This window comes from Achromobacter deleyi (assembly GCF_902859705.1).
GTDB lineage: Bacteria > Pseudomonadota > Gammaproteobacteria > Burkholderiales > Burkholderiaceae_B > Achromobacter > Achromobacter deleyi.
The window spans coordinates 1-56,807 of sequence record NZ_CADIJO010000017.1; the positions used below are offsets into that span (position 1 = coordinate 1).

Genomic DNA, 56,807 nt, shown 5'->3' on the forward strand with positions numbered 1-56,807 from the left:
CGGCGCGGGCGGCAACGGCGTGCTGGTCACCAACAACGGCGGCAGCGTGCTCAACCGCGGCACCATCACCGGCGGGGTCGGCGGGGAAGGCGGCACGGCCGGCGCCGGTGGCGGCACCGGCGCAGCGGGCGCCGGCGGGGTGGGCATCCAGGGCCAGAACATCGCCATCGTCAACGAAGGCGTCATCACGGGCGGCCTGTCCGGCACCGGCACCCAGGCGCGCGCCATCCAGTTCACGGCCGGCACCAATTCGCTGGAGATCCATGCGGGTTCCAGCATCTCGGGCATCGTCGATGCCAATACCGGCAACAACACGCTGATCCTGGGCGGCACCGCGTCGGGCAGCTTCAGCGTGTCGGACGTGGGCCCCGGCCAGCAGTACCAGGGCTTCATCGCCTTTCACAAGACGGGCACCAGCACCTGGACGCTGACCAACGCCACCACGGCCGTCACGCCATGGACGCTGTACGGCGGCACGCTGTCGGCCAGCCAGGACAGCAACTTCGGCGCCACCAGCGGCAGCCTGACCTTCAACGGCGGCACGCTGCAGCTGGGCTCGGCCTTCGACCTGGCGGCCAGCCGCGCCATCGTCGCGGACACGGGCGGCGGCACCATCGACACCAACGGCTTCAACAGCACGGTATCGCAAGGCATCACCGGCACCGGCAGCATGACCAAGGCCGGCGCCGGCATCCTGACCTTCAACGGCAACAACACCTACAGCGGCGGCACCAACGTCAACGCCGGCACGCTGGTGGTGGGCAGCAGCGCCGCCAGCGCCGGCGCCCTGTCCGGCGGCGGCGCGGTCGCCGTGGCGTCGGGCGCGACGTTGGGCGGCTACGGCAGCGTGACCGGCAACGTCACCAACAACGGCACCCTTGCCGTGGCAGACGCCACGCCGGGGCTGGCGGGCGGCGCCAAGGGCAACTTCACGCTGACCGGCAACGTCACCAACAATGCGCTGCTGCAAGTGGCCGGCGCGGGCATCGGCAACACGCTGACGGTGTCAGGCAACTACCAGGGCAACAACGCCACCATGGCGCTGAACACCCGCCTGGCCGGCGATGGCGCGCCGTCCGACAAGCTGATCATCCAGAACGGCGCGACCAGCGGCGCCACGGGCCTGCGCATCACCAACGTAGGCGGACTGGGCGCGGCCACGCCGGGCAATGGCATCCAGGTGGTGCAGGCCGGCGCGGGCGGCACCACCTCGGCCGGCAATTTTTCGCTGGGCGCGCCGGCAGTGGCCGGTCCGTATGAATATTCGCTGTATCGCGGCAGCCGCGACGGCAGCGATCCCAACAGCTGGTTCCTGCGGTCCACGGTGGATTGCGCCAAGCCGGGCGTGCCGGCCTCGCTGTGCCAGGTGCCCCCCGGCACCACCGAGCCGCCCACCGGCGTGCCGGACTATCGCCCCGAAGTGTCGATCTACGGCTCGCTGGCGCCGACCGCGCTGCAATACGGGCACACGCTGATCGACAGCCTGCACGAACGCGTGGGCGAGCAGGAACGCCGCAGCAACGCCAACGGCGACCCCCTGGCGCTGAGCAACAACCGCGTATGGGGCCGCTATATCGGCATGAGCGGCAAACGCGAAGGCTCGGCCGACGGCATCTACGGCAACGAAGGGCCGCGCTACGACTACGAGTTCAACGGCGTGCAGATGGGCGCCGACCTCTGGCGGCGCCAGCGCGATGACGGCCATCGCGACATGGCCGGCCTGACCGGGGCCATCGGCTACGCCAAGACCAAGGTCGACAACTACGACGGCAACAAGGCCGGCGAAGGCCGCCTGAACGGCTATTCGCTGGGCGCTTACTGGACCCACTACGGTCCCACCGACTGGTATGTAGACACCGGCGTGATGGCCACCTGGTACCGCATCCGCGCCAACGGCTACCGCGACCTGCCCGAACTGAAGACCGACGGCCTGGGCCTGGCCGCCAACGTGGAAGGCGGCTACCCCTTCCGCCTGAATCCGGAATGGGTGCTGGAACCGCAGGCGCAGTTGACCTACCAATGGGTCAACATCGACTCGGCCCACGACGGCGCGGCCAACGTGCGCTTCAAGAACGTGGAATCGCTGGTCGGCCGGCTGGGCGTGCGGCTGGCGCGCACCTGGGCGCTGGACAACAGCAGCAAGCCGCGCACCATCACCACGTGGGGCCGCCTGAGCGTGCTGCACGAAGCGATGGGCAACCCCAAGACCGAGTTCTCGTCCGAGACGGGCTACATCCCGTTCCGCAGCGACGTCAGCGGCAGCTGGACCGAAATCCTGCTGGGCGTCAGCGGCTCGGTCAGCGACAACATGGTGCTGTACGCCAGCGGCGGCTACCAGGAAACCTTCTCGGGCGGCAAGGCCAGCGCCTGGAACGGCAAGGTGGGAATGCGCTGGCAGTGGTGATGCAGTGCGCTTTTGCATCAGCGATGTCGATCATCAATATCCACTAAACTGATGCAATAACCGCGGCGGGCGGCGCTGCCTAGCATACAGGCGCACCGCGCCCGTCCGCGGTGCATTGCCTTTGCCACCCGGAGTTTTCCCTTGAGCGACATCTATCACTTCAGCCGCGGGTCCGCGCCGCTGCTGATCTCCATTCCCCATCTCGGCAGCCAGATTCCCGACGCGCAGCGCGCCCGGATGACGCCTGTCGGCCAGCAGTCCGGGGACACCGACTGGCACCTGGACACGCTGTACCAGTTCGCCGACGCACTGGGCGCCTCGGTGCTGGGCGCACGCTATTCGCGCTACGTGGTGGACCTGAACCGCTCGCCCGACGACGAAAGCCTGTACCCCGGCCAGACCAAGACCGGCCTGTGCCCGACCCATACCTTCCGCGGCGAACCGCTGTACCTGAGCGACGCCGCCCTGACCGACGACGAACGCGCGCATCGCGTGCAGAACTACTGGCAGCCCTACCACGCCAAGCTGCGCGAAGAACTCGACCGCATCCGCGCCGAGCACGGCACGGTGCTGCTGTGGGAAGCCCATTCCATCGCCAGCGTGCTGCCGCGCCTGTTCGAGGGCAAGCTGCCCGACCTGAATCTGGGCACCGCCGACGGCGCCAGCTGCGCCCCCGACATCCTGGCCGCCATCGGCGAACGGCTGCCCGGCTGCGGCTACACCTCGGCCCTGAACGGCCGCTTCAAGGGCGGCTACATCACGCGCCACTATGGCTCGCCGGCCGAAGACATCCACGCCGTGCAGCTCGAGATGTGCCAGTCCACCTACATGGACGAGGCCTACCCCTACGGCTACCAGGCGCAGGCCGCGAACAAGGTCATTCCCGTGGTGGAAGGCCTGGTGCGCGCCGCGCTGGCGCAGACGCTGGCCCGCAAGCGCTGAGCCGGCCCCCCGCCCGCCTGAATGCCGCCGCCCATGAACCGCTTTTCGGTCAGCGCTACCGAGAACTATCCTGAATGGAGCCTGCTGCTGACCTGGGTGGCGGTGGTGGAAGCGGCGTCGGTTTCAGGCGCGGCGCGCTTGCTGGGGCTATCGCAGGCGGCCGTATCGCAGCGCATCAAGCAGCTCGAAGCGGCCATGTCCACCGAACTGCTGGACCGCAGCACGCGGCCGGCGCGCCCCACACCGGCCGGTGAACTGCTGTTCGAGCACGCCGCCCGGCTGCTGGCGCAGGCGGGCGACATGACGGAAAGCGTGCGCAATCTCAGCCGCGCCAAGCGCAACATCGTGCGCTTCGGCTGCGTGGACTCGTTTGCCGGCACCTTGGGGCCGACGCTGATCCACGGGCTGTCGGGCGCGTCGCGCCAGATCCGCCTGTGGTCGGGCATCACGCCCGTGCTGGACAAGCAACTGGAAGATCGGCAACTGGACCTGGTGGTGACCACCAGCGCGGCCACCGGCAAACCCGGCATCCGCAAGACCAGCCTGTTCAGCGAGCCCTACGTGCTGGTGGTGCCGCGCACCATGGACATGGACCGCATCACCACGCTGAAAGAACTGGGCAAGCGCGCCCAGTTCATCCGCTACAGCGCCCGCTCGTTCATCGGCGCCGAGATCGACCGCCTGGTCGAGGCGCACGACGTGATGATCGAGCGCACCTTTGAATTCGACAACACCGATCCCCTGCTCAGCCTGGTCACGGCCGGACTGGGGTTCGGCATCAGCACGCCGCTGTGCGTCTGGCAGTCGCGCCATTTCGTCGACCAGTTGCGCGTGCTGCCGCTGGCGCCCTTCCTGGGCATGGCGCGCAGCGACGACGCCAGCCTGTCGCGCAGCTTCTACCTGGCGGCCCGCCCGCAAGAAGTCGGCAAGCTGCCGACCGAGGCGCGCGACGTCATCCTGGTGGCGATGGAACGGCTGGTGCACAAAGACATCGCGCCTGCGCTCGGCCTGCCGCCGGCCACGCTCTGGCGCAGCCTGCGGCGTTGATCCCGCCAGGCCCTGTGCAGGCCGGCCCCTCTGCGCGCCAGCCCGCCCGGCGGCGCGCCGATCCGCTGACGAACCGGCGCCACCCTCGGCGACGGGCGCGCGCCCCTCACAGCGCCGCGGTCAGCGCCGGCACGGCCTCGAACAGATCCGCGACCAGGCCGTAGTCGGCCACGCCGAAGATCGGCGCATCACCATCCTTGTTGATGGCCACGATGGTCTTGGAATCCTTCATGCCGGCCAAGTGCTGGATAGCGCCCGAGATGCCCACCGCCACGTACAGTTCAGGCGCAACGATCTTGCCCGTCTGCCCCACCTGCCAGTCATTGGGCGCATAGCCCGCGTCCACTGCCGCACGGGAGGCGCCCAGCGCCGCCCCCAGCTTTTCCGCCAACGGATCGAGCAGCTTGAAGTGCTGCGCGCTGCCCAGGCCCCGTCCGCCCGACACGACGGTGCGTGCGCCGCCCAGTTCGGGGCGTTCGGACGTGACGATCTCGCGGCTGACGACGCGGGCCAGCCCCGTATCGGCCACGGCGGCCACGTCTTGCACGGGGGCATTGCCGCCGCCCGCGGCGGCATCGAACGCCGTGGGGCGGATGGTGGCCACCACCACCGGATAGGCGCTGCGCACCGTGGCGATGGCGTTGCCCGCGTAGATGGGGCGCTTGAAGGTGTCGGCGGCCACCACGTCAATCACGTCCGAGACTTGCGCCACGTCCAGCAGCGCGGCGATGCGCGGCGCCACGCTCTTGCCCTGCGCGGTGGCGGCCAGGAAGACGTGCGTGTATCCGCCCGCCAGCGCCACCGCCTGCGCGGCCAGGTTCTCGGGCAGGCCGTCGGCCAGATGCGGCGCCTGCGCCAGCAGCACCTGATCCACGCCCGCCACCTGCGCGGCGGCGTCAGCCACCGCCTGCACGCCGTCGCCGGCCACCAGCACGTGGATCGGCCGCGCCAGCCGGGCGGCGGCAGCGATGGCATTGAGGGTGGCGCCGTGCAGCGTGCGCCCATCGTGTTCGGCAATTACCAGGACGGTCATCAGATCACCTTTGCTTCATGCTTGAGTTTGTCGACCAGCGCGGCCACGTCGGCCACCTTGATGCCGGGCGCGCGCGCGGCGGGCGATTCCACCCGCAGGGTTTCCAGGCGCGAAGCCGGGTCCACCCCCAGGGCGTCGGGCGAGGTCACGTCCACCGGCTTTTTCTTGGCCTTCATGATGTTGGGCAGCGTGACGTAGCGCGGTTCGTTCAGGCGCAGATCGGCCGTGACGACGGCCGGCAGCGCCAGGTCCACCACTTCCAGGCCGCCGTCGACCTCGCGGGTGATGCGGGCGCGGCCGTCTTCGATCTGGATGGCGCTGGCCTGCGTGGCCTGCGGCCAGCCCAGCAGCGCGGCCAGCATCTGGCCCGTCTGGCAGGCGTCGTCGTCGATGGCCTGCTTGCCCAGGATCACCAGCGCCGGCTGCTCGGCCGCCACCACGGCGCGCAGCAGCTTGGCCACCGCCAGGGGCTGCAAGGCGACGTCGGTCTGCACCAGCACGCCCCGGTCCGCACCGATGGCCAGCGCGGTGCGCAGCGTTTCCTGCGCGGCCGCGACGCCGCAGGTCACGGCCACCACCTCGGTCGCGATGCCCTGCTCTTTCAGGCGCACGGCGGCCTCGACGGCGATCTCGTCGAACGGGTTCATCGACATCTTGACGTTGCCGATGTCGACACCCGTCTGGTCGGCCTTGACGCGTACGTTGACGTTGTAGTCCACCACGCGCTTGACCGCGGCAATTACCTTCATGAAAAGACTCCTGGGTCAGTAGAAAATGTCCAGCAATACGGCGGCCAGGCCGGGGGCTTGCCGTGACACGCCGGGGCTGGGCGTGAAGGCGTCTACGGCCTGGCCTGCGGCCGCGCCGGGATCGCCGGGATTCACCGGGCTGCCGGGACAGGCCGCCCGCCGCAGCAGGAATTCGCCCGCGGCCAGCTCCGTCGCGCCATCCGGCGTCTGCCAGCGGCCCGCGACGAGCGCCACGCACAGCTGCAGATGCCGCGCGGCGCCGTCTGCCAAGGCCAACGCGCCGGCTGACACGCCAGCCGGCGCGTCTGCCGGCCCGGCTGGCGAAGCCAGGTTCACGCCGCGCACCCGCGCCCGCGCCGACCCGCGCCGCACGAACAGGTTCAGCACCTGCACCGGGCCGTCGACCAGCGTGCCGTGCCAGGCCGCGTCGCCCGCGAAGGCGACGGGCTGGCCGGGCGCCAGCCAAATCTGCGCTCCTGCGTCGCACACCTGCGCTCCTGCGTCGCGCAGTGGCACTCCTGCGTCGCGCAGTGGCACTCCTGCATTGCCCCGCGGGAGACATTCATCGCGCAACCCCGCACGGGTATCACGCAAGACCACCCCCGCACCGGACAGCACCACCGACACGCGGTCATCGCCCGCGAAACGGGAATACGGACCGTCCCGCGTGATGTCCGCGATGCTGACGCGCCACCGCGCCGCCGCGCTCTCGGCCGCATCCTTGTCCGCGGCCAGCGTGCGCGTCACGCCGCCGCCGTTCTTCCACGGCTCGGGCGGCAGCGCCTGCCAAGGGCCGCGCCGGGCGCCGCCGGTTTCAGGAAACTGCGCCAAGGCCGTACTTCCCGGTCAGCAACGCGCCGCGCTGAAAGCGGCTCAGCGCGTACGGCGCCAGCGACACATCGGTAGCCAGGCCCAGCGCTTCCTGCGCCAGCACCCTGCCCACGGTGGGCGACAGCTTGAAGCCATGGCCCGAAAAGCCGAACCCGACCACCAGCCCCTGGACGCCAGGCACCCGGCCCAGCACCGGGTTCCAGTCCGGCGTCACGTCGTACACGCCCGTCCACGACGACGCCAGGCCGGCGGTTTCATAGGCCGGAAAGCGTTCGGCCACCTGCGCGCCGACCTCGGCCACGTAATCCAGCGGAATATCACCTTGCTCGGCGTCGCTGTGCTGCAGGGTTTCGCCCACCACGCCCTCGCTCACCAGCATTTGGTTGCCGCCGTAGCTGCGGCAATACAGCATGCCGGGCGAGGCCAGGTCCTTGTAGACCGGCATCGAATAGGTATAGGGCGCGGCCTCGCATTCCAGCGCCAGCACCGCGTGGCGTTCGGGCAGGACGGGCATGGCCACGCCCGTCCAGGCGGCCAGTTCCGACGTCCAGATGTTCTGCGTGCTGATGACGAGCGGGCTGGCGAAATCGCCTTCGGACGTGGACACGCCGATGACCCGGCCGTTCTCGACCAGCAGGCGCTGCACGTCGACGTTTTCGCGGATGGTGACGCCGCGGCGGCGGGCGCCGCGCGCAAAGCTGGTGGCCACCAGGTAGGCATCGGCAAAGCCCGCATCCGGCTCGAAGCCGATCAATGCCGCGTCGTCGAAGGTGGCGATCGGCAGCAGTTCACGGGCCTGCGCGGCATTGAGCAATTCCAGCGCGATGCCCTGGGCCTGCTGCTGCGCCAGCGCGCTGCGCAGCGGCTCCAGCTTGTCGTTGTCGGCCGCGCTGATCAGGTAGCCGCACTTGACCAGGCCGCACGAGGCTTCGTCGTCGCCCAGGTAGTTGGCGAAATCGTTGAACACGCCCCATGAGCGCTGGGCCAGTTCCACGTTCTCGCGCACCGAATAGTGGGTGCGCAGAATGCCGGACGATTGCGAGGTGGTGCCCGCGCCGATCGTCGCGCGATCCAGCACCAGCACATTCTTCGCCCCCAACGCGGCCAGGTGGAAGGCCACCGAACTGCCGATCACGCCCGCCCCGATCACGATCACGTCATAACTTTTCACGACTTGGCTCCAAGAACAAGTGGCCGGAGTGTGAACCCGCGTTTCCCGGGCCATCGAAATATAAGCGCGTTGGATTTAGAGCATCGGCATTGCTTATATACAGGCCGGCGCCCCGGCGGCGGGCGAAAGTCTGGGCAGCCGCACCGCAGAGTGCCGGCGACATCAGTCGTTCAGTCCATCACCATTCAAGCAGGGGAAATCGCATGAACATGAATCGCCGCGCCATGCTGGTCCGCACCGCCGCGCTGGCCGGGGCCAGCGCCTTGGGCTTTCCGATGATCGGCCGCGCCGCCGGGGCGTCCTACACCTACGGCGGCTCGGCCTGGCTGGGCCATTACTCGGCCTACATCGCCCTGAAGACGGGCCTGTTCGCCAAGCAGGGCCTGGATATCAAGTGGCAGAGCTTTGCCACCTCGTCCGACCGGATGAGCGCCGTGATGGCCGGCAACATCGACCTGGCCGGCACTGGCGTGGTCTCGTCGCTGGCCCTGATGGCAGCCGGCGCCCGCCAGTTCCAGGTGATCGCCACGCCCAACAACTTCGGCCGCGCCGAAGGCGTGCTGGTGCGCGACGACGTCAAGTCGGTCGCCGACCTGAAGGGCAAGAAGATCGGCGTGACCTACGCGTCCAGCGCCCACGTGTTGCTGCTGGACGTCTTGCGCCAGGCCGGGCTGGACCCGGACCGCGACGTGTCCATCATCAACCTGCCCGCCACCAACATCCTGTCGGCCTACCAGGGCAAGCAGATCGATGCTGCCGTGGCCTGGACGCCGGCCTTCGACCGCATCAAGGCCGTGCCCGGCACCCGTGTGCTGCTGGACGACACCGCCTTCTCGCTCTACAAGCAATACGCCATCACGCCCGGCCCGGACGTGCTGCTGACCCGCGCCAAGCTGGGCCAGGACAACCCCGAGGCCGTGCGCAAGTTCCTGGCGGCCGTGTTCCAGGCCAACACTATGCTGACCGAGCAGCCGCAGGAAGCGGCCGGCGTGCTGCTGGAACTGACCGGCCTGTCGCGCGACGACCAGCTGGGCGTCATCAAGCAGACCCAGTGGTACAACGCAGCCGACCAGAAGGCGCTGATGGTCGACCCGGGCAATTTCGTCAGCGGCATGCAGAAGCTGGCCGAGATGCTGGTGTCCCTGAATCAGATCGACCGCGCCCCGACGGTCAAGGACTGGGTCCAGGCCTCGTACCTGTAAGCCCGGAGCCGTCGCCTCATGTCCACGCGTACCGCTCCCCGCGATACCACGCTGATCTGGGTCAGCGTGGTGTCCCTGCTGTGTTTCCTGCTGTTGTGGGAAGGCCTGTGCCGCGCCGGCGCGGTCGACCCGATCTTCCTGCCCGCGCCGTCGCAGGTGCTGGCCCGCGCCCTGTCGATGTCCGACCAGGGCACCCTGTTCTACAACGTGCTGGCCTCGACCCGGCGCGTGATGGTGGGCTTTCTGGCGGCCGTGGCGGTAGCCATTCCGCTGGGCATCCTGCTGGGCACGTCCAAGGTGGCGCGCGCCGTGTTCGACCCCATCATCTCGTTCCTGCGCCCGCTGCCGTCCATGAGCTGGATTCCGCTGTCGCTGCTGTGGTTCGGCATCACCGAGACGCAGAAGTACAGCATCGTCTTCATGGGTTCGTTCGTACCCGCCCTGCTCTACGTGATGGAGGCCTCGCGCAGCATCGACCCCGTGCTGGTGCGGGCCGCGCGCAACCTGGGCGCCAACCGCTGGCAGGTGATGCGCGAAGTGCTGTTTCCCGGCTGTCTGCCGCAGATCCTGTCGGGCATGAAGATCATCCTGGGCCTGTCCTGGACCTGCGTCATCTCGGCCGAACTGGTCGCGTCCAAGGAAGGCCTGGGCTTCATGATCATGAACGGCAAGGAATTCTTCCAGACCGATACCGTGGTGCTGGGCATGGTGCTGATCAGCTTCACCGTGCTGGTCACCGACCTCTGTCTGCGTCTACTTGAACGATGGGTACTGGCATGGCAACGATAAGCAACGACACGATGATCCACCTGCAGGACGTGTCCAAGGCCTATGGCGACATCACCGTGCTGGACAAGGTGGACCTGTCGGTCAAGCGCGGCGAATTCCTGGTGCTGCTGGGCGCTTCGGGCTGCGGCAAGTCCACCTTGCTGAACCTGATGGCCGGCTTCATCACCCCCAACACGGGCACGGTGACGGTGAACGGCAAGCCGGTCACCGACGTCACGGCGGCCTGCGGCATGGTGTTCCAGCAGTACGCGCTGTTTCCCTGGCGCACGGTGCAGGAAAACGTGGAATTCGGCCTGAAGATGCGCGGCCTGTCGCGCGCGGAACGCGCCCCCATCGCCCGCAAATACATCGAGATGGTGGGCCTGAAGCAGGCGGCCGACAAGTACCCGCATGCGCTGTCCGGCGGCATGAAGCAGCGCGTGTCCATCGCGCGGGTGCTGGCCAACGACCCGGACGTGATGCTGTTCGACGAGCCGTTTGCCGCGCTGGACGCCATGACGCGGCAGGTGCTGCAGGAACAGCTGCTGTCGATCTACGAGCAGAGCGGCAAGACCATTGTCTTCATCACGCATTCCATCGACGAGGCGCTGACGCTGTCCACCCGCATGGCGGTCATGGGGTCCAAGCCCGGTCGCATCGTGCAGGACATCCAGAACGACCTGCCCCACCCGCGCAGCGCGGACGTGCAGCTGTCGCCGCGCTTCGTCGAGCTGAAGCGCGCCATCTGGGAACGGGTGCAGGAAGAAGTGACGCGCAGCATGGAGCTGGCCGACGGCTAGGGCGGCCACGCCAGCAGGGGTGGCGCGGCGCGGGCCGCGCCCGCCCGTCAGGGCTCTTCGGTGTACCGCTCGATGCGGATGTGAAAGCTGGGAATCTGGTCCCACTGCGAACGGGACGACAGCAGGGTTTCTTCGGAACCGAAGCCGATCATGTAGCCGTCCCCCGTGCGGGAATCGCGCCAGAACTGCGGCGGCGTCTGCCAACCGCAGCACTGGTATTGCAGCGGCGCGATGCCAAATTGACGCCGCAGATAGCTTTCGGCCAGCGCAGCGGCTGCGCCATCCACCCGGTAGCGCGCCACCAGCGGCTTGCCGTGCGTGCGCATTTCCAGGCGGCAACCCTGGTATTCGATGAAATCGGGCTTGTTCGTCAGGGCCGCCAGAAAATCGTCGCAACCCGGCGTGGGCGCGGCCTGCGCCTGGGCGGACAGCGGCAACAGCAAGACCGGCAGCAACAGCCAGGCGCGCAGCGGGCGCAACAGCAATTGAACCAAGGTATTCAAGGACGCCTCGACAGGAAGGGACCGCGGACACTTGCCCGTTCGCCAGATGGCGCCGCGGGCCGGCGCGCTAGCTGCGCGCCGCAACCGGATTCTGCCATGCCGCGGCGGCGCGGCCCTCTTCGGCCAGGAATTCCACCAGCGCCGGCAACGACGCGTCCATCGGCCGATTGGCATGGATGCGCATCACGTAGCCCCACGAGCCCGGCATGCGCAGGCCCGGCGTCAGCGCCACCAGCCGGCCGCTGGCCAGTTCTTCATCGATCAGCGGCGCGCGGCCCAGCGCGATGCCCACACCCGCCGCGGCAGCCGCCACCACCGTGCTCAGGCCCGACAGCACCAGCGGGTCCTGGCCGGCGCTTTCCGCCAGGCCCAGGCGCGGGCGCCAGGTGCGCCAGTCGGTTTCCGGGCTGTCGATGTGCTTTTCTTCCAGCCAGCGGTGCCGCGCGAAGACGTTGGGGTCGTCGCGATCCTGCGGCGCCACCAGCGCCGGGCTGCATACCGGCACCACGGTCTCGGTCATCAGCGGAATGTCGCCCGGCGCGGCCAGGTGCGGCCCCAGGGCGCGCACGTGCAGGAATGCCAGGTCGATGTCCTGCGCCTTCCAGGCTGGGTCCTGGCTGGCGTGCAGGAACACCTGGATGTCGATGTCCGGGTGCAATTCGATGAACCGGCCGATGCGCGGCGCCAGCCACAGCGCCGCCAGCGAGGGGTTGGCCGACACGTTCAGGTTATAGCGGCGCTTGCCCCGGGCGCTGGCCCGCGCATTGCGGCAGGCGGTCTCCAGCAGGGTCAAGGCCTGTTGTACCGACGCCAGCAGCGCGGCGCCTGCCTCGGTGGTTTCGGCGCGCCGCACCGTACCCCCGCGCCGCAGCAGGCTCACCCCCAGGTCGGCTTCCAGCGCCCGCAGCTGGTGGCTGACGGCGCTTTTGGTCACGTGCAGTTCAACCGCGGCGCGGCTCAGGCTGCCCAGGCGGGCAACGGCTTCAAAGGCGCGCAGGGCCGCCAAGGGCGGCGTATGGGTGGGCAGATCGGACATAGGGTTGAGTTTATCTCAACCCATGATTGAATAACTATCGCTTTCGCGCCGCTGCCGGATGCGTGACCATTCAGGCTTCAGAGGGAGCATTGATATGTATTTCGATTCCAGGCTTTGGCGCTTGACCGAGGGTTTGCGCGCCGCCATGGCGGGCGGCATTTTCCTGGGCCTCCTGGCGCTGGCCGCAGGCATCGCCCGCTACGTTTTCCTGGGCCAGTTGCTGGCGCGCGTGTTCGACGGCGCCCCGTGGCAGCAGTGGCTCACGCCCGCCATCTGCGCCGGCGCCATGGTGCTGCTGCGCGCCCTGTTCGACCACCTGCGCACGGTGCAGGCCAATCGCTGCTCGGCCGACGTGCAGCAGGCGCTGCGCGCCCGGCTGTACGACCGCATCGTGGCGCTGGGCCCGGCCTGGTTCGCCAACCAGCGCACCGGCGGCGTCATGCTCACCGTCGTGGACGGCGTCGAGCAGTTGCAGACCTTCTTCGGCCAATACCTGCCGCAGGTCGCCATCGCCGCGGCCGCGCCGTTCGCCATCTTCGCCGTCATCGCCTTCTGGGACGTGCCCACCGCGCTGGTGTTCCTGGTGGCCGCGCTGTTCGCGCTGTTCGGCCCGATGGCCGTGCACATGCTCGACCGCCGCGCCAGCCTGGCGCGCACCCGTTCGCTGAATGAATTCGGCGAAGAATTCCTGGACGCCGTGCAGGGCCTGCCCACGCTGAAGTCCTACGGCCAGGGCAAGGCCTGGGGCGAACGCCTGGCCGCCCGCGCCCGCAAACTGTCGGACAACACCTTCTGGGTACTGTCCGTCAGCCTGCTCACCCGCGGCATCAGCGACCTGGGCGTGGCCCTGGGCGCCGCGCTGGCGCTGACCGTCGGCGCCTGGCGCGTGGCCGCCGGCGACATGAGCGTCGAAGCCCTGCTGATCGTGCTGATGGCCGGCACCGAGATCTTCCGCCCGCTGCGCGACCTGCGCTCGGTCCTGCACCGCGGCATGCTCGGCCAGTCCGCCGCGCTCAGCATCCATGCTTTGATGGACGCCCGCCCCAAGACCGCCGCGCCCCAGGTTCACGCGGCCACCGCCCCCGCGCGGCTGGACCCCACCATCGAATTCGACAACGTCGCCTTCTCGTACACCCCGGAACGCCACGCCCACCAGGGCCTGTCCTTCCGCATTGCGGCCGGAGAACGCGTCGGCATCGTCGGCCCCAGCGGCGCCGGCAAGTCCACCATCGTGCGCCTGTTGCTGCGCGAATGCGTGCCCCAGGCCGGCGCCATCCGCATCGGCGGCCACGACGTCAACCAGATCGATACCCAGACGCTGCTCAGCCACATGGCCCTGGTCAGCCAGGACATCACGCTGTTTCACGGCACCATCGACGACAACCTGCGCCTGGGCCGGCCCGACGCCACCCACGAACAGGTGCGCGCCGCTGCCCGCGCCGCCAACATCGACGACTTCATCATGGCGCTGCCGCAAGGCTACGCCACCCGCATCGGCGAACGCGGCCTGCAACTGTCGGGCGGCCAGCGCCAGCGCGTGGCCATCGCCCGCGCCCTGCTGCGTGATGCACCCATCCTGATCCTGGACGAAGCGCTGTCGTCCGTCGACACCGAAAACGAAGCCCTGATCCAGCAGGCGCTGGACCGCCTGATGGCCGGCCGCACCACCCTCATCCTGGCCCACCGCCTGGCCAGCGTCATCGGCGCCGACCGCTGCCTGGTGCTCGACCAGGGCCGCGTCGTCGAACAAGGCCCCCATACCGACCTGATGCAGCAGCACGGCCTGTACTACCGCCTGATGCACGAACAGGCCGTGGCCCTGGCCGCCCCGCCGGCCGCCGCCAGCGACGCCCTGCGCACGGCCACCGACACCGCCCAATCGCCCGCCGATGCCGGCGACAGCCGCAGCAACAACACCGGCAACGACAGCGGCGGCGGCCAGGGCCCCGCCCTGCGCCCGCTGGACGCCGACGCCGAACAGGTCGGCTGGCGCGCCACGCTCGGCACCCTGCTGTCCGTCGTGCGCCCGTGGCGCGGCACCCTCATCGCCACCATCCTGCTGGGCGTGGCGCGCGTCGCCGCCTTCATCGGCGTGGGCGTCTTGAGCGCCCTGGTCGTCGCCGCCATCCGCGACGGCCGCGACACCGGCGCCCTCATCACCGGCCTGCTCATCGCCGCGCCGCTCGCCGCCCTGTTCCACTGGCTGGAATCCTGGCTGGCCCACGCCATGGCCTACCAGTTGCTGGCCGACATGCGCGTCAAGCTCTACGACAAGCTCGAACGGCTGGCCCCCGCCTACCTGCTGCAACGGCGCTCCGGCGACCTGGTCGCCCTGGCCACGCAAGACGTCGAAATGGTCGAGTACTTCTACGCCCACACCATCGCGCCCGCCATCGTCTCGGTGCTGGTGCCTCTGTCGGTGCTGGGCTTCCTGGCCGTCTACAGCTGGCCCGTCGCCCTGGCGCTGCTGCCCTTCCTGGCCTATGCCCTGGTCTCGCCCATCAGCGGCCGCCGCAAGGTCGACGCCCTGGGCGATCGCGCCCGCCATGCCCTTGGCGAAATGAGCGCCCACACCACCGACACCATCCAGGGCCTGGCCGACCTCACCGCCTTCCAGGCCACCGGCCGCCGCCGCGACGAATTCCTCAAGGTCGCCCATCAATACCGCGGCCGCCGCCTGGACATCCTGCGCGACCTCTCGCGCCAGACCGCCTGGTTCGAAGTCGCCATGGGCCTGGGCGGCCTGGCCGTGGCCGTCGTCGGCGCCCTGCAAGTGTCCGCCGGCGCCCTGTCCGCCAGCATGCTGCCCCTGCTCGTGCTCATCGCCCTGGCCACCTTCCTGCCCGTCTCCGAAATCTCGCAGGTCAGCCGCCAATTGGCCGACACCATCGCCGCCACGCGCCGCCTGCACGTCGTCAACAACGAACCCGAACCCGTCACCGACGGCCCCCTGCCTCCGCCCGTCGCCGCCCACGGCCTGTCCCTGGCCTTCGACCACGTCCACTTCGCCTACCCCGGCAAGCAACAGGACACCCTGCGCGACCTGACCTTCACCGCCCCCGCTGGCGCCACCGTCGCCATCGTCGGCGCCTCCGGCGCCGGCAAAAGCACCGTCGCCAGCCTGCTCCTGCGCTTCTGGGACCCGCGCCAGGGCGCCGTCAAACTCGACGGCGTCGACGTCCGCCAGCTCAACCTGGACGGCCTGCGCGAACGCGTCGCCCTCGTCACGCAAGACACCTACCTCTTCAACGACACCCTCGAAGGCAACATCCGCCTGGCCCGCCCCGACGCCAGCCGCGAAGACCTGGCCCGCGCCCTGGACCAGGCCGCCCTCACGTCCTTCGTCCAGACCCTGCCCGACGGCCTGGCCACCCGCGTCGGCGAACGCGGCATGCAACTCTCCGGCGGCCAACGCCAACGCATCTCCATCGCCCGCGCCTTCCTGAAAAACGCCCCCGTCCTGATCCTGGACGAAGCCACCTCGCACCTGGACACCCTGTCCGAACTGCAGGTCCGCGGCGCCCTGGACATCCTGATGCGCCACCGCACCACCCTGGTCATCGCCCACCGCCTCTCCACCATCCGCGACGCCGACCTGATCCTGGTCCTGGAAAACGGCACCCTCGCCGAATCCGGCACCCACGACCAACTGCTGCGCAAACAAGGCGCCTACGCCAAACTCGCCAGCCACCAGGGCGCGTACACCCAGGATCGCAACGCACCCATCCCAACCTGACCCGCCGCCACCCCCACAAACGTGGCGCCTCCCCCACCGCGCGCCCCCAACGCCCAAGTACGCTACCCCCGTAGCCACTTTGGCAGCAAAGAAAGGCCTTCCCGTCACCCACTCCGAAAGGCGAACGGACCCAGTCCTCAAAAGAAAGAAGCCAAACGCAACAGCCGCCAATAAGGCAAACCGTGAGCCTGTCGCGGCGGGGATGGGGGGAGCACGGGGCGTGTAGATGCGCCCGAGGGAATCTGAAGGCAGTCGCCGAAGGCGACAACGAAGATGACGAAGGGGCAGTCCGGAGCGAAGGCTCCGGACCGCAATCGTAGCCCCGTGCTCCCCCCATCCCCGCCGCGACAGGCGTCTCAAGAACGCCCCTCTCCCCAAGAAGCGATCGTCAGAAAAACCCCACATGCCCACCCCACCGGGTTGATTCCCCTACACCACATCTATAAAATCATCAATCCGGGCCAACGCCCGGTTTTCGGGCCCAAGCCCAACTTTCCCCCTTCACCTACACCTGGGAGGCGCAAGATGACAAATCCGCATACCGCCATCCCGCGCGTATCTCCGCGACGCCATTAAGTAGTCGTCGCCCGCGCGGACCCATCGCCTGGTTACCTGGCGACTGGTCCTCCGTGCCCGCTCCAACCCCTTGAACGCAATGCCTGCGCCTCGCTGTGCAGGTCGTATCACCCCCTTTCCCACAAGGAATCCGGCATCCCCGCGTTGCCGGCCAATCGCAATGAATCGAACAAAAATCGATCTGCGAGGACAAGCCTTCAAGGACGTCCTCGGCTTTACCTTCCGCTATTGGCGCGCCCAGCCCTGGCGCACTGCCGTCATCATCGGCCTGGCATTGCTGTCCGCATTGGCCGACGTGCTGACCCCGCTGTACGCCGGCCGCCTGGTCGACGCCGTCGCGTCCGGTGCCGCGGCCGACGAGATGATCTGGGGCGCGGCCATCACCTCGTTCTGGCTGCTGATCGCCCTGGGCATCGGCGGCACCCTGCTGCGCCAGGGGGTCTTCCAGAACATCATCACCTTCACCCTGAAGATGATGAATGAAATGGTGTCCAACGCCTTCTACCGCGTGCAGCGCTTTTCCACCGACTGGCATGCCAACAGCTTTGCCGGCTCGACCGTGCGCAAGATCACCCGCGGCATGTGGGCCGTCGACGTGCTCAACGACACCTTGCTGGTGGCCCTGCTGCCGTCCGTCGTCATGCTGGTCGGCGCCACCGCCTTGCTGGGCGTGCACTGGCCCATCATGGGCCTGGTCGTCGGCGTAGGGTCGGTGCTGTACATCGCCGTCACCGCGGCGCTGTCGCTGGGCTACGTCGCGCCGGCCGCGCGGCTGGGCAACGCCTGGGATACGCGCATGGGCGGCGCGCTGGCCGATGCCGTCAGCTGCAACCCCGTGGTCAAGGCCTTCGGCGCCGAAACGCGCGAAGAAACCCGGCTGGGGCGCGTGGTCGACAAGTGGCGCCGCCGCACGCGCCGCACCTGGGTTCGCGCCACCATCAACGGTGGCGTCCAGGGCGCGATGCTGGTGGCGATGCAGGCCGGCATCCTGGGCGCGTCGCTGTTCCTGTGGTCGCGCAACCAGGCCAGCGTCGGTGACATCACCTTCGCGCTGACGATGTTCTTCATGCTGCAGGGCCACCTGCGCGACGTGGGCATGCACATCCGCAACCTGCAGCGCTCGGTCAACGACATGGAAGAACTGGTGGCCATGGCGCGGCATCCGCTGGGCGTGGACGACCGGCCCGGCGCGGGCGACATCCGCGTCGGGGCGGGCGAAATCCGCTTCGAGGACGTCACGTTCCGCTACGGCCGGCACGACACGGCGCTGTACGACCATTTTTCGGCGCGCATCGCCCCGGGCGAACGCGTCGGGCTGGTCGGCCATTCCGGGTCGGGCAAGACCACGTTCATCAAGCTGATCCAGCGCCTGTATGACGTGAACGGCGGCCGCATCACCATCGACGGGCAGGACATCGCCCAGGTGAAGCAGTCGTCGCTGCGCAGCCAGATCGCGATCGTGCAGCAGGAACCGGTGCTGTTTCACCGCACGCTGGCCGAGAACATCGCCTACGCCCGCCCCGGCGCGACGCAGGCCGAGATCGAGCACGCGGCGCGGCTGGCCAGCGCGCACGACTTCATCATGGCGCTGCCCAAGGGCTATGAAACGCTGGTGGGCGAGCGCGGTGTGAAGCTGTCGGGCGGCGAGCGCCAGCGCGTGGCAATCGCGCGGGCGTTCCTGGCGGACGCGCCCATCCTGATCCTGGACGAGGCCACCTCGAGCCTGGACAGCGAAAGCGAAGTGCTGATCCAGCAGGCCATGGAACGCCTGATGGTCGGCCGCACCACGCTGGTGGTCGCGCACCGCCTGTCGACCGTGCGCGCGCTGGACCGCCTGCTAGTGATGGACCGTGGCCGCATCATCGAAGAAGGCAGTCATGACCAGCTGATCCGTTTGAAGGGCGGCCTGTACCGGCGCCTGTTCGAGCGCCAGGCCCTGGAACTGACCAAGGGCCTGACGCAGGCGGAGATGCTGGCCGATGGCGCCCAGCCCAAGCCGGTGAAAACGGATGGCGAGGCCGAGGACCAGGACGAAACGTCCTTTGCCTTCGGCAAGTAATGCGCCGGCAACGCCGCAGATGACAAATGGGCCTGATGTATGTCAGGCCCATTTTTTTTGATCTGAGTTTCAGGCTTTTTTTGGCCTATTCATCAGGCCCATTTTTCAGGCCCGTTTTATTTGGCCGAGCCGCCCCCTGCGCCTACCGGCTCAACGTCAGCTTCAAGCCGAAGCCGATCAGCGCGGTGCCGAACACCGCGCCCTGCCACTTGCGTACCCGTGGCCGGGCCGCCAGCCAGCGGCCCAGCGCACCGCCGGCCAAGGCGCACAGCACGTCGAACGTCAGCCCCAGGCTCACCAGCACCACGCCCAGCACCGCGAACTGCTGGCCGATGCTGCCTTGGGCCGGCGACACGAACTGCGGCAGCAGCACCGAGCAGAACAACAGCGCCTTGGGATTGAGCACATTGGTCAGCACACCGCTCAGCAGCGCCGCGCCCAGGCCCTTGCCGCGCGCGGCGGCCTGCGCCTGGGTCGCCACGTCATACGACAGCGGCCCGGCGCGCAGCAGGCGCACGCCCAGCCACACCAGGTAGCAGCCGCCCACCGTGCGCGCCGCGTCGAACGCCCACGGATGCGTCTTGAACAGCGCCGCCAGCCCCAGCGCGGCCAGCGTCACATGGGCGGCGCGGGCAATCGCCAGGCCCACTGCCACGGCCAGGGCCGGCGCCCGGCCGCGCAAGGCGCCGGTTTCGAGCAGCAGGATCATGTCCGGCCCGGGCACCACATAGACCACCAGCAACGCCCCCAGGAACAACGCCATATCGGCCATGACTACCCTCTTTCAACGACTTGGAATGAGGGTCATTCTAGGGAAAAGGCATCGGCATGTGCTTTCTATTCCTGCCACTTGAAGTAGCATTATTGGCATACTTCACCAATCAATGACATACCAAATCAATTCCATGCCAAAACGTGAATTGGACGCCTACGACCGCCGCATCCTGGAAGCTCTGCAGAAGAACGGCCGCCTGACCAACGTGGAACTGGCCGAGCAGATCGGCCTGTCGCCGTCGCCCTGCCTGCGGCGGGTGCGCCTGATGGAAGAAGCCGGCGTGATCCAGGGTTACGAAGCGCGGCTGGCGCCCGACGAGGTCGGCCTGGGCCTGACCGTGTTCGTGGGCGTCAAGGTCGAACGCCACCACGAGCGCGACGCCGCCCAGTTCCGCCAGGAAGTCAGCGCGCTGCCCGAAGTGGTGGCCGCGCACCTGGTGTCAGGCGAATCCGACTTCCTGTTGCAGGTGGTGGTGCCGGACCTGCGCGCCTATGAAACCTTCCTGCTCGGCACCCTGCTGAAACTGACCGGCGTGAAGGACATCCGCAGCAACTTCGCGATCCAGACCGTCAAGCCGCATGGTCCGCTGCCGCTGGATCATCTGGGGCGCTAGGCGCCCACCCGCGGCCTGGGCAGGCCGGCGCCAAGCCCCCGCCCGCGCAACAGGCGCCTAGTCCCGCGGCATCACCGCCGCGGCGCGCTCGACCGCCGCCCGGCGCGTCTCGAACCGCGCCTGCGACATATCCAGGTAGCGCTGCACGATGGCCGGCTCCGACGTCTTGGGCGTGCCGCCCGGAAACGGCGGCTTGGGGTCGTATTCGATCTGCAGCTGGATCTGCTTGGCCACGTCGTCGCCGCACAGCGTGGCCACCACTTTCAGGGCCATGTCGATGCCGGACGTGACGCCGCCCGCCGTAAAGAATTTGCCGTCCACGCACAGGCGTTCGTCGGTGGGGATGGCGCCGAAATGCGCCAGCAGCTCGCGTGCCCGCCAGTGGCTGGACGCGCGCTTGCCGCGCAGCAGGCCTGCCGCCCCCAGCAGCAGCGACCCCGTGCAGATGCCGAACACGTGACCCGCCGCCAACCCCTGCCGGCGGGTAAAGGCTACCCAGTCCGGATCAACGATGGCATCATCCGTGCCCGGCCCGCCGGGCGCCACCAGCAGATCGCACGGCGGCGCGGATTCCAGCGTCTGGGTCGGCACGAACCGCAGGCCGCGATCACTACGCACCGGCGCGAGCGTTTTTGCGACAAAATCCACGGTGAAGCCAGGCGCGGCGGCCAATACCTCGTACGGCCCCGTCATATCCAGCTGGGTCAGCCCTTCGAACAAGAGAATATTCACATGCATGACGATGCTCCTTCGCAGAATGGAAACGCCAGCGTAGGCGGACGCGCCGGCGAGCGTGCGCCAAATGCGTCCGCGATCGCGCCAAAACGCATTGTGTTCCTGCTGTACGACGGTTTCCAGCCGCTGGACCTGGCCGGCCCCTGGCAGGCCTTCAGCGCCGCCAACGAAGAAGGCGGCGCCCCCTATTACCAACTGGCCACCGTGGCCGCCACGCCGGTGGTGTCCACCTGGGACCAGGGCCTGCGCATGCAGGCCGACGCCACCTTCGCCCAGGACGACGACGCCCCGATCGACATGCTGTTCGTGCCCGGCGGCCCGGGCATCGACCAGGCCAGCGCCCACGGCGAAACGCTGGCCTGGCTGCGCCGCCGCAGCCCGCAGGCGCGCCGCACGTGCAGCGTCTGCACCGGCGCCTTCCTGCTGGCCTCGGCCGGCCTGCTCGAGGGCCGCCGCGTGACCACGCACTGGCGCTCGGCCGACCGGCTGCGCCAGCTGCACCCCGGCCTGCGGGTGGAAGACGACCGCATCTATATCGAAAGCGGCGCCATCTGGACGTCGGCGGGCGTCACGGCCGGCATCGACCTGGCGCTGGCCCTGATCGAACGCGATGTCGGCGCGCAAGTCGCGCAGGACGTGGCGCGGCGCCTGGTCGTGTTCATGCGCAGAAATGGCGACCAGCGCCAGTACAGCCAGTCGCTGCGGCTGCAGGACCGCATGGCCGCGCCGTTTCGCGACCTGGTGGAAAAGATCGAAGCCAGCCTGTCGGCGCGCTGGTCGGTGGACGACATGGCGGACGCCTGCCATATGTCGCGCCGCACCTTCCAGCGCAAGTTCGCCGCCCATTTCGGCGTGACGCCGGCCGAGGTGCTGCGCCGGCTGCGGCAGGAACGCGCCGAGGCCTTGCAGGCCTCGGGCAAGGTGTCCGGCAAGACGTTGCGGCACGTGATCGGCCGGAACCGGCCCGCAGCCTGATCCGAACGCCGCCGCGCCCTTCAGGCCAGAACAATTTCCACGCGTTCGCGATCGCGACCCGGATTTCTGCGCTTGAGCGACACACCGCCGATTTCGCCCGTGCGGCGGGGATGGGTGCCGCCGCACGCCATCTGCGCAAAGCCGTCGACCCGCCAGTAGCGCCGCTCGGCGCCAGCGTCGCTGAAGGCCGTGACGATGGAATGATCGGCGTCGATCAGCGCCTGCGCATCGCCAGCGATACCGGCCAATAGCGGCGCCAGACTGTGCTCACTGGTGAAATCGATCCTGGCCTTGGCCGGCGCGATGTGCGCGCCGGTCCGCACGATACCGGGACAGCGCTGGTAAATCAGCTGCAGCACCATCTCGGCCGCGAAGTGCAGCCGCATGAGCCGGTAGCGGCGGTCCCAGTCAAGCTGCGTGGCCACCCTGTCGCCCACCTTGATCGCGTGATCGGCGGGCAAGGTGTACACGATGTCCAGGCCCCGCTTGGCCGCCTGCAGCACGGGATAGCCGGCAATCGTGCCGGCATCGCTTTCCTGGCCGCCAGAAAAGGCGAACAGAATCGTCTGGTCCAGCAGCACCTGGGCGCCTGCCACCTCGGTGACCTGGGCGTCGAGCGCGGTCAGGTACGGGTCTTGCCAGAATATCTTGCGGGTCATCACGGCAACGTCGGGCGAAGAATGCCCGCATCATAGCCACGCCAGGTCGGCAGGCGCCGGTACACCTTGTCGGATGCCGCCCTGTACAGCGGGCGCACGAAGTGATCCGGCTGCACCCGTTGCCGCCGCCCAGCCCCTACCCCGCCAGCCCCACCGACATTCCCCCGCACACGTACAGCACCTGCCCGGTGATGAAGCCCGCGCGCGGGTCCATGAATCCGGACACTGCATGCGCCACGTCTTCAGGCCGGCCGATCCGACCCACGGGAATCGACGCTTCCAGCGCCACGGTCTTCGGCTCGCCCGGCGGGTTGGACTGGTCGAACAGTTCGGTGGCGATGGGCCCCGGCGCCACCGTGTTGACGGTGACGCCGGCCTTGCCCAGCTCCAGCGCCCAGGTGCGCGTCATGCCGACCAGGCCCGACTTGGTGGCGCCATAGACCGAGCGGCCGGGCTTGCCCAGGGCTGCCCGGCTGCCGATGTTGACCACCCGGCCGTAGCCGGCCTGGCGCATGCCCGGCAGCAGCGCCTGCATCAGCAGCAGCGGCGCGGTCAGGTTCAGCGCCACGGTGCGCGCCAGGTCTTCCTGCGTGACGGATTCGATATCGGCGACCTGGATCATGCCGGCGTTGTTGACCAGGTGCAGCACGGGCTGCGCGGCGACCAGCGCGCCGGCCGCCGCGACAGTCACCGCGGCATCGCCCAGGTCGACAGACTGGAAGGTCTCGCCGGGCAAGGTTTCGTCAGGCGCGCGGCGGCTGAAATTGACGACCCGAAAGCCGTCCTGCAACAAGCGCGCGACGATGGCGCGGCCGATGCCGCGGCTGCCGCCGGTCACCAATGCGATGGGAGAAGGGTTCATTGCGCGGTGATTCCTTTGTCTTTGATGAGGCCGCCCCATTTCTTGCGCTCGTCGCGCTCGAAGGCGCCCAGGTCGGGGCCGAACAGCGTACCCGGCCGGGCGCCCATGGTGGCGAAATTGGTGGCGATGGCCGGACTGGCCAGGCCCGTACGCGCGGCCTCGATCAGTTGCCTGACGACCGGTTCCGGTGTGCCGCGCGGCGCATACAGCGCGAACCAGGCCGTGACGTCAAAGCCCGGCAGGCCGGACTCGGCCACGGTAGGCAGGTCGGGCAGCGACGGATCACGCGTGGCCGAAGTGACGGCCACGCCGCGCACCAGGTTGCCATCCTTGATCTGCGCCAACGCGCCCGGCAGGTTGTCGAACAGCAGGTCCACCTGGCCGCCCGCCACTGCCGGCAGCGACGCCGACGTGCCCTTGAACGGCACGTGCAGCATCGTCACCCCCGCCATCGCCTCGAAATAGGCGCCGGTCAGGTGCACCGACGAGCCGATGCCGGGCGAGGCATAGGTCAGTTTCTTGTCTTTGGACTGCCGGGCCGCCTGGATCACGTCGGCCACGGTCTTGTAGGGCGACTTGGCGCTGACGGCAATGACGTTGGGCGTGGTGGACACCAGCGCGATCGGCACCAGGTCGCGCTCGGGGTCGAACGTCATGTTGGCGTACAGGAACTGGTTGATGCTCTGCGTGCCGATGGTGCCCAGGCCCAGCGTGTAGCCGTCGGCCTTGGCGCGGGCCACGTAGGCCATGCCGATGTTGCCGCCGGCGCCAGGCTTGTTCTCGACCAGCACGGTCTGCTTCAGGCCCGGCTGCAGCGCATTGGCGATGGCGCGGCCGAAGATGTCCGCGCCGCCGCCCGGCGGATACGGCACGACCACGGTGACGGGATGCTCCGGATAGCCCGCGGCGTGCGCCGCGGACAGGGCCAGCGCGGCCAGGGCGGCCGCGGCCAGCGCCCGCCGCCCGGCACGACGATGCAGGGAATGCGTCATGGATCTGTCTCCTCGCGAATCCGCTGATTGCGGATTTCTGTTGGCTCCACCGGCGGCGGATTGCCATTTTTTTCCCATCGGCCGACACGGCTTGCGGCGCGTGCGGCCAGCAGGTGCTTCCTATAGTACGTAAATACGGACTATATTCACAAGTACACGAAAAACAGACCGGAGACATGCCCATGAAACGCTGGACGCAACGGCCCGAAGGATCCACCTGGGGCGATTTCGGCCCCGACGACGAGATCGGCCGGCTGAACCTCCTGACCGAGGAAAAGGTGCTGCAAGCCGTGCGCGAGGTGCGCGCGGGCAAGGTGTTCTGCCTGTCGCTGCCGCTGGACCTGCCCGGCGGCAACGTGCTGAATCCGCGCCGCCATCCGCCAGTGCTCAAGCCCACGTTTCGCGACGGCGCCCCCTACCTGAATTTCGCCATGTCGCGCCTGCAACCCGAGGCCGTGGACGTGCTGTCCGACGACCAGGTCACGCTCAGCATGCAGTATTCGACGCAATGGGACGGCCTGTGCCACGTAGGCGCGCAGTTCGACATCCAGGGCGACGGCGAGGCCCGCCGCGTCTACTACAACGGCTATGCGGCCGGCGTGGACGTGTTCGGCGGCGACGACGCCGCCCCGGGCGACTGCTGCCCGCCCGGCGGTTCGTATGCCCGCAAGCTCGGCATCCACCGCTACGCCGAAAAAGGCATGCAGGGCCGCGGCGTGCTGATCGACCTGGCGCGCGCCTTCGGCCCCGGCCGCACGCTGGTCGGCCATACCCAGCTGCAGGCGGCGATGCGCGAACAGAAGGTGGTGGTCGAACCCGGCGACATGCTGGTGCTGCGCACCGGCTTTGCCGAAACGCTGGTGGAAATGAACGGCCAGCCCGATCCGCACCGGCTCGAGCAGACCAGCGCGGTGCTGGACGGCGCCGACCCGGCGCTGCTGGGCTGGATCACCGACAGCGGCGTGGCGGCCATCTGCGCCGACAACTACGCGGTGGAAGCTTACCCGGCGCGTACCTCGGGCCCCGGCCATTCGATCCTGCCGCTGCACCATCATTGCCTGTTCAAGCTGGGCGTGCCGCTGGCCGAGCTGTGGTACCTGAAGGCGCTGGCCGACTGGCTGCACACGCAGGGCCGCAACCGCTTTCTCCTGACCGCGCCGCCGCTGCGCATGCCGGGCGCCGTGGGTTCGCCCGTCACTCCCATCGCCACGGTGTAAGCCATGACGCAGCCTGTTGCCCCGGCCCCGTCCGCCGCCAAGTCCACCGCCGCGTCCGAATCGCCGCGCCTGACGCCGATCGCCGCCACCTTTTCGCAGCACCTGGACGCCCTGGCCGCGCGCCAGCCCGATGCCCCCGCGCTGATCGACCGCGACCAGCCCATCAGCCACACTCAGCTGCGCACCCGCAGCCGCGCCCTGGCCGCCGGCCTGGCGCGCGCCGGTGTGCGGCCCGGCGACCGCGTGGCGGTGTGGCTGCCCAATTGCGCCGCCTGGGTCGAGACCTTCCTGGCAGCCGCCCACCTGGGCGCACTGGTGCTGGCGGTGAACACGCGCTTTCGCGCGCTGGAAGTCGCCGACATCCTGGGCCGCGGCCGCGCCGACTGGCTGGTGTTCTGGCCGGGCTTCAAGGGCATCGACTTCCAGGGCATCCTGAACGACGTCGCGCCCGAACACCTGGCGCGGCTGCGCGGCGTGGTGGCGGTCGCCGACGAAGGCGGGGCGGACGACGCGTCTTCCCAGGCTTGCCTGAACGGCCGGCCGCTCTACCGCTACGCCGACCTTCTGGCCTGCCCCGACGCCCCGCCGTCCGCCCAGCCCAATGCCGGCGTGCTGTGCTTCACCACGTCCGGCACAACCTCGCAGCCCAAGTTCGTGCTGCACGACCAGACGACGCTGCTGCGCCACGGCGCGGCGGTGGCCCACGCCTTCGGCTACGACGACCGCACCTGCGTGCTGGCCAGCGCGCCATTCTGCGGCGCCTTCGGCTTTGCCACCCTGGTGGGCGGCCTGGCGCAAGGCGCGCCGGTGGTGTGCGCGCCGGTGTTCGATGCCGCCGAGTCCGCCGCCGCGGTGGCGCGCCACCGGGTCACGCACACCTATGCCAACAACGAAGCGCTGGTCGCCATGATGCGCGCGGCTGCCCCCGGCGGCTTTGCCTCGGCCCGGCTGTTCGGCTTTGCCAGCTTCACGCCCGCGCTGGACCACATGCTGGACCTGGCCCGCGAGGCCGGCGTGCCCTTGACCGGCCTGTATGGATCCAGCGAACTGATCGCCCTGGTGGCCGGCCAGCCACGCGAGGCCGCCGAAGGCGACGTGTCGGCCCGCCACCAGCCCGGCGGCACGCTGGTCTACCCCGACGCCCGCGTGCGGGCGCGCGACCCGGCCAGCGGCGCGGTGCTGCCGCACGGCGAGTCGGGCGAACTGGAAATCCGGTCACCCAGCCTGATGCAGGGCTACCTGGACAACCCCGACGCCACCGCCCGCGCCTTTACCGAAGACGGCTACTTCAAGACGGGCGACCTGGGCTACACGCTGAACCCGCGCCAGTTCGTGTTCCAGACCCGCATGGGCGATTCGCTGCGGCTGTCGGGCTTTCTGGTGAACCCGGTGGAAATCGAACAGGTCGTCGAAGCCCTGCCCGGCGTGCGCGCCTGCCAGGTGGTGGGCGCCACCCGCCACGGCAAGACCGTGCCCTACGCCTTCGTGCTGCTGCACCCGGGTGCGACGCCGGATGCCGCCGGCTGGACCGCCGCGTGCAAGCAGGCGATGGCCGGCTTCAAGGTGCCCGTGGGCTTTACCGCGCTGGACGCCTTTCCGTCGGTGGAAAGCGCCAATTCGGTGAAAATCCAGAAACACCGGTTGCGCGACATGGCCGACGCCCTGCTCGCCGCCCCACTCTCTTCCTGATCCTGCCCCCCATGCCCGCGCGCAAGCTTTTTTCGCACAGTCCCCAGCCCCTGTACCTGCAGGCGGCCGCGCTGTTTCGCAGCCACATCCAGAACCGCACCTGGCGGCCCGGCCAGCAGATTCCGCCGCTGGAATCGCTGATGGACACCTACGGCATTTCGCGGGCCACCATCCGCCAGGCCTTCGGCCTGCTGGAGCAGGACGGCCTGATCCGGCGTTCGCGCGGGTCAGGCACCTTCGTCAATGCCGCGCTGCCCGAAACGCCCACGCTGCTGATTCCCAAGACCTGGGCCGAAACGGTGGAACTGAGCAATCAGCTGGGCACCGTGTCGCTAGTGGAATCCAGCGCCGATTCGCCGTTGCCGGACACCCTGGGCATGCCGTGCGAGGCCGACCGCGATGGCCGTTTCCAGTACCTGCGGCGGGTGCACACCACCGATGCCGGCCCCTTCTGCTACAGCGAGGTGTTCCTGGAAAGCAGCCTGTTTCGCAAGCACCGCGCCCGCATCCAGAAAAGCACCGTGGCGCCGGTGCTGGACCAGTTCTACGGCGCCCGCATCAGCGAAGCGCGCCAGGTGCTCAACGTGATCGAGGCCGGCCAGGAATCCGCGGAATCGTTGCAGATTCCCGTGTCCTCGCCCGTGGCCGAACTGCGCCGCTACGCCTGCATCGACGGCCGCGTGGTGTATTTCGCGCGGCTGGAGTTTCCGTTCCGCAAGGTCCGCATGGAATTCGACCTGCTGACGCAGCGCTAGCCGCGCCTGTGGCGCACGCGGCGCCCCCCGCTATTCCAGAAAAGGCGCGGCTGACCGCCCAAGCGCCCGCTGTTCCCCGCACGTATCCGGCATAACCATAAATGGAGACAACCATGACCCCGATGCCCCGGATTTCGCAGCAACGCAGCCCCCAGACCCGCCGCCGCTACGCGCGGCTTGCCCCGTGCGCGGCGGTGCTGGCCGCCGCCCTGGCCTGGAGCGGCCCAGGCGCCGCCCAGTCCGCCCCCGCCATCTCGGACGACATCGTCCGGCTGGGCCTGATCCTGGACATGAGTGGCGTCTACGCCGACGTGACCGGCAAGGGCAGCGCCACCGCCGCGCAGATGGCCATCGACGACTTCGGCGGCACGGTGCTGGGCAAGAAGATCGACCTGCTGGTGGCCGACCACCAGAACAAGGCCGACATCGCCGCGGCCCGCGCCCGCGAGTGGTACGACACGCAGAAAGTCGACGCCGTGATGGACGTGGCCGGCTCGGCCCCGGCGCTGGCGGTGCTGGAAGTGGCCCGCGAGAAAAAGAAGATCGTGGTCTTCAGCGGCCCCGGCACCGAACGCATCACCAACGACCTGTGCTCGCCCTATTCGGTGCACTACACCTACGACACCTGGTCGCTGGCCAACACCACCGCCCGCGCCATCGTCGACCGCGGCGGCAAGAGCTGGTACTTCCTGACGGCCGACTATGCCTTCGGCCATACGCTGCAAGCCTCTGCCACCGACGTGGTCAAGGCCCGCGGCGGCACCGTGCTGGGCGCCGCGCGCCATCCGCTGGGGTCCAGCGACTTCGCCTCGTACCTGTTGCAGGCGCAGTCCAGCCGCGCCCAGGTGGTGGGCCTGGCCAACGCGGGCGGCGACACGGTCAACGCGATCAAGGCGGCCAGCGAATTCGGCCTGACCCAGGGCGGCCAGAAGATGGCCGGCCTGCTGCTGTACATCAACGACATCCACGCCATCGGCCTGGATGCGGCCAGCGGTCTGATGCTGACCGAGGCCTTCTACTGGGACATGAACGACCAGACGCGCGCCTGGTCGCAGCGCTACTACGACAAGCTCAAGAAGATGCCGAACATGAGCCAGGCCGGCACCTATTCATCGGTGATGCACTACCTGAAGGCGGTGCAGGCCGCTGGCACCGACGCGCCGGACGCGGTGATGAAGCAGATGAAGGCCATGCCCATCAACGACTTCTTCGCCGCCAATGGCCGCATCCGCGAAGACGGCCGCATGGTGCACGATATGTACCTGTTCGAAGTGAAAAAGCCGTCTGAATCCAAACGGCCCTGGGACTACTACCACCTGGTGGCCACGGTGCCGGGCGACGAGGCCTTCATGCCCTTGTCAAAGTCGACATGCCCGCTGGTGAAGACGGCGGCGAAGTAGCCGGCGCTTGGGGCCCGGTCGGTCAGGATGGCCGGGCCGGGTAGCCGCGCTTCACGCCCGCCCCGGCCCGATCAGGCCACGCGTCGCTATACCGGCGCGGCCACCGCCTCTTCCAGCATGTCCAGCCGGTCCTGCCCCCAGAACAGCTCGCCGCGGTAGACGTACGACGGCGAGCCGAAAACGCCCGCCGCCACCGCGGCGTCGGTGTTCTGGCGGTAGATCTGCCCGGCTTCGGGGCGCTCGGCGGCGGCCAGCCAGGCGTCGGCGTCCAGGCCCTGCTGCCTGACGATCGCGTGCAGCGTAGCGGGCGACGAAATGTCCTGCTCGTCGCACCACTCGGCCTTCAGGATGGCCTTGTACAACGCCGCCACCGGCAACCCGGCGCGATCCGCCGCGATGACGATGCGCGAAGCCAGCCCCGCGTCCGGGCACATGAACGCCGGCTTGGGGTTGACGAAGATGCCCAGCTTGCGGCACCAGCGCGCCAGCTCGGCCACGCGGTAGGCCTGGCGTTCGGGCGAGCGCTGGCCGAGCAGCACGCCGCCGGTACGCGAGTACACATCGGGCAGGTCCACCGGCAGGTAGCGGATGCGCGCCTGGTGGCGCGCCGCCAGGGCTTCGAGCCGGTCGGCGCCCAGGTAGGCCCAGTCGGAATTCAGCCAGAAGTAGTAGTCGATCGTCTTCATGTCGTCCTCAGGTTCGGATGCCGGCCGGCACGGCCCGCGCCACTCGCGTCGGCGTGTCGCCGCGCATGCGCCAGGCGCTGAACACGGCAACGACGCCCAGCGCGCTCAGGTAAGCCACCACGTACTTCGGATCGCCGCCCGCCTTGGCCAGCAGCCAGGTCGCGATGATGGGCGCCAGGCCGCCGCCGATGGCGCCGGACACCTGCACCGCCAGCGAGATGCCGGTGTAGCGCACCTCGGCCGGGAACTGGCTGGAAAACAGCGTGCCCTCGGGGCCGTACAGGCAAGCGTAGACCAATCCCACCGCCAGGCATACCGCCGTGATGATCCAGGCGGTCTGGCCCGTGGCCAGCAGCTGGAAGAACAGCGGCGCGCAGGCCAGGATGCCCACGGCGCCCGCCATGAAGACCCACTTGTGGCCGACCTTGTCGCCCAGCACGCCGAACAGCGGCATGGTGAACAGCGCCAGCGCCGCGCCCCAGATGGTGGCGTCCAGCATCACCGAACGCGGGATGCCCAGGGTGCCCGTGGCATAGGCCAGCGAGAACGTCACCACCGTGTAGAACCACGTCACTTCGGCCAGCCGGGCCCCCACCACCGTCAGCAGCGCGCGCCGGTGGTGCTTGAGCACCACGGCCACGGGCACTTCCACCTTGGCGCCCTGCTCGCGCATCTGCTCGAAGTCCGGCGATTCGGCCACCTTGACACGGATGAACCAGCCCACCAGCAACAGCACCACGCTGGCCAGGAACGGCAGGCGCCAGCCCCACGCCAGCATGTCGGCTTCGGGCAGCGCGGCCACGGCCCCCATCGCCAGCGACGACAGGATCAACCCCGGCGCCACGCCCGCCTGCGGCAGGCTGCCGAAAAAGCCCTTCTTGCCTTCGGGTGCATGCTCGACAGCCATCAGCACCGCCCCGCCCCATTCGCCGCCCACTGCGATGCCTTGCAGGAAACGCATCAGCACCAGCAGCACCGCGGCCCAGTAGCCGATCTGCTCGTACGACGGAATCAGCCCGATCAGGATGGTGGGCACGCCCATCAGCAGCAGCGTGATCAGCAGCATGGACTTGCGGCCGATCCTGTCGCCGTAATGGCCGAAGATCACCCCGCCCAGCGGCCGCGCGAAAAAGCCCACCGAATAGGTGGCAAAGGCCGCCAGCGTGCCCGTCAGCGGATCGAACGATGGAAAGAAGATCTTGTTGAAGATCAGCGCGGCGGCCGTGCCGTACAGGAAAAAGTCGTACCACTCGATGGTGGTACCCATCATGCTGGCCAGGCCAGCCGTGACGTAGTCGCGGCGCGTGCGCGCGCGTGGTGTCTTGGACGTCATCTGCGTGACTCCCCTTGAAGTATTGGTATGGAAAGCCGCGCTTAACGGCTGGGCAACGACAACGGCGCGATGCCGTGCGTCTGGCGGCACCAGTAATCGAAGGTGGCGCGCACGATGGAAGGCTTGAGCAGGTAGTCGTGCGCTTCGCGCGCCAAGGCGTCGTCCACCGGCGTCAGCGGGCCGAAGGCCTGCGCCCGGATCTGCATGCGCGCGGCGCGTTCCAGGTAGACCGACAGATACGTCGCTTCCTCACAGCTGGCGCCCGCCGTCAGGTAGCCGTGGTGCGCCAGGATGATGGCGCGCTTGGCGCCCAGCGCGGCCGAGATGATCACGCCTTCCTGGTCGGCGATGGGTACCCCGGGCCATTCGCCCAGGAACGCGCAGTCGTCGTGCAGCGGCGTCATGTCCATCTGCGAAATCACCAGCGGCTGGCGCGCTGCCGCCAGCGCCGAGGCCCACGGCGAATGCGTGTGGATGATCGAGCGCACGTCGGGCCGGGCCTCGTACACCCACAGGTGAAAGCGCGTGGCCGGGTTGGCCATGCCGTCGCCCGTCAGGGTGTTCAGGTCGCGATCGACCTCGATGAAATCGGCGGGCGTGGCCTCGTCGAAACCCAGGCCGAAGCGCAGCGTCCAGTAGGCGCCCGGGCGGTCCGAGCGCACGCTGATCTGGCCGGCCAGGCCGGCTTCCTGCTCGGTCATCGCCAGGATGCGGCAGGCGTAGGCCATGGTTTCCTGCGTGGTGCGCGGCACGGCGCGCAGGTGTTGCGCCATTTCCTTGGTGGCGCGGGTGTCGAAATAGGCTTTCTCGCGCAGGGCGTTGTCCATGCTGTCTCCTCATGTTGCGGACGGCGCGGACGGACCCCGCGCCATGGGAAGCAGTATGGAAACCTTGGCGGCATCAAGCCATGCAGCGCGGGTCATAGCAGGTATTCGGCGGCCGCCGCGGGCCGGCCTTGCCGCCCCTACCCCCGCGCGATGCGGCGCGCGCAGTCCAGCAGTTCGCCCACCAGCGGCAGCGGCTGGCGCTGGGCCGGGGTAATGGCCACCACCCGGCGGCGCAGCACCGGGCTGGCAATGGCCACCTTGCGCAGTTCGTAGTCGGCCAGCAGCTTTTCGGGAATGCGCGACGGCAGGATACAGGCGCCCACGCCCGAGGACACCAGCTTGAGCATGGCATCGATGGTTTCGGCTTCGGCCACGAATTCGGGCTGCAGGCCCGCGCTGTGGATCATCTTGCGCAGCGCGTAATGCGGCGGAAAGCCCACCAGCCGCAGCGCCATGGCGCCCAGGTCGACGCCGTCGGCGACGTCGACCCCGCGCCGCACGATCAGGCACATGTCGTCGTCGAACAGCGGCGTGGACGCCAGCGCATCGGACGCCACCGCGGCGTCGTAGACAAAGCCAATGTCGGCCTTGCCGCTTTCCACCAGCGCGACAACCTCGGGCGAGCTGCGGCCCATGACCGACAGGTTGACGTGTTCGCGGCTGCTGACGAACTGCGCCACGACCTCGGCCATGAAGTAGTAGCTGAGCGTATGCACGGTGGCCAGCCGCACCGACCCTTGCGTCACGCCTTCGCGCTGGCGCACGGCTTCCAGCGTCTGGTCGATGCTGCGGTAGGCGGGCAGAATGCCGTCCAGCAAGCGCGTGCCGGCTTCGGTCAGTTCGACCCCGCGGCCCGTGCGCACGAACAGCGGCTTGCCCACGTGCGCTTCCAGCGCGGCCAGCTGGCGGCTCAGGCCCGACTGCGTCTGGTCCAGGTCTTCGGCCGCGCGCGACAGCGATTTCAATTCCGCGATCCGCACGAAATAGCGCAATTGGCGGTCTGGCGTGTCCATGCTTTCCCCTGCGAGGCCTGTCGGCAGGCCCCATCCTTGTCGATCGCGCTCGAAGCGGCGCGGCTGACAGTGTGCCCCAAGGGGCGCGGCGCCACTATCGGGAGTTTCATTGATCGATGATAAATTACCGCACTCGACAAGGAACCCCGACATGGCCAAATTGCAACGTGACGCCGTCATCGCCAGCGCGCTGGAACTGCTGGACGAAGTGGGCGTGGACGGCCTCACCACCCGCAAGCTGGCCGAGCGCCTGGGCGTGCAGCAGCCGGCGCTGTACTGGCATTTCAAGAGCAAGCAGGCGCTGCTGGACGCGCTGGCCGAGACCATGCTGCGCGACCACATGCAGGCCATGCCGACGCCAGGCGGCCACTGGAAAGAATTCCTGCTGGCCAACGCCCGCAGCTTTCGCCGGGCGCTGCTGGCTCATCGCGACGGAGCGCGCATCCACGCCGGCACCCGGCCCGCCGAACCGCAGTACGACCGCGTGCAGGCCCAGTTGAAACTGTTGTGCGATGCCGGCTTCACGCCGCTGCGCGCGGCCAATGCGCTGCTGGTGATCGGCCACTATGTGGTGGGCTCGGTGATGGAGCAGCAGGCCTTTGACGCCGCCGCGCCCGACCGCATTGCACCGCCCAGCCCGCCGCCAGCCCTGGCCCGCGCCATGAAGGCGCTGGACAAGCAAGGCCCCGATGCCACCTTCGAATTCGGCCTGGCGATGATGCTGGACGGCCTGGCGCCCGACCCGGTCCCCCGCCCCATCGCCGCCACCATCGCCGCCGTCATCCGCGACGGCCACGTGCTGCTGGTACAACGCGCCAACCCGCCCGACCAGCACCGCTGGGCCTTTCCCGGCGGCAAGATCGATGCCGGCGAACGCCTGGAAGACGCGGCCGCGCGCGAATTGTTCGAGGAATGCGGCGTGCGCGCCGAGCCGTTGAGGGTGTTCGATGCCGTCGACGTGTTCGACCGCGACGACAGCGGCGCGCTGCGCCGGCACTACATTCTGACTGCGGTGCTGTGCCAATGGCAGTCCGGCGAACCGGTGGCTGGCGACGATGCCCTGGATGCGCGCTGGGTGCCGCTGGCCGATCTGGATGGCCAGGCGCTGGCAACCAGCTTCGGCGTGGCCGACATTGCGCACAAGGCGGCGGCGCTGATGGCAGACGCCGGTAAGCTATAGCGCAATCCCCCTGGCCTCGGCCTGCCCTGCCTATTGTCGGATGACTGACACACGCCCATGTTCGCCCCCTACCTGTCCCGCTGGAACCTCGTGCCCGACGGCGCCCCCCTCACCACGCCCGCCGCGCGGCTCTTGCCGGTGCGCCAGGCGGGCGTGCCCGCGATGCTGAAGGTGTCGGTCGAGGAAGACGAGCGCCAGGGCGGCGTGTTGATGACCTGGTGGGATGGCCAGGGCGCGGCCCGGGTGCTGGCGCATGACGCGGATGCCATCCTGCTGGAACGCGCCACCGGCACGCGTTCGCTGGCCGCCTACGCCCGCACCGGCCGCGACGACGAAGCCACCCGCATCATCTGCGGCGTGCTGCGCGATCTGCACGCGCCGCGCGCCAAGCCGCTGCCGCCGCTGCGCCCTTTGCGCGAATGGTTCGTCGACCTGTGGCCGATGGCGCAAGCGCGCGGCGGCCTGCTGGCCCACAGCGCCCGCCACGCCCGCGCGCTGCTCGATGATCCGCAAGACCTGGTCGTGCTGCACGGCGACATGCATCACGACAACATCCTGGACTTCGGCGACCGCGGCTGGCTGGTCATCGACCCCAAGCGGCTCTATGGCGAACGCGGGTTCGACTACGCCAACGTGTTCTGCAACCCCGACCTGGCCGACCCGAACCCGGCGGTCGCCATCGTGCCGGGCTGCTTCGAGCGGCGCCTGAACATCATGGTCGATGAATCGGGCCTGGACCGCCGCCGCCTGCTGCAATGGGTGGTGGCCTGGTGCGGCCTGTCGGCCGCGTGGTTCCTGGGCGATGGAGACGATGCGGCCATCGACCTGAACATCGCCGCGCAGGCGCTGGCGCTGCTGGAAGGCTAGCGGGTTCGCGCCACGAAGATCGGCCGGCCAGGCTCCGGCCAGCCACGCCCCGACCCACCGCGCTACGTCGGCGCAATCTGCTCCAGATAACGCGTGGGCGACACCCCCATCAGATTGCGGAACATATACACGAACGCGCTGGCGCTGGCATAGCCCAGCGCGCGCGCCACGCTCACCACCGACTGGCCCTGCAACAGCCGGCAGATGCCTTCGTCGATGCGCACCTGCAGGCGCCAATGGTGAAACGTCATGCCGGTCTCGTCCTTCATGCGGCGTGCCAGCGTGCGGGCGCTGGCCCCCATGCGCTCGCCCCACTGTTCCAGCGTGTCGTCATTGCCCGGCGTTTGCAGCACGGCCGCGCAGACCTTGCGCAGGCGGCGGTCGAACGGCAGCGGCAGTTGGCGGTGCTGGCGCTCGGTGCCGGCCAGCAGGTTGAGCAACAGCTCGGCGCTCAGGCGCTGCACCGGCCCATGGCGCGCGGCCGGCTGGTTCAGCGTCAGGATCAGTTCGCGCATCAGCGGCGCCACGTCGAGCGCGCAGGTATCCTTCCAGAGCCACGGCGCGGCGTCCGGCGCAATGAACGCCGAACGCATGGTGACCTTGCCCACCATGCGCACTTCGTGGGCCACGCCCGGCGGAATCCACAACGCGCGCATCGGCGCCAGCAGCCAGGCGCCGTCCTCGGTCATGACGCGCATGATGCCGGTGGGCGAATACATCAGCTGGATGCGTTCGTGCGAATGCGGCTCCTGGCGCTGGCCGTCTTCATAGTGAAACGAGCGCGCCACCACCGGTGGCGCTTCGGAAGGAAACTCTCGCATTGGCGGGTTTTCGATAGCAATGGATCAAACGACGCGCATCCGGACAGTTATGTCCGTTTTTCGACATTTTCTGTCCTGCGTCCGGGGAACTTGCTTTTTATCATTAATGCAAATGATTCCCATTGTTTTCAAAAGAAAATGACCCCCGCCGCACTCCTCCCTGTCGCTTTTGGCCCACGCCCCGCTGCCTTCCCCCACACCGCCCCCCACCGCCTGCGCCTGACCCTGGCCGCCGCCCTGCTGGCCCAGGCGTGCCTGCCCGCCCTGGCCCGCGCCGACGACGCCGTGCCGCAACTGAGCCCGGTGCGCGTCACCGGCTCGGCCGACAAGATGTCCGACCCCGGCCAGACCGAAGGCGTGCCGTCCTACACCGCCAACAAGGCCACCGTCAGCAAGACCGGCGCCGACGTGCGCAACATTCCCAATTCGGTGTCGATCGTGACGCGCCAGCGCATGGACGACCAGAACATGGTCACGGTGGAAGACGCCCTGCGCCAGACCACCGGCGTCAGCGCCATGACCTACGGCGACGGCACCGCCTATTTCACCGCGCGCGGCTACGAAGCCGACGTGCAGTTCGACGGCATCCCGGCCAACGGCGCCCTGCAATACCTGCCGCAGTTCGACCTGGCCCTGTACGACCGCGTGGAAGTGCTGCGCGGCCCGGCCGGCCTGCTGCAGGGCTTTGGCAGCCCCGCCGGCACCGTCAACCTGGTGCGCAAGCGCCCGCAGGATGCCTTCAGCCTGACCGGCGCGGTCATGGCCGGTTCCTGGAACAACTATCGCACCGAGCTGGACGCCACCGGCCCGATCACCGAAGACGGCCGCGTGCACGCCCGCGCCGGTTTCGCCGCGCAGGACCGCGACTATTTCTTCGACAAGGCCAACACCCGCCAGGGCCTGGTCTACGGCGCGCTGGAATTCGACCTCACGGCCAACACCACGCTGACCCTGTCCGCCGCTTACCAGCGCCAGCGCATGGCGCCGTTCGACTACGGCCTGTCGATCTACTCGAACGGCAAGTTCGTCGACTCGCCGCGCAAGGGCTTCTACGGCACCGACTGGGCGCGCGGCGACACCACCCTGTCCGAAATCTATACCGAACTGAGCCACCGCTTTGCCAATGGCTGGACCGGCCAGGTGTCCATGAACTACCGCTCGACCGACCTGGACAGCCGCTACGGCTACGTCAACGGCCCGGTCAACCCCGCCAACGACCGCGCCGGCTACCGCGTGCAAGTGCAGAAAGACCAGATCCGCTGGCTGGGCATGGACACCCATGCCACGGGTCCGTTCGAACTCTTCGGCCGCACCCATCAGGCCATGATCGGCGCCAACTACGCCGAGCGTAACCAGGACAGCCGCTCGGGCGGCGCCAACTACACCAACGTGTCGATCTACGACATCGACGTGCCCAACCCGGACCTGCCCTACACCTCGGGCGACAAGTCCAAGTCCAGCCAGATGGGCGTCTACGGCCAGCTGAGCTTGAACGTCGCCGACCCGCTGACGCTGATCGTGGGCGGGCGCCAGAGCTGGTATCGCAATTCCACGCAGGCGGTGCTGCCCACGCCGGGCGACACCCGGCGCGACCCCGAGGTGAGCAAGTTCGTGCCCTACTACGGCGCGGTGGCGCAGCTGAATTCGTGGCTGTCCGCCTACGCCAGCTACTCGGACGTCTACGCGTTCTCGGAAGCCTGGCAGATGACGGCCGACGGCAAGCCGCTCAAGCCGCGCACCGGCAAGCAGTACGAAGTCGGCCTGAAGGGCGAATTCCTGGACGGCGCGGCCAACGCCTCGCTGGCGCTGTTCCGCATCCGCGACAAGAACCGCGCCGTGGCGGACGACGCCAACCCCGGCCGCTACCTGGCCCAGGGCGAAGCCCAGAGCCAGGGCGTGGAAGCCGAAATCACCGGCCGCCTGCTGCCCAACTGGGACCTGTACGCCGGCTACACCTACCTGCAGACCCGCTACCTGTCGGACCCCACGCAGGAAGGCCAGATCGTCAACCCCGAAACGCCCAAGCACCTGTTCAAGGTCTGGACCACCTACCGCTTCACCCCCGACGTGCTGCCGGGCTGGCGCGTGGGCGGCGGGGTGCGCACGCAAAGCCGCACCAGCCGCAACAACGTCTCGTGGCAAGGCGGCTATGCCGTCGTCGATGCGCAGGTCGGCTACAAGATCAACCGCAACCTGGACGCCTCGCTGACGCTGAACAACGTCTTTGACCGTAGCTACTACGCCCGCGTGCCGTCCAGCTACTACGGCATCTATGGCGAACCGCGCAACGTGATGCTGACGCTGCGCGCCACCTACTAAGCGCCCCGGGCCCGCGGCGGCGCGGGCCTGTCCGCTGTCAAACGGCCGCCTGGATTGATTTGTTAAGGTGTAGCTCCACACCCCCTAACCTCTCATTCCAGGAGTACCGGATGACCGGATTGTTTATCGTGGTGGCGGCGTTGGCATTCCTGATGCTGGCGGCGTATCGAGGCTACAGCGTGATTCTCTGCGCGCCCATCGCAGCCATGGGCGCGGTGCTGTTGACCGACCCGTCGGCGCTGGCGCCCGTGTTCTCGGGCATCTTCATGGAGCGCATGGCGGGCTTCGCCAAGCTCTATTTCCCCGTCTTCCTGCTGGGCGCCGTGTTCGGCAAGCTGATCGAACTGTCGGGTTTTTCGCGGGCCATCGTGCAGGCCGTGCTGCGCCTGATCGGCGCCGAGCGCGCCATCATGGCCATCGTGCTGGTGTGCGCCGTGCTGACCTACGGCGGCGTATCGCTGTTCGTGGTGGTGTTCGCCGTGTACCCCTTCGCGGCCGAGATGTTCCGCCAGGGTGGCATCCCCAAGCGGCTGATGCCCGGCGCCATCGCCCTGGGCGCGTTCACCTTCACCATGACGGCGCTGCCCGGCACGCCGCAGATCCAGAACATCATCCCCACCACGTTCTTCGAGACCACCACCTGGGCCGCGCCCTGGCTGGGCCTGATCGGCGCGCTCTTCACGCTGACGGCCGGCATCAGCTACCTGGAATGGCGCCGCAAGCGCGCCGCGGCCGCCGGTGAAACCTACGGCACCGACCTGCGCAACGAACCCGACACCCCGGCCGGCGGACGCGAGCATCACCCGCTGATCGCCCTGCTGCCGCTGGTGGTCGTGGGCGTGGCCAACTACCTGCTGACGCGCTGGATTCCCGGCTGGTACCCCGCCGGCTCGCAGGTCGACCTGCCCGGCCTGGCCCAGCCCATGCCCGTGAACGCCGACGACCAGGTCGCGCTGTGGGCGGTGATGGGCGCGCTGATCGCCGGCATCGTCACCATCCTGCTGTTCTCGTTTTCCAGCATCAAGGCGCATTTCGCCGAAGGCAGCAAAAGCGCCGTGTCGGGCGCCCTGCTGGCATCCATGAACACCGCCGCCGAATACGGCTTTGGCGGCGTCATCGCCGCGCTGCCGGGCTTTCTGATGGTGGCCAGCGCGCTCAAGGCCATCCCCGACCCGCTGGTGGGCGAAGCCGTGGCGGTCACGTCGCTGGCGGGCATCACCGGGTCGGCCTCGGGCGGGATGAGCATCGCCCTGGCGGCCATGGCGCAGACCTTCATCGACAGCGCCAACGCCGCCGGCATTCCCATGGAAGTGCTGCACCGCATCGCCGCCATGGCCAGCGGCGGCATGGACACCCTGCCCCACAACGGCGCCGTCATCACCCTGCTGGCCGTCACCGGCCTGACCCACCGCCAGTCGTACGGCGACATCTTCGCCATCACCCTGATCTCGACGCTGTCCGTCTTCCTGGTGATCGCGGTGTACTACCTGACCGGCATCGTCTGACCAAACGCCTGGCCGAAAATCTCGGCCAGCCACTGGCTGAACACCCGCACCCGCGCCGACACCTGGCGGTTCTGCGGGTACAGCACCGACACCGGCATCGGCGCGGGCGGGCAATCGGGCAGTACCACCTTCAGCCGCCCGCTGGCCAGTTCATCGGCCACGCGATAGCGCGGCACCTGCGCCAGCCCCAGGCCGGCCAGCGCCGCGCTGGCATAGAGCTCGGCGCCCGTCACGCTGACCACCGCCGCCGGGCGCACCAGCACATTGCGCCCGTCCACCATGAAATCCAGCGGCAGGCTGCGGCCGGTGGAAGATGACAGGTAGTCCACCGCCTGGTGGCCGGCCAGGTCGTCAAGGGTGCGCGGTTCGCCATGGCGCGCCAGGTAGGCGGGGCTGGCCACCGTCACCTGCGGCATCAGCGCAATCTGCCGCCCCACCAGCGACGAATCCTGCAAGGTGCCCGCGCGCAGCACGCAATCGACCCCTTCGCGCACCAGGTCCACCAGGCGATCGTCTTCGCCCAGGTGCAGCACGATGTCCGGATAGCGCGCCAAGAAGGCCGGCAGCGCCGGCACCACGAACACCCGCGCCAGGGTGCCCTGCACATTCACCCGCAACAGCCCCTTGGGCGCCGTGTTCAGAAAGGCGCCGTCCGCCTCTTCCAGATCGGCCAGCAGGCGCACGCAGCGGCGGTAATACGCCTCGCCGTCGTGCGTGAGCCGAACCTGGCGGGTGGTGCGTTCCAGCAGCCGCGCGCCCAGCCGCTTTTCCATGCGCTTGATCAGGTTGGTTACCGTGGCGCGGGGAATCTGCAGGTCTTCCGATGCCTGCGAAAAACTGCGCCGCTCGGCAATGCGCACGAACACCTGCATTTCCTGAAAGCGATCCATAACCGGCCCCGATTATTAAAGTAAATGAAATTATGTTAGCAAAACCAGGGTAATTATCTTTCGTTTGGAATAGTCGATGATTCGTCTCACCCACTCACCCACGGAGCCTTACATGAACACCCAAGCCCCCCAACGCGTTGCCCTGGTCACCGGCGGATCCCGCGGCATCGGCGCCGCCATCGCGCGCCGCCTGGCCGCCGACGGCTTTGCCGTCGCCATCAACTACGCCACCGGCGCCACCGAAGCCGACGCCCTGGCCGCCGAAATCCGCCAGGCCGGCGGCCGCGCCACCACCGTGCGGGCCGACGTGTCCAAGAGCGCCGACGTGCGCGCCATGTTCGATCACGTCCAGGCCGAACTGGGCCGCATCGACGTGCTGGTCAACAACGCCGGCGTGCTCAAGCTGCAGACGCTGGCCGACACCACCGACGAGCAATACGACCAGACCTTCGACATCAACACCCGCGGCACCTTCAACACCCTGCGCGAAGCCGGCGCCCGCCTGGCCGACGGCGGCGCCATCGTCAACGTGTCCAGCACCACCCTGGCGCTGAACATGCCCACCTACGGCATCTACATCGCCAGCAAGGCCGCCGTCGAAGGCTTCACCCGCGTGTTCGCCAAGGAACTGCGCGGCCGCCGCATCACCGTCAACGCCGTCGCCCCCGGCCCCGTCGCCACCGACCTCTTCAAGAAAGGCAAGAGCCCCGAGCTGATCGAGCACTTCGCCAAGATGCCGCCCCTGGAACGCCTGGGCGAACCCGAAGACATCTCTGGCGTCGTCTCCTTCTTGGCCAGCCAGGACGGCGGCTGGATCAACGGCCAGGTGCTGCGCGCCAACGGCGGCATTGCCTGACTCGACGGCCGGGTGCAGCCCGTCCCCCTGATTCAACGGCCTGGTGCCGCGCAGCGACGGCGGCACCGCAGGCCCCTTCCTGGAAGTTCTCTCATGTCATCCGTCATCCTCATCACCGGCGCCGGCAGCGGCATCGGCAAGCTGTCCGCCGAAACCCTGGCCCTGGCCGGCCACACCGTCTACGCCACCATGCGCGACGTCGCTGGCCGCAACGCCGAGCGCGCCCAGGCCATGCGCGACTGGGCCGCGGCCCACCACGCCGACCTGCGGCCGCTGGAACTGGACGTGCTGTCGCAACCGTCCGCCGACGCCGCGGTGGCCGCCATCGTGCAGGCCCACGGCCGCCTGGACGTCGTCATGCAGAACGCCGGCCACCTGGTCATCGGCCCCACCGAAGCCTTCACGGCCGAGGACATGCACCGCGCGTTCGACACCAACTTCTACGGTGCCCAACGCGTCAACCGCGCCGCCCTGCCCCAGCTGCGCCAGCAACAATCCGGGCTGATGCTGTGGATCAGCAGCACCACCACCAAGGGCGGCTTTCCGCCGTTCATGGGGCCCTACGGCGCCGCCAAGGCGGCAATGGATTCGCTGGCGGTCAGCCTGTCGTACGAACTGACGCGCTTCGGCATCGAAACGTCCATCGTGGTGCCGGGTGCGTTCACGCGCGGCACCGAACACTTTCCCAGCGCCGGCAAACCCAGCGACACGGCGCGCGTGGCGGCGTATGCGCGCTACGACGGCGTGATGGATCGGGTCGGGGAACGGCTCAGCGCATTGACGCCGGACGAGGCCACGCCGCAGGCGGTGGCCGATGAGGTGGCGCGCATTGTCGGACTGCCAGCCGGCAGCCGGCCGGCACGGTCGGTGGTGGATTTCGTGGGGGACGGGGCCGAGGAAGTGCTGGCACTGGCCGAGGAATTGCGGATTGCGTTTGCCGAGCGGATCGGGATTGCGGATCTGTTGCGGCCGGTGATCACGCCGCAAACCGCATAACAGCTTTGCGCCCCCAGGCCCATCCCCCGGCGCGCACCAACTCCTAGACTGGCTGCCAATCATCGCAGTCAAGGAGAGGTTCGTTGCAATCGCTGTTATCCAACCTGAAAGTGCTCGACCTGAGCCGCGTGCTGGCCGGCCCCTGGGCCAGCCAGATCCTGGCGGACCTGGGCGCTGACGTCATCAAGGTCGAACGGCCTGGCCAGGGCGACGACACCCGGTCCTGGGGGCCGCCCTTCCTGAAGGACGAGCAGGGCCGCGACACGGCGGACGGCGCCTACTTCGTGGCCACCAACCGGGGCAAGCGTTCCATCACGCTGGACCTGCAGACGGCCGAGGGCCAGGCGCTGGTCAAGCAGCTGTGCCGCGACGCCGACGTGGTGCTGGAGAACTACAAGGTCGGTACGCTGGCGCGGCTGGGGCTGGACTATGCGTCGCTGTCGGCGATCAACCCGCGCCTGGTGTACTGCTCGGTGACGGGGTTCGGCCAGACCGGGCCGCGCGCGGCCGAGCCGGCCTACGATTTCCTGATCCAGGCCATGGGCGGGCTGATGAGCGTGACCGGCGAACGCGATGACAAGCCGGGCGGCGGGCCGCAGAAGGTGGGCGTGCCGATCGTGGACCTGACCACCGGCGTGTATGCCGCGCTGGGCATCGTGGCCGCCTTGCTGCGGCGCTCGCAGACCGGCCAGGGCGAGTACATCGACGTAGCCATGCTGGACGTGCAGGTAGGCCTGTTGGCCAACCAGGCCATGAATTTCCTGCTGGGCGGGCGCGTGCCGCGCCGCACCGGCACGGCGCATCCCAATATCCAGCCGCAGCGCACCTTTGCCTGCGCCGATGGCGACATCGTCATCGTGGTGGGCAACGACGCGCAGTTCGCCACCCTGTGCGAGGCGCTGGGCCAGCCCACCCTGGCGCGCGATCCGCGCTACGTCAGCAACAGCCAGCGCGTGAAGAACCTGGACACGCTCGATCCGCTGCTGGACGCCATTTTCATCCGCGAACCGCGCGCCCATTGGCTGGACCTGCTCAAGCGGGCCGGGGTGCCGGCCGGCTCGATCAACACGGTGCCCGAGGTGTTCGACGACCCGCAGGTGCAGCACCGCGGCATGCTGCGGCGCCTGCCCCACCCCGTCGCAGGCGAGGTGCCGCAGGTGATGAACCCGCTGCGCTTCGGGCAGTCGGCGCTGCGGGTGGACCGCGCGCCGGCGCTGCTGGGCCAGCACACCGACGAAGTACTGGCCGAACTGGGGCTGAGCGCCGCGCAGATCCAGGACTACCGCGACCGCAAGATCATCTGACCGGCCTCGACAGACCGGACAACTAGGAGACACATCATGACCATGCCGGAAAACCTGGCCGGGCCCTACACCGCGCTGGACGTCAGCCTGGACGGCGGCGTCGCCACCCTCCTGCTGGCCAATCCCCCCGTCAACGCGCTCAGCACTGAAATGATGAACGAGCTTGCGTGGGTGCTGGACCGCATTTCCGAGACGCCCGAGGTGCGCGCGGTGGTGCTGTCGGGCCAAGGCAAGACCTTCTGCGCGGGCGCCGACCTGAAGAACCGCGCCGCCACCATCAAGGGGCCGGGCGACCTGCCGCAGCATTCGCGCCGAACGCGCGAGTGCTTCCATGCCATCCGCGAATGCGCCAAGCCGGTGGTGGGCGCCATCAACGGCGCCGCGCTGGGTGCGGGTCTGGCCATCGTGGCCTCGTGCGACATCCTGCTGGCGGCGTCCGACGCGGTGGTGGGCCTGCCGGAGATCAACGTCGGGCTGCTGGGCGGCGGACGCCATGGCATGCGGCTGTTCGGCCATTCGCGCCTGCGGCGCATGATGCTGACCGGGCTACGGGTGGACGGCAACGAGCTGTACCGGCTGGGCGTGGTCGAGGAAGCGCTGCCGGCCGAGGCCCTGATGCCACGCGCACTGGAACTGGCGCGCGAGCTGGCGTCCAAGAGCCCGCTGGCGACCATGCTGGCCAAGCAGACGCTCAACGCCATCGAGGACATGAGCCTGCGCGACGGCTACCGCTACGAGCAGGACATGACGGCGGCCATCGCCAAGACCGAAGACGCGATGGAGGCGCGCCGCGCCTTCCTGGAAAAACGCGCGCCGGTGTTCCAGGGCCGCTAGCGGCGCCCCAGGCGGGACGCATGACAGCTATTGCGGTGGCGCCGTCGGAACAAGGCCGGGCGCTGCCTGCACTTCGAAAAAAGACACAAGGAGACGACATGACGAGCGCGTTGGACGGCGTGAAGGTGCTGGACCTGAGCCGGGTGTTCTCGGGGCCGTGGGCCGCGCAGATGCTGGCCGACTTCGGTGCCGAGGTGATCAAGGTCGAGCGCCCCGGGCGCGGCGACGACGTGCGCCACCAGGGCTACCCGATGCCCGGCCGCGACGGCGCGCCCAGCCCGCAGACCTCGTCGTTCGTGGCCATGAACCGCGGCAAGAAGTCGCTGACCATCGACATCTCCCGGCCCGAGGGGCAGGCGCTGGTTCGGCAGCTGGCACAACAGGCGGACATCGTCATCGAAAACTTCAAGGCCGGAGACCTGCGCCGCTACGGGCTGGACTACGCGGCGCTGGCGGCCGTCAATCCGCGCCTGGTGTATTGCTCGATCACCGGCTTCGGCCAGAGCGGGCCTTACAGCCACCTGCCGGGCTACGACCCGATCTTCCAGTCCATGAGCGGGCTGATGAGCGTGACCGGCGTGCCCGACGGCGAGCCGGGCGCGGGGCCGGTCAAGGCGGGCTATTCAGTGTCGGACCTGACGGCGGGGTTCTATGCGGTGTGCGCCATCCTGGCGGCGCTGCGGCACCGCGACCAGGTGTCCGGCACGGGCCAGCACATCGACCTGGCGCTGCTGGACGCGCAGATCGCGGCCTTGTCGCACATCGGCATGAACTACCTGGCCAGCGGCCAGTTGCCGGCGCGCATGGGCTCGGCCTCGCAGATCACCGCGCCGTTCCGGGCGTTCGAATGCCAGGACGGGCACCTGATGGTGGCGGTGGGCAACGACTCGCAGTTCCGCGGCTTCTGCCAGGTGATCGGGCTGCCTGACCTGGGATGCGATGCGCGCTTCGATACCAACCCCAAGCGCGCCGCCGCGCAGCCGGAACTGTCGCGACTGATCGAGCCGGCCATGCGCACCCGCACCGTGCAGGACTGGAACCAGGCGCTGGCCGCGGCCAACGTGCCCTGCGGGCCGATCTACACCATGGACCAGGTGTTCGAGGACCCGCAGGTGCGCCACCGCGAGGTGCTCGACAGCGTCGAGCATCCGCAACTGGGCACCCTGCCGGTCATCCGCAATCCGATCCATTTTTCCGGCACGCCGATCACGGGCGGCCTGCCACCGCCCCTGCTGGGCGAGCACACGGCCGAGATCCTGCGCGCCGAGCTGGGACTGGCCGATGACGAGATTGCCCGCCTGCGGGCGGAGGGCATCGTATGAGCCGCATCGACCCTGACCTGATCGAAGAGATCCGCGACAGCGCGCGCGACTTCCTGCAGCGGCGCGACCAGCGCCAGCGCAAGCGCAGCGCCGCCCCGCCAGACCGCGACTACTGGCGCGAGATCGCCGAGGTCGGCTGGCTCGGCATGAGCGTGCCCGAAACGCAAGGCGGCCTTGGGCTGGACTGGCGGGCCATGGCGGCGGTACTGGAGGAAGCGGGCCGCGCGCAACTGCCCGAACCGCTGGTAGCCGCGGGCGTGCTGCCGGCGGCGCTGCTGGCGCGGATCGAACCGGTCGATGCGGCGCGACGCGACGCGCTGTTGCAAGCGGTGTGCGGCGGCGCAATGCTGATCGGGCTGGCCTGGCAAGAGACCGAGGGCCAGCTGGAGGCCGGCGAGGCCGCCACGGCCTTCGGCGTCAGCGTCATCGAACGCGAGGGCGCCTACGTGCTCAATGGCGAGAAGCGCCACGTGGTCCCCGGGGCCGGCGTCGATGGCTGGCTGGTCACGGCCGACGGCGAGCGCGGCAGCGCCCTCTTCTACGTCGCGGCGGGCACGCCGGGCGTGTCCGCGCACGTCCACGAGCGCGCCGACGGCACCGCCGCCTGCCACCTGGCGATCGAGTCGGCCGTGGTGCCGGCGGACGCGCTGCTGGCAATCGACGGCGTGCTGGACGCGGTGGACGAAGCGCTGGACCTGGGCCGCCTGATGCAGTCGGCGGAACTGGTGGGCGTGGCGCGGCAGGTACTGGCTGATTCGGTGGCCTACCTGAACACGCGCCAGCAGTTCGGCCGGCCGCTGGCGTCGTTCCAGGCCTTGCAGCACCGGCTGGTGGACGCCGCCATGCAGGTCGAGCTGGCGGCCAACAGCCTGCTGGACGCGCTGGATGCGCTGGCCGCGCAGCCGGACGACGCCACCTTGCGCAAGAGCGTGGCCAGCCGCGCCAAGGCCCGTGCGGCGCGCGCCGGCCTGGAAGCGGCGCGGCTGGCGATCCAGCTGCACGGCGCCATCGGCTACACCGACGAATGCGACGTCAGCCTGTACTTCCGCAGCGCGCTGCACCTGGCGGCGTGGCTGGGCAATGCTGCGGCCCATCGCCAGCGCTACGGCGCACTGGCGGCGCTGCCGGCGCAAGACGCCGAGGACGACACCGCCGCGCCCGCCATCGACTTCCCGCGCGAGGCCGACTGGAACGGCATGCCGGAAGCTGATTTCCGCCGGCTGGTGCGCGGCTTTTTCCGCGCCCATTATCCCGAGCACCTGCGCCACGTGCCCTGGCGGCTGCACTGGGACGAGATCAAGAACTGGTATTTCACGCTGTCGCGCCAGGGCTGGATCGCGCCGTCGTGGCCGCGCGAGCATGGCGGCATGGCGCTGTCGCCAGCGCGCCAGATCGCCTTCATCGAAGAGGCCGAACGCCACGGCGTGGCGCGCGCGCCGGACCAGGGGCTGGTGATGCTGGGGCCGATCCTGATCCGCCACGGCACCGCGGAACAATGCGCCCGCTTCCTGCCGGGCATCCTGTCGGGCGTAGCGGTATGGGCGCAGGGCTATTCGGAGCCGAACGCCGGTTCGGACCTAGCCTCGCTGCGCTGCGAGGCGCTGGTCGACGGCGACGAGCTGGTGGTGAGCGGCCAGAAGACCTGGTCGACGCTGGCGCAGGACGCGACCCACATGTTCATGCTGGTGCGCACCGACAAGACGGTCAAGAAGCAGGCCGGCATCAGCTTCCTGCTGGTCGACCTGGCCAGCCCGGGCGTAAGCCGCCGCCCCATCCGCACGCTGTCGGGGCACGAGGAATTCTGCGAGGTGTTCTTCGACCAGGTTCGCGTGCCGCGCGCCAACGTCGTGGGCGAGCTGAACGCCGGCTGGGGCATCGCCAAGGCGCTGCTGGGCTTCGAGCGCCTGTTCAGCGGCAGCCCCAAGCACGCCAACCATGCCTTGCAGCAGATCTACAGCATCGCGCGCCAGCGCGGCCTGCTGGCCGACCCGGCATTCGCCGACCGGCTGGCCGAGTTGCGGCTGGACGCGGCCGACCTGACCGCCATGTACAGCGTCTTCGCCGAGCTGGCCAAGGCCGGCCGGCCGCTGCCGCCCGAACTGTCGCTGCTGAAGGTCTGGGCCACCGAGACGCACGAACGGCTGGGCGCCCTGCTGATCCAGATCGCCGAGGAATACGGCGGCGCGGCGATGCGGCTGGGCTACGGCAACGGCCAGGTGCACGCGCTGGCGCCGTACGTCAACGCGCTGGCGGCAACCATTTTCAGCGGCACCAACGAGATCCAGCGCAATATCTACGCCAAGCAGCTCGGCCTGGAAGGCGCATGACAACGATGCGCCGGCCCCGAGCCGGCGCCACAGGAGAGAGACAGATGAAGCAAGCAACCGCACTGACGGTGGCCACCCTGCTGCTGGGCGCCACCTTTGCCGCCCCGGGCCAGGCCGCCGCGCCCTGGCCGAGCCAGCCGATCCGGCTGATCGTGCCCTACCCGCCCGGCGGCTCGGTCGACAACCTGGCGCGGCTGCTGGCGCCGGCGCTGGGCCAGCGGCTGGGCCAGACCATCGTGATCGAGAACAAGGCCGGCGCCAGCGGCACCATCGGCGTGGACGCCACGGTGCGCGCCACGCCCGACGGCAACACCTTCGGCTTCGGCGTGCCCGGCGCCATCACCGGCCTGCCGCACGTGATGAAGGTGCCGTACGACGTGTCCAGGATCCAGTACGTGTCGCTGGTGGCGCGCATTCCCTTGGTGATCGTGGTCAACCCGTCCCTGCCCGACGCCACGCTGGCCGACTTCGTCGCCAGCGCCCGGCGCCAGCCCGGCAAGTACAACTATGGCTCGGCCGGCAACGTCACCACCCCGCACCTGGGCGGCGAATTGCTCAAGCAGCAGACCGGCATCGACATCATGCACGTGCCGTACAAGGGCGCGTCGCCCGCCGTGACGGCGCTGCTGTCCAACGAGGTGCAGATGTTCCCGGGCGACGCCTCGGCGGTGCTGGGCTTCATCAAGGCCGGCAAGCTGCGCACGCTGGCGGTGGCCAGCCCGACGCGCTTCGAGGGCCTGCCCGATGTGCCGACCACCAAAGAGGCGGGTTTTCCCGATGTGATCGTGGAATCGAACTACGGCATCATCGCCCCGACCGGCACGCCGCCCGAGATCGTGCAGAAGATGTCGCAGGCCATCGCCCAGACGCTGGCCGAGCCGGCCCTGCGGCAGAAAATGATCGACCAAGGGGCCATTCCCACCGCCACCACGCCCGAGGCCTACCAGGCGCTGATGCAGGCCGAATCGAAGAAATGGGGCGAGGTGATCCGGCGCGGCAAGCTGGGGCTGGAATAGTCCCATGCCGGTCCGCTTTTGCCGTACCCTTATGCCGTCTAATTCGTTGCCGCCTTATCGATCATGCCGCCTGCCAAAGCCACGGGCCTGAGCCTGGACGTCACCGCCGACCTGCACAAGTGGCGGGCCTTCCTGGCCATCGCGGAACTGGGCAGCATCTCGCGCGCCGCCCTGTACCTGGACCAGGACCAGTCGGTGCTGAGCCGCCGCATCAACGCGCTGGAACGCGAATGCAATGCGCGGCTGTTCAATCGCACCGGCCGCGGCGTGCACCTGTCCGAGGTGGGCGAACGCCTGTTTCCGCTGGTACGCACGCTGCTTGGCGACGCCGAACGGCTGGAACTGGAACTGAACGGCGAGGCACGCGAACCGGCCGGCGAAGTCACGCTGGGGCTGCTGCCGTCCACCGCGCATCCGCTGATCCGGCGGCTGTTCTCGCGGCTGCGCAAGCAGTTCCCCAAGGTACACCTGAAGATTCTCGAAGGCTCAAGCGGCCAGATCGAAGAATGGCTGACCGACAGCCGCGTCGACATCGCCATCCTGTACCGCTATGGCGACAAATGCCCGCCGGGCGAGCAAGCGCTGGCCTCGGTCGATTCGTACCTGGTGGGCGCCGCGGGCGATCCCCTGACGAGCGGCGGCGAAGTCGCGTTCGAACAGCTGGACGGCCTGCCCTTCATCCTGCCCGGCGCGCCCAACGGCCTGCGCAATGCACTGGACGGACTGGCGCGGGCGCGCAAGATCACCATCGCGCCGCTCATCGAGGCCGATTCGCTGCCGCTGATGAAGTCCATCGTCGAGCACGAGCACATGTACACGGTGCTACCGCTGCACGCGGTCTGGCAGGAGGTGCAGGAAGGCCGCCTGGGCATCGCCGCGCTGCGCGATCCGGCCATGGGCCGCATCATCTCGATGGCGTTCGCCCGCGCCAAGGGACCGGGCCGCACCGTCACCGAGGTGGCGGCGCAGATCCAGAGCCTGGTGCGCGAGATCGGCGGCGAAGGCGTGTGGCACGCCAGCCCCTGACGGTGCCAGCGCTTCAGGCGAAGCCGTACAGCCGCGCCGGGTTGTCGACCCACACCTTGCGGCGCAGGGCATCATCGCTCAGCCAGCGCTGCGCCACAGCCACCAGCGCGTCGGCCGAGGGCGCGGCCTCGCCCATGCGCACGAACGGCCAGTCCGAGCCCCACAGCACCTGGTCGGGGTTGGCGGCGACGAAGGCGTCGTGGATGAAACGCGCATTCTCGTAGTCCGGCGCGCTGCCCACGCGGCACAGCGTCAGCTTCATCCACAGCCGGCCATCGGCCAGCAGGCCGCGCAGCAGCTGGAACGCCGGATCCTGCTCGCCGCGCGCGGGCACCAGGCTGCCCAGGTGATCGATCACCAGCGGCAGGTTCAACGCCGCCAGGGCCGGCAGGTGCCGCAGATAGGTGTCGCACGGGGCCCACAGCTGCGCGTGCAGGCCGTATTGCTTCATGCGCGGGGCCAGCGCTGCGACCTGATCGAAGCCGACACTGCCCGGAAACAGGTTCCCGGCCGGGTCGCGCGCCTCGACAAAGCGCAGCCCGCGCACGCCGCCGTCATACAGGGCCTGCAGTTGCGCATCGCTGACTGACGGGTCGGCCACCGCGATGCCGCGCAGGCGGTCGCCGCCCAGCGCCAGCGCGTCCAGCAAGGCGTCGGGATGCGTGCCGTAGGGTGCGGGCTGCACCAGCACGCCGCGTGCGGCGCCCAGGGTGTCCAGCATGCGCAGGTAGCGCTGCGCCGACGCGTCGGGCGCGGCATAGGACGACGGATGCCAGAGCGGAAAGCGGTCGTAGGGGCCGAACACGTGGCAGTGCGTGTCGCAGGCCTGCGGCGGCAGCGGCTGGGCGGGGGCCGCCGGCATGCGCGGCGTCTCGACGCCGTCGGGCACGTAGGCGCTGGCGGCGGTCATGCCTTGCCCTGCCCGGCCAGCGGTGCCAGCCGGCTCAGCGCCGGCCGGCCATCCTGCTCGGGCACGTCCAGCGGCGCGGGCGCGTCGTCCGGCATCGGGATCTCATGCGCGTTCAGCGTCATCGACACCATGGTGTAGTAGCCGATGACGGCGGTCAGCTCGACCACCCCCACCGCGGCCCAGCGCCGCACCGCCTCGGCGTAGAGCGCGGGCTCGACCTGGCCGGTCTCCTGCAACTGGCAGGCGTAGGCGTAGACGATCTCGTCGTCGCGGTTGTCGAAGGCAGGTTCGCTGCGATGCTGGATGGCGTCCAGCACCGCATCCGAAATGCCGGCGGCGCGGGCGGCCTGGGCGTGGATGTGCCATTCGATCTGGCTGTTCCAGCGCCGCGCCGTGACCACGATGGCCAGTTCGCTGACGCGCGGCGGCAGGCTGGTGCCAAAGCGCAGCAACGCGCCCAGCGCCTGCCAGCGCTCGGCCAGCTCGGGATTGTGCAGCGCCGCGCGCAAGGGGCCGACCAGCCGGCCGCGCGGACCGGAGACGATGCGCTCGTAGACGCGCTTCTGGTCGTCGCTCATGCTGTCGGGCGTGGGCAGGGGAATGCGGCTCATCATCGTCCTTCGCTCAAGGGGTTTCGTCGGGCTGGCTGCGCTGCACCGAGGGCCGCGCGCTGAAGTCCTGGTGCCAGGCGGCCAGTGCCGGATGGCCGTCGCGCCAGGCCAGGTCCGGGAAACGATAGTCCAGATACGACAGCGCGCAGCCAATGGCGATCAGGCCCAGGTCGAAGCGGCTGGCCCGCAGCGCCGGCGCCTCGGCTTCCAGCACGGCCAGCACGGCGCGGGTCTTCAGCGCGAAGGCATCGAGCCAGGCCTGGGTCTGCTTGTCGACCGGTTTGTTGCGCTCCTGCCGGTACAGCAGCAGCGCGTCCAGGAAACCGTCGCCCAGCGCCTGGCGGCGTTCGGCCAGCAGGCGCGCGGCCGGGTCCGCGGGCAGCAGGCCGGCGCCGGCCAGGCCGTCCAGATAGGCGCAGATGACGCGCGAGTCGTACACCGGCGTGCCGTCGTCCAGCACCAGCGTGGGCAGCTTGATCAACGGGTTGTCCGCCACCAGGTCCAGGTTGGGCTTGTCCATCGCCACCGGCGTGCGCACCAGCGCCACGCGGTCGGCGATGCCGGCTTCGTATAGAACGATCATCACCTTGCGCACGAAGGGCGAGCGCGGCGACCAATGCAATTTCATCAAAAGGCTCCCTATGGATTCGAAATCGTGACGCGCGTCAATGGCCCTGAGCCGGCCGCACCGCCGGATCGTTGGCGGCGTCCGGCGCGCGCATCTGGAACAGGTCGCTGGTGTGCGCATACCAGCCGGCGCCGTGCATGCGGCCCAGCAGGCGCAGCGCGGGCGTGTCCACGTGAAAGCGCTGCGCATCCAGCAGCGCGTCGTCGCGCAGGTACAGCGCCACCACCCGCGCCAGCACGATGACCCGTTGCGGCGCGGCATCTAGCACCTGCCACACCCGGCATTCCAGCGCTGCCGGGCTGAGCGCGATGCGCGGCGGCACGACCACCAGCGACGGTTCGGTCGCCAGCCCGGCGCGCGTCAGCTCATCCACCTCGGACACGTAGTCCAGGCTGGTGTGGTTCATCTGCGCGGCCAGCTCGGCCGACACCAGATTGATGACGAACTCGCCCGTCTCAAGAATATTGCGCGACGTGTCTTTGAGCTGCCCGCCGCGCGGGCCAATGCCCAGCGCCACGATCGGCGGATCGCTGCTGACCACGTTGAAGAACGAGAACGGCGCGGCGTTGCGTTGCCCCTGCGCCGACTGGCTCACCACCCAGGCGATGGGCCGCGGCACCACCACGCTGGACAGCAGCTTGAAGGCATTGGTCGTGCTCAGTTCGCTGAAATCGAAATTCATGGATGATGCGTCCCTTGCGTCCTCATTTGGCCAGCAGCCCCAGCGCGCCCAGCAGTCGGCGCATGTCGGCCTGGTCCTTGGCGACGTAGGCGTCCGCTTCCTGCGGCGACAACGCCATCAACTCTATCGCCTGCTCCTGCATCACGCGGCGGTAGTCGGGATCGTCGTTCACGGCCCGGACGGTCTCGCTCAGCGTGCGCACGATGTCGGCGGGCGTGCCGGCCGGCGCCGCCAGGCTGTACCAGGTAGCCGCGTCCGCGCCCGCCACGCCCGCTTCGGCCAGCGTCGGCACGTCCGGCAGCAAGGGCGAGCGCTTGTCCGACGCATAGGCCAGCGCCACCAGGCGCCCCTGGCGGATGAACGGCAGGCTGGCCGACAGGTTCAGCATGGCCAGATCGGTCTGGCCGCCCACCACGTCGTTGATGGCAGGCGACGCGCCGGCATAGGGAATGTGGTTCAGCTGCACACCCGCGACCTGCTGAAACAGTTCAGCGCCCAGGTGCGTGGCGCCGCCCACGCCGGCTGAGCCGTAGCTCCACTTGCCGGGTTCGGCCTTGGCGCGGGCTATCAGCGCCGGCACCGAACGGATGCCGCGCGACGGATTGACCACCAGCATGATGGGCTGCACCGCCACCACCGAGCAGAAGGCGAAGCCCTTGACGCCGTCGTACACGGTCTTCTGCATCAGCGGCGTGACCACGTGGCCGGCCGAGGTGCCCAGCAGCAGCGTGTAGCCGTCCGGCTTCGCGCGCGCCACAAAGCCGGTGCCGATGGAAGCGCCGCCGCCGGGTTTGTTCTCCACCACCACCGGCTGGCCCAGGCGCTTTTCCAGCGCCCGCGCCAGGCTGCGCGCCACCACGTCGGCGGGGCCGCCCGCGGCATAGGGATTGACCAGAATGACCGGCCGGTCGGGATAGGCCGCCATGGCAGAGGCGGCAGCGACGGACAGCGCAACCGTCGCCAGCAAGGATCGAAGCATCGTACGCATGGGTGTTCCCTAGTCGGGCCGGGGCCTCAATCGGCGCGCGCGCCGGACTGTTCGATGATGTGCGCCCATTTCGCCGTATCGACGCGGATGCGTTCGGCAAAGGCCTCGGGCGTGCTGTGAGTGGTCTGGATGCCATAGCCGGCCATGCGCTCGACCATCTGCGGCGACGTCATCACCGCCTGGATGTCGGCATTCAGGCGGTCGATGACCGGACGCGGCGTACCCGCCGGCGCCAGCACGCCCGACCACAGGCTGACCTCGTAGTCCTCGAACCCTGGAGTCTCCGACATGGACGGCACGTCGGGCAGCGCCGCCAGCCGCTGGCGGCTGGTCACGGCCAGCGCCCGCACCTTGCCCTGCTTGACCTGCTCGATGAAGTTGGACGAGGTGTCGATCATCATCGAGATGCGGCCGGCCAGGAAGTCATTGATGGCGCCCGACGTGCCCTTGTAGGGAATGTGGCGGATGTCGGCATGCGCCGCCGTCTTGAACATCTCGCCCGCCAGGTGGCTGGTGGTGCCGTTGCCCGACGAACTGAAGGTCAGCTCGCCCGGCCGCTGGCGCGCCATCTCGGCCAGCGCAGCCACCGAGTCGACCTTCAGCGCAGGGTTGACCACCAGCAGGTTGGAGGTCAGGTTGGTCAGCGACACCGGCGCGAAGCTGCGCTGCGGGTCATAGCGCAGCTTGGGATACAACGACGGGTTGATCGTCAGCACGCCCATGGTCGAATACAGCAGCGTGTAGCCGTCGGGCGCGGCGCTGGCCACGGCCTCGGCGCCGATGGCGCCGCCGGCCCCCCCGCGGTTTTCCACCACGACGGTCTGGCCAAGCTTTTCGCCCAGCCCCTGCGCCAGCGAGCGCGCCATCAGGTCGGTGGCCCCGCCGGCCGGGAACGGCACGATCAGTTTGACCGGCCGGTCGGGATACGCCCCGGCCGCCACCGCCGCCGATATCAGGCCCGCACCGAGCCACAGGCTGACCGCGGTCAGCGCACTTGCCATTCTCATGCTGTCTCCACCCTGGGGGTTCTTGTGTTTGCAGCATGGTAGGCGCGGCGCAGATATGGCGCTATGCGCAGGACCGCATATCTGCTTTGCTCGACGTTGGGAAATGGGGTGGCAGCGCGGCGACGACGGGAACACCCGCCTCACGCGAGACTGGGGAGGCTGCAGCGCGTCCGACTTAGAGATCGGCTACATCGCGCAGCCGCACGCCGGAGAAGTTGGCCGCACGCAATGCGTCAAACATCGCGCGGTCGCAGATGGGAGGCGCGCCCATGCGATCCTGGCGGAAAATATGGGCATCTCCCACTACATCCTGTCTGAACACCAGGCTGGCCCCGCCGACAAGGCTATAGAGCTTCTCGTCCTCGCCGGTCTGATCATTGTGGTCGAGCTTGATCCTCACGCGGGAGGAGGCTTCATCCAGGGCATCCAGTCTGCGCAGCACATTGCCCAGGTAGTACTGAGGACCGGCGCTGCCGTCCGCAAGGCTGAAGTCGCAGGCCACAAATGCAAACGCCTCGGCGTCCATTTGTTCAAACAGCTGCTTCAAAGGCTCCGACACCATCCATATGCCGGCAAGCTCCTCCAGATCGCGTGGCATTGCGCCCTTCTCCGGTACATGGACCAGGTGGGGACGCTCTGGATACTGATTTGGCGTTCCGTCAGGGCGCGAGACGACATGCATCCCTGGAGGGATCAGCTTCTCTTCGTTGGCGATTGCTATGCCGGGAACCCCGCCGTTGCCCAGGAAACTGGCGTCGATCAGGAAAAATTCGCCCTTATGAGAGGCGGCTGCGGCTGAAATTTCAGTGGCGGTCGGTTCGGTCACGGTGGCTTCCGTCATGGCGGCTAAAGGGGTCGACTTCGCTGAAGCCAATCTTGATGAATCCATTTTTGCTCGGAGTGAGCTGGAGATACATAGCCTGCGGCGGAACTTCGTAGCTGCTAAGCAATTTTCGAGGGTATCCCATGGGATGCACTGCCCTGCTTTTCTGCGCAGGGTATGTTCAGCGGCTCTGCTTGGGGTTCCACCATAGTAGAACTCATGACCGCCCTCGTTCATGAATGCTTCACGGACGGCTTTGGACAGACGGCCTGCATCAACCGTAAGAGAAAGAGAGATGGACTGGGATTTCAAAAAGGCTAATTCGCTGATTTAAACCGATACCAGCACGGTCGGCTAAGTTGCAATTCTGGGCCGGAATTACTGGCTGGAAGACCGCAATCCGTCGGACTCGGCCCGTCGACGACGTCCGCTCGCGGCCATTTTGAGTCGTTGGCGATAGACCCCTTCAGGCTAGATTCAAGATATCGCACGGCGCTAGGGCTTCGC

Annotated in this window: 51 protein-coding genes and 1 pseudogene (1 of these 52 running past the window's edge); 27 read left to right on the top strand and 25 right to left on the bottom strand. The window is 68.7% G+C overall.

Annotated elements, in window-relative coordinates; all coding sequences use genetic code 11:
- The 3 genes from HV798_RS21850 to HV798_RS21860 all read left to right on the top strand — a co-directional run.
- Window positions 1-2,404, top strand: a 2,404-nt coding sequence (locus HV798_RS21850; protein ID WP_175216500.1) for an autotransporter family protein, incomplete at its 5' end; no start/stop codon positions are given.
- Window positions 2,405-2,545: 141 nt separating this feature from the next.
- The gene (hutG, locus tag HV798_RS21855; protein WP_175194952.1) at window positions 2,546-3,346 is read left to right on the top strand and encodes an N-formylglutamate deformylase; all 801 of its coding nucleotides are present in this window, start codon (window positions 2,546-2,548) and stop codon (window positions 3,344-3,346) included.
- Between the two features lie 33 nt (window positions 3,347-3,379).
- The gene (locus HV798_RS21860) at window positions 3,380-4,393 is read left to right on the top strand and encodes a LysR family transcriptional regulator (protein ID WP_175194950.1); all 1,014 of its coding nucleotides are present in this window, start codon (window positions 3,380-3,382) and stop codon (window positions 4,391-4,393) included.
- Window positions 4,394-4,499: 106 nt separating this feature from the next.
- On the opposite strand, the gene HV798_RS21865 is transcribed toward HV798_RS21860, so the two are convergent.
- From HV798_RS21865 to HV798_RS21880, 4 genes are read right to left on the bottom strand one after another with little or no spacing between them, the layout of a single operon-like run.
- Window positions 4,500-5,426, bottom strand: coding sequence for an electron transfer flavoprotein subunit alpha/FixB family protein (locus tag HV798_RS21865; RefSeq protein WP_175194948.1), 927 nt, complete (start codon window positions 5,424-5,426; stop codon window positions 4,500-4,502).
- Complete coding sequence (locus HV798_RS21870) at window positions 5,426-6,175, bottom strand: electron transfer flavoprotein subunit beta/FixA family protein (protein ID WP_175194947.1); 750 nt, start codon at window positions 6,173-6,175, stop codon at window positions 5,426-5,428. The genes HV798_RS21865 and HV798_RS21870 overlap by 1 nt, the downstream gene beginning before the upstream one ends.
- 15 nt (window positions 6,176-6,190) lie before the next feature.
- Window positions 6,191-7,006, bottom strand: a complete 816-nt coding sequence (locus HV798_RS21875; RefSeq protein WP_175194945.1) for a HutD/Ves family protein — start codon at window positions 7,004-7,006, stop codon at window positions 6,191-6,193.
- Window positions 6,990-8,177 carry an NAD(P)/FAD-dependent oxidoreductase gene (locus HV798_RS21880; protein ID WP_175194943.1) on the bottom strand — a complete coding sequence of 396 codons (1,188 nt, stop codon included), beginning with the start codon at window positions 8,175-8,177 and terminating at the stop codon, window positions 6,990-6,992. Before HV798_RS21880 ends, HV798_RS21875 begins: the two co-directional genes overlap by 17 nt.
- Window positions 8,178-8,380: 203 nt before the next feature.
- Here HV798_RS21880 and HV798_RS21885 point away from each other — a divergent pair, with 203 nt between their 5' ends.
- Genes HV798_RS21885 through HV798_RS21895 form a run of 3 tightly spaced genes read left to right on the top strand, consistent with a single transcriptional unit; the run spans window position 8,381 to window position 10,947 of the window.
- Window positions 8,381-9,379 (top strand): aliphatic sulfonate ABC transporter substrate-binding protein, encoded by a 999-nt coding sequence (locus HV798_RS21885; protein WP_175194942.1) that lies wholly within the window; start codon window positions 8,381-8,383, stop codon window positions 9,377-9,379.
- An 18-nt stretch (window positions 9,380-9,397) separates the two neighbouring features.
- Window positions 9,398-10,168: an ABC transporter permease gene (locus tag HV798_RS21890; protein WP_175194941.1), complete on the top strand. Its 771-nt coding sequence runs from the start codon at window positions 9,398-9,400 to the stop codon at window positions 10,166-10,168.
- Window positions 10,156-10,947: an ABC transporter ATP-binding protein gene (locus HV798_RS21895; protein ID WP_175194940.1), complete on the top strand. Its 792-nt coding sequence runs from the start codon at window positions 10,156-10,158 to the stop codon at window positions 10,945-10,947. Before HV798_RS21890 ends, HV798_RS21895 begins: the two co-directional genes overlap by 13 nt.
- Window positions 10,948-10,994: 47 nt before the next feature.
- Here HV798_RS21895 and HV798_RS21900 read toward each other — a convergent pair whose 3' ends face one another.
- Window positions 10,995-11,450, bottom strand: a complete 456-nt coding sequence (locus tag HV798_RS21900) for a DUF4952 domain-containing protein (protein ID WP_175194939.1) — start codon at window positions 11,448-11,450, stop codon at window positions 10,995-10,997.
- A 67-nt stretch (window positions 11,451-11,517) separates the two neighbouring features.
- Window positions 11,518-12,486 (bottom strand): LysR substrate-binding domain-containing protein, encoded by a 969-nt coding sequence (locus HV798_RS21905; protein ID WP_175194938.1) that lies wholly within the window; start codon window positions 12,484-12,486, stop codon window positions 11,518-11,520.
- A gap of 94 nt (window positions 12,487-12,580) precedes the next feature.
- Between HV798_RS21905 and HV798_RS21910 the strand changes: the two genes are divergently transcribed.
- Both HV798_RS21910 and HV798_RS21915 read left to right on the top strand, forming a co-directional pair.
- The gene (locus tag HV798_RS21910) at window positions 12,581-16,222 is read left to right on the top strand and encodes an ABC transporter ATP-binding protein/permease (RefSeq protein ID WP_175194936.1); all 3,642 of its coding nucleotides are present in this window, start codon (window positions 12,581-12,583) and stop codon (window positions 16,220-16,222) included.
- A gap of 736 nt (window positions 16,223-16,958) precedes the next feature.
- Complete coding sequence (locus tag HV798_RS21915) at window positions 16,959-18,857, top strand: ABC transporter ATP-binding protein (RefSeq protein WP_175194934.1); 1,899 nt, start codon at window positions 16,959-16,961, stop codon at window positions 18,855-18,857.
- 142 nt (window positions 18,858-18,999) lie between these two features.
- Here the strand turns inward: HV798_RS21915 and HV798_RS21920 are convergent, their stop codons facing one another.
- Window positions 19,000-19,629 carry a LysE family translocator gene (locus HV798_RS21920; protein ID WP_246289020.1) on the bottom strand — a complete coding sequence of 210 codons (630 nt, stop codon included), beginning with the start codon at window positions 19,627-19,629 and terminating at the stop codon, window positions 19,000-19,002.
- 133 nt (window positions 19,630-19,762) lie between these two features.
- Between HV798_RS21920 and HV798_RS21925 the strand changes: the two genes are divergently transcribed.
- Complete coding sequence (locus HV798_RS21925) at window positions 19,763-20,245, top strand: Lrp/AsnC family transcriptional regulator (RefSeq protein WP_175194931.1); 483 nt, start codon at window positions 19,763-19,765, stop codon at window positions 20,243-20,245.
- 57 nt (window positions 20,246-20,302) lie between these two features.
- On the opposite strand, the gene HV798_RS21930 is transcribed toward HV798_RS21925, so the two are convergent.
- Window positions 20,303-20,983 (bottom strand): DJ-1/PfpI family protein, encoded by a 681-nt coding sequence (locus HV798_RS21930; protein ID WP_175194929.1) that lies wholly within the window; start codon window positions 20,981-20,983, stop codon window positions 20,303-20,305.
- Between HV798_RS21930 and HV798_RS21935 the strand changes: the two genes are divergently transcribed.
- Entirely contained in the window at window positions 20,978-21,955 is a 978-nt protein-coding gene (locus tag HV798_RS21935) for a GlxA family transcriptional regulator (protein WP_175194927.1), read from the top strand. The genes HV798_RS21930 and HV798_RS21935 overlap by 6 nt on opposite strands.
- A 20-nt stretch (window positions 21,956-21,975) precedes the next feature.
- On the opposite strand, the gene HV798_RS21940 is transcribed toward HV798_RS21935, so the two are convergent.
- From HV798_RS21940 to HV798_RS21950, 3 genes are all read right to left on the bottom strand, one after another.
- Window positions 21,976-22,614: an alanyl-tRNA editing protein gene (locus HV798_RS21940; protein WP_175194925.1), complete on the bottom strand. Its 639-nt coding sequence runs from the start codon at window positions 22,612-22,614 to the stop codon at window positions 21,976-21,978.
- Between the two features lie 136 nt (window positions 22,615-22,750).
- A complete protein-coding gene (locus HV798_RS21945) occupies window positions 22,751-23,476 on the bottom strand; it encodes an SDR family NAD(P)-dependent oxidoreductase (protein WP_175194923.1) in 726 nt (241 codons plus the stop codon).
- Window positions 23,473-24,468 (bottom strand): Bug family tripartite tricarboxylate transporter substrate binding protein, encoded by a 996-nt coding sequence (locus HV798_RS21950; RefSeq protein ID WP_175194921.1) that lies wholly within the window; start codon window positions 24,466-24,468, stop codon window positions 23,473-23,475. The genes HV798_RS21945 and HV798_RS21950 overlap by 4 nt, the downstream gene beginning before the upstream one ends.
- A gap of 182 nt (window positions 24,469-24,650) precedes the next feature.
- Here HV798_RS21950 and HV798_RS21955 point away from each other — a divergent pair, with 182 nt between their 5' ends.
- The 4 genes from HV798_RS21955 (at window position 24,651) to HV798_RS21970 (ending at window position 29,529) form a co-directional block, all read left to right on the top strand.
- Window positions 24,651-25,685, top strand: coding sequence for a cyclase family protein (locus HV798_RS21955; RefSeq protein ID WP_175194919.1), 1,035 nt, complete (start codon window positions 24,651-24,653; stop codon window positions 25,683-25,685).
- A gap of 3 nt (window positions 25,686-25,688) precedes the next feature.
- Window positions 25,689-27,374, top strand: coding sequence for an AMP-binding protein (locus tag HV798_RS21960; RefSeq protein WP_175194917.1), 1,686 nt, complete (start codon window positions 25,689-25,691; stop codon window positions 27,372-27,374).
- Window positions 27,375-27,385: 11 nt separating this feature from the next.
- A complete protein-coding gene (locus tag HV798_RS21965; RefSeq protein WP_175194915.1) occupies window positions 27,386-28,129 on the top strand; it encodes a GntR family transcriptional regulator in 744 nt (247 codons plus the stop codon).
- A 122-nt stretch (window positions 28,130-28,251) separates the two neighbouring features.
- Window positions 28,252-29,529 (top strand): ABC transporter substrate-binding protein, encoded by a 1,278-nt coding sequence (locus HV798_RS21970; protein ID WP_425486164.1) that lies wholly within the window; start codon window positions 28,252-28,254, stop codon window positions 29,527-29,529.
- 86 nt (window positions 29,530-29,615) lie between these two features.
- Here the strand turns inward: HV798_RS21970 and HV798_RS21975 are convergent, their stop codons facing one another.
- The 4 genes from HV798_RS21975 to HV798_RS21990 all read right to left on the bottom strand — a co-directional run bounded on the left by HV798_RS21975 (window position 29,616) and on the right by HV798_RS21990 (window position 33,388).
- Complete coding sequence (locus HV798_RS21975) at window positions 29,616-30,215, bottom strand: 2-hydroxychromene-2-carboxylate isomerase (protein WP_175194911.1); 600 nt, start codon at window positions 30,213-30,215, stop codon at window positions 29,616-29,618.
- 7 nt (window positions 30,216-30,222) lie between these two features.
- Window positions 30,223-31,548: an MFS transporter gene (locus tag HV798_RS21980; protein ID WP_175194909.1), complete on the bottom strand. Its 1,326-nt coding sequence runs from the start codon at window positions 31,546-31,548 to the stop codon at window positions 30,223-30,225.
- Between the two features lie 41 nt (window positions 31,549-31,589).
- The gene (locus tag HV798_RS21985) at window positions 31,590-32,375 is read right to left on the bottom strand and encodes an aldolase (protein WP_175194907.1); all 786 of its coding nucleotides are present in this window, start codon (window positions 32,373-32,375) and stop codon (window positions 31,590-31,592) included.
- A gap of 137 nt (window positions 32,376-32,512) precedes the next feature.
- Window positions 32,513-33,388 (bottom strand): LysR family transcriptional regulator, encoded by an 876-nt coding sequence (locus HV798_RS21990; RefSeq protein ID WP_025140986.1) that lies wholly within the window; start codon window positions 33,386-33,388, stop codon window positions 32,513-32,515.
- 151 nt (window positions 33,389-33,539) lie between these two features.
- Between HV798_RS21990 and tetR the strand changes: the two are divergent.
- The 3 genes and pseudogenes from tetR to HV798_RS22005 all read left to right on the top strand — a co-directional run.
- A pseudogene (gene tetR / locus HV798_RS21995) lies at window positions 33,540-34,121 on the top strand (tetracycline resistance transcriptional repressor TetR); the annotation flags it as partial.
- Window positions 34,107-34,568: an NUDIX hydrolase gene (locus tag HV798_RS22000; RefSeq protein WP_175194965.1), complete on the top strand. Its 462-nt coding sequence runs from the start codon at window positions 34,107-34,109 to the stop codon at window positions 34,566-34,568. The pseudogene tetR and the gene HV798_RS22000, both read left to right, overlap by 15 nt.
- Window positions 34,569-34,625: 57 nt before the next feature.
- Complete coding sequence (locus HV798_RS22005; protein ID WP_175194905.1) at window positions 34,626-35,435, top strand: aminoglycoside phosphotransferase family protein; 810 nt, start codon at window positions 34,626-34,628, stop codon at window positions 35,433-35,435.
- A 62-nt stretch (window positions 35,436-35,497) separates the two neighbouring features.
- On the opposite strand, the gene HV798_RS22010 is transcribed toward HV798_RS22005, so the two are convergent.
- Window positions 35,498-36,256, bottom strand: coding sequence for an AraC family transcriptional regulator (locus HV798_RS22010; RefSeq protein WP_025140981.1), 759 nt, complete (start codon window positions 36,254-36,256; stop codon window positions 35,498-35,500).
- A 138-nt stretch (window positions 36,257-36,394) separates the two neighbouring features.
- On the opposite strand from HV798_RS22010, the gene HV798_RS22015 reads away from it, so the two are divergent.
- Together HV798_RS22015 and HV798_RS22020 are read left to right on the top strand one after the other, a co-directional pair.
- Window positions 36,395-38,575, top strand: a complete 2,181-nt coding sequence (locus HV798_RS22015) for a TonB-dependent siderophore receptor (RefSeq protein ID WP_175194903.1) — start codon at window positions 36,395-36,397, stop codon at window positions 38,573-38,575.
- A gap of 110 nt (window positions 38,576-38,685) precedes the next feature.
- Entirely contained in the window at window positions 38,686-40,080 is a 1,395-nt protein-coding gene (locus HV798_RS22020) for a GntP family permease (protein ID WP_175194901.1), read from the top strand.
- Here HV798_RS22020 and HV798_RS22025 read toward each other — a convergent pair.
- A complete protein-coding gene (locus HV798_RS22025; protein ID WP_175194899.1) occupies window positions 40,059-40,970 on the bottom strand; it encodes a LysR family transcriptional regulator in 912 nt (303 codons plus the stop codon). The two genes, HV798_RS22020 and HV798_RS22025, sit on opposite strands and share 22 nt — an antisense overlap.
- A 112-nt stretch (window positions 40,971-41,082) precedes the next feature.
- On the opposite strand from HV798_RS22025, the gene HV798_RS22030 reads away from it, so the two are divergent.
- The 8 genes from HV798_RS22030 to HV798_RS22065 all read left to right on the top strand — a co-directional run bounded on the left by HV798_RS22030 (window position 41,083) and on the right by HV798_RS22065 (window position 50,651).
- Window positions 41,083-41,826: an SDR family oxidoreductase gene (locus HV798_RS22030; protein ID WP_175194897.1), complete on the top strand. Its 744-nt coding sequence runs from the start codon at window positions 41,083-41,085 to the stop codon at window positions 41,824-41,826.
- A 93-nt stretch (window positions 41,827-41,919) separates the two neighbouring features.
- Window positions 41,920-42,822, top strand: coding sequence for an SDR family oxidoreductase (locus HV798_RS22035; RefSeq protein ID WP_175194895.1), 903 nt, complete (start codon window positions 41,920-41,922; stop codon window positions 42,820-42,822).
- An 83-nt stretch (window positions 42,823-42,905) separates the two neighbouring features.
- Window positions 42,906-44,126, top strand: coding sequence for a CaiB/BaiF CoA transferase family protein (locus HV798_RS22040; protein WP_175194893.1), 1,221 nt, complete (start codon window positions 42,906-42,908; stop codon window positions 44,124-44,126).
- A 36-nt stretch (window positions 44,127-44,162) separates the two neighbouring features.
- Window positions 44,163-44,960 carry an enoyl-CoA hydratase/isomerase family protein gene (locus tag HV798_RS22045; protein WP_175194891.1) on the top strand — a complete coding sequence of 266 codons (798 nt, stop codon included), beginning with the start codon at window positions 44,163-44,165 and terminating at the stop codon, window positions 44,958-44,960.
- Between the two features lie 98 nt (window positions 44,961-45,058).
- Window positions 45,059-46,282, top strand: coding sequence for a CaiB/BaiF CoA transferase family protein (locus HV798_RS22050; RefSeq protein WP_175194890.1), 1,224 nt, complete (start codon window positions 45,059-45,061; stop codon window positions 46,280-46,282).
- Window positions 46,279-48,609, top strand: a complete 2,331-nt coding sequence (locus HV798_RS22055; RefSeq protein WP_175194887.1) for an acyl-CoA dehydrogenase family protein — start codon at window positions 46,279-46,281, stop codon at window positions 48,607-48,609. The genes HV798_RS22050 and HV798_RS22055 overlap by 4 nt, the downstream gene beginning before the upstream one ends.
- Before the next feature lie 44 nt (window positions 48,610-48,653).
- Window positions 48,654-49,625 carry a Bug family tripartite tricarboxylate transporter substrate binding protein gene (locus tag HV798_RS22060; protein WP_175194885.1) on the top strand — a complete coding sequence of 324 codons (972 nt, stop codon included), beginning with the start codon at window positions 48,654-48,656 and terminating at the stop codon, window positions 49,623-49,625.
- Between the two features lie 63 nt (window positions 49,626-49,688).
- Window positions 49,689-50,651 carry a LysR family transcriptional regulator gene (locus tag HV798_RS22065; protein WP_025140970.1) on the top strand — a complete coding sequence of 321 codons (963 nt, stop codon included), beginning with the start codon at window positions 49,689-49,691 and terminating at the stop codon, window positions 50,649-50,651.
- Window positions 50,652-50,664: 13 nt separating this feature from the next.
- On the opposite strand, the gene HV798_RS22070 is transcribed toward HV798_RS22065, so the two are convergent.
- From HV798_RS22070 to HV798_RS22105, 8 genes are all read right to left on the bottom strand, one after another.
- Window positions 50,665-51,561, bottom strand: a complete 897-nt coding sequence (locus HV798_RS22070; RefSeq protein ID WP_175216501.1) for an amidohydrolase family protein — start codon at window positions 51,559-51,561, stop codon at window positions 50,665-50,667.
- A complete protein-coding gene (locus tag HV798_RS22075; protein WP_175194879.1) occupies window positions 51,558-52,172 on the bottom strand; it encodes a carboxymuconolactone decarboxylase family protein in 615 nt (204 codons plus the stop codon). The genes HV798_RS22070 and HV798_RS22075 overlap by 4 nt, the downstream gene beginning before the upstream one ends.
- A gap of 13 nt (window positions 52,173-52,185) precedes the next feature.
- On the bottom strand, window positions 52,186-52,800 hold the full coding sequence (locus HV798_RS22080) for a glutathione S-transferase family protein (RefSeq protein WP_175194877.1): 615 nt from the start codon (window positions 52,798-52,800) through the stop codon (window positions 52,186-52,188).
- A gap of 37 nt (window positions 52,801-52,837) precedes the next feature.
- Entirely contained in the window at window positions 52,838-53,482 is a 645-nt protein-coding gene (locus HV798_RS22085; protein WP_175194875.1) for a flavin reductase family protein, read from the bottom strand.
- A gap of 22 nt (window positions 53,483-53,504) precedes the next feature.
- A complete protein-coding gene (locus tag HV798_RS22090; protein WP_425486163.1) occupies window positions 53,505-54,470 on the bottom strand; it encodes a tripartite tricarboxylate transporter substrate binding protein in 966 nt (321 codons plus the stop codon).
- Window positions 54,471-54,496: 26 nt separating this feature from the next.
- Complete coding sequence (locus tag HV798_RS22095) at window positions 54,497-55,477, bottom strand: Bug family tripartite tricarboxylate transporter substrate binding protein (protein ID WP_175194873.1); 981 nt, start codon at window positions 55,475-55,477, stop codon at window positions 54,497-54,499.
- A 175-nt stretch (window positions 55,478-55,652) separates the two neighbouring features.
- Window positions 55,653-56,318 (bottom strand): imm11 family protein, encoded by a 666-nt coding sequence (locus HV798_RS22100; protein WP_175194871.1) that lies wholly within the window; start codon window positions 56,316-56,318, stop codon window positions 55,653-55,655.
- 448 nt (window positions 56,319-56,766) lie between these two features.
- On the bottom strand, window positions 56,767-56,807 hold the end of the coding sequence (locus HV798_RS22105; RefSeq protein ID WP_246289023.1) for a hypothetical protein. The gene runs 679 nt beyond the window's last position; the window shows 41 of its 720 coding nt (coding positions 680-720); its start codon lies off the right edge, out of view; the stop codon is at window positions 56,767-56,769.

Bases quoted from the DNA above. Each gene is read 5' to 3' on its own strand.
- HV798_RS21955 (WP_175194919.1), top strand. From the start codon at position 24,651: ATGAAACGCTGGACGCAACGGCCCGAAGGATCCACCTGGGGCGATTTC.
- HV798_RS21885 (WP_175194942.1), top strand. From the start codon at position 8,381: ATGAACATGAATCGCCGCGCCATGCTGGTCCGCACCGCCGCGCTGGCC.
- HV798_RS21895 (WP_175194940.1), top strand. From the start codon at position 10,156: ATGGCAACGATAAGCAACGACACGATGATCCACCTGCAGGACGTGTCC.
- HV798_RS22100 (WP_175194871.1), bottom strand. From the start codon at position 56,318: ATGACGGAAGCCACCGTGACCGAACCGACCGCCACTGAAATTTCAGCC.
- HV798_RS21860 (WP_175194950.1), top strand. From the start codon at position 3,380: ATGAACCGCTTTTCGGTCAGCGCTACCGAGAACTATCCTGAATGGAGC.
- HV798_RS21990 (WP_025140986.1), bottom strand. From the start codon at position 33,388: ATGGACACGCCAGACCGCCAATTGCGCTATTTCGTGCGGATCGCGGAA.
- HV798_RS22010 (WP_025140981.1), bottom strand. From the start codon at position 36,256: ATGCGAGAGTTTCCTTCCGAAGCGCCACCGGTGGTGGCGCGCTCGTTT.
- HV798_RS22085 (WP_175194875.1), bottom strand. From the start codon at position 53,482: ATGAATTTCGATTTCAGCGAACTGAGCACGACCAATGCCTTCAAGCTG.
- HV798_RS22005 (WP_175194905.1), top strand. From the start codon at position 34,626: ATGTTCGCCCCCTACCTGTCCCGCTGGAACCTCGTGCCCGACGGCGCC.
- HV798_RS22070 (WP_175216501.1), bottom strand. From the start codon at position 51,561: ATGACCGCCGCCAGCGCCTACGTGCCCGACGGCGTCGAGACGCCGCGC.
- HV798_RS22000 (WP_175194965.1), top strand. From the start codon at position 34,107: ATGCTGGACGGCCTGGCGCCCGACCCGGTCCCCCGCCCCATCGCCGCC.
- HV798_RS22030 (WP_175194897.1), top strand. From the start codon at position 41,083: ATGAACACCCAAGCCCCCCAACGCGTTGCCCTGGTCACCGGCGGATCC.
- HV798_RS21915 (WP_175194934.1), top strand. From the start codon at position 16,959: ATGAATCGAACAAAAATCGATCTGCGAGGACAAGCCTTCAAGGACGTC.
- HV798_RS22080 (WP_175194877.1), bottom strand. From the start codon at position 52,800: ATGAAATTGCATTGGTCGCCGCGCTCGCCCTTCGTGCGCAAGGTGATG.
- HV798_RS21960 (WP_175194917.1), top strand. From the start codon at position 25,689: ATGACGCAGCCTGTTGCCCCGGCCCCGTCCGCCGCCAAGTCCACCGCC.
- HV798_RS21975 (WP_175194911.1), bottom strand. From the start codon at position 30,215: ATGAAGACGATCGACTACTACTTCTGGCTGAATTCCGACTGGGCCTAC.
- HV798_RS22055 (WP_175194887.1), top strand. From the start codon at position 46,279: ATGAGCCGCATCGACCCTGACCTGATCGAAGAGATCCGCGACAGCGCG.
- HV798_RS22025 (WP_175194899.1), bottom strand. From the start codon at position 40,970: ATGGATCGCTTTCAGGAAATGCAGGTGTTCGTGCGCATTGCCGAGCGG.
- HV798_RS21970 (WP_425486164.1), top strand. From the start codon at position 28,252: ATGCCCCGGATTTCGCAGCAACGCAGCCCCCAGACCCGCCGCCGCTAC.
- HV798_RS22075 (WP_175194879.1), bottom strand. From the start codon at position 52,172: ATGAGCCGCATTCCCCTGCCCACGCCCGACAGCATGAGCGACGACCAG.
- HV798_RS22050 (WP_175194890.1), top strand. From the start codon at position 45,059: ATGACGAGCGCGTTGGACGGCGTGAAGGTGCTGGACCTGAGCCGGGTG.
- HV798_RS21920 (WP_246289020.1), bottom strand. From the start codon at position 19,629: ATGGCCGATATGGCGTTGTTCCTGGGGGCGTTGCTGGTGGTCTATGTG.
- HV798_RS21890 (WP_175194941.1), top strand. From the start codon at position 9,398: ATGTCCACGCGTACCGCTCCCCGCGATACCACGCTGATCTGGGTCAGC.
- HV798_RS21985 (WP_175194907.1), bottom strand. From the start codon at position 32,375: ATGGACAACGCCCTGCGCGAGAAAGCCTATTTCGACACCCGCGCCACC.
- HV798_RS22020 (WP_175194901.1), top strand. From the start codon at position 38,686: ATGACCGGATTGTTTATCGTGGTGGCGGCGTTGGCATTCCTGATGCTG.
- HV798_RS22015 (WP_175194903.1), top strand. From the start codon at position 36,395: ATGACCCCCGCCGCACTCCTCCCTGTCGCTTTTGGCCCACGCCCCGCT.
- HV798_RS22065 (WP_025140970.1), top strand. From the start codon at position 49,689: ATGCCGCCTGCCAAAGCCACGGGCCTGAGCCTGGACGTCACCGCCGAC.
- HV798_RS21935 (WP_175194927.1), top strand. From the start codon at position 20,978: ATGCATGACGATGCTCCTTCGCAGAATGGAAACGCCAGCGTAGGCGGA.
- HV798_RS22090 (WP_425486163.1), bottom strand. From the start codon at position 54,470: ATGCGTACGATGCTTCGATCCTTGCTGGCGACGGTTGCGCTGTCCGTC.
- HV798_RS22045 (WP_175194891.1), top strand. From the start codon at position 44,163: ATGACCATGCCGGAAAACCTGGCCGGGCCCTACACCGCGCTGGACGTC.
- HV798_RS21940 (WP_175194925.1), bottom strand. From the start codon at position 22,614: ATGACCCGCAAGATATTCTGGCAAGACCCGTACCTGACCGCGCTCGAC.
- HV798_RS21945 (WP_175194923.1), bottom strand. From the start codon at position 23,476: ATGAACCCTTCTCCCATCGCATTGGTGACCGGCGGCAGCCGCGGCATC.
- HV798_RS21950 (WP_175194921.1), bottom strand. From the start codon at position 24,468: ATGACGCATTCCCTGCATCGTCGTGCCGGGCGGCGGGCGCTGGCCGCG.
- HV798_RS21870 (WP_175194947.1), bottom strand. From the start codon at position 6,175: ATGAAGGTAATTGCCGCGGTCAAGCGCGTGGTGGACTACAACGTCAAC.
- HV798_RS22060 (WP_175194885.1), top strand. From the start codon at position 48,654: ATGAAGCAAGCAACCGCACTGACGGTGGCCACCCTGCTGCTGGGCGCC.
- HV798_RS21930 (WP_175194929.1), bottom strand. From the start codon at position 20,983: ATGCATGTGAATATTCTCTTGTTCGAAGGGCTGACCCAGCTGGATATG.
- HV798_RS21865 (WP_175194948.1), bottom strand. From the start codon at position 5,426: ATGACCGTCCTGGTAATTGCCGAACACGATGGGCGCACGCTGCACGGC.
- HV798_RS22095 (WP_175194873.1), bottom strand. From the start codon at position 55,477: ATGAGAATGGCAAGTGCGCTGACCGCGGTCAGCCTGTGGCTCGGTGCG.
- HV798_RS21910 (WP_175194936.1), top strand. From the start codon at position 12,581: ATGTATTTCGATTCCAGGCTTTGGCGCTTGACCGAGGGTTTGCGCGCC.
- HV798_RS22035 (WP_175194895.1), top strand. From the start codon at position 41,920: ATGTCATCCGTCATCCTCATCACCGGCGCCGGCAGCGGCATCGGCAAG.
- HV798_RS21965 (WP_175194915.1), top strand. From the start codon at position 27,386: ATGCCCGCGCGCAAGCTTTTTTCGCACAGTCCCCAGCCCCTGTACCTG.
- HV798_RS21905 (WP_175194938.1), bottom strand. From the start codon at position 12,486: ATGTCCGATCTGCCCACCCATACGCCGCCCTTGGCGGCCCTGCGCGCC.
- HV798_RS21980 (WP_175194909.1), bottom strand. From the start codon at position 31,548: ATGACGTCCAAGACACCACGCGCGCGCACGCGCCGCGACTACGTCACG.
- HV798_RS21925 (WP_175194931.1), top strand. From the start codon at position 19,763: ATGCCAAAACGTGAATTGGACGCCTACGACCGCCGCATCCTGGAAGCT.